Origin of the sequence: Diplocloster modestus, assembly GCF_019042245.1 — a bacterium.
Lineage (GTDB): Bacteria > Bacillota > Clostridia > Lachnospirales > Lachnospiraceae > Diplocloster > Diplocloster modestus.
Map to the genome: position 1 here is coordinate 1 of NZ_JAHQCX010000024.1, position 57,671 is coordinate 57,671.

Annotated in this window: 56 protein-coding genes and 1 other RNA gene (1 of these 57 running past the window's edge); 4 read left to right on the forward strand and 53 right to left on the reverse strand. The window is 48.5% G+C overall.

Translation table 11 applies throughout. From position 1 onward, the window contains the following. Nucleotides 1-201 precede the first annotated feature (201 nt). From KTH90_RS22605 to KTH90_RS22700, 20 genes are all read right to left on the reverse strand, one after another. Complete coding sequence (locus KTH90_RS22605; RefSeq protein WP_158352248.1) at nucleotides 202-891, reverse strand: response regulator transcription factor; 690 nt, start codon at nucleotides 889-891, stop codon at nucleotides 202-204. Between the two features lie 72 nt (nucleotides 892-963). Continuing rightward, the gene (locus tag KTH90_RS22610) at nucleotides 964-1,632 is read right to left on the reverse strand and encodes a helix-hairpin-helix domain-containing protein (protein WP_238727513.1); all 669 of its coding nucleotides are present in this window, start codon (nucleotides 1,630-1,632) and stop codon (nucleotides 964-966) included. Between the two features lie 91 nt (nucleotides 1,633-1,723). Then, a complete protein-coding gene (locus KTH90_RS22615) occupies nucleotides 1,724-2,155 on the reverse strand; it encodes a DMT family transporter (protein ID WP_158352250.1) in 432 nt (143 codons plus the stop codon). A 91-nt stretch (nucleotides 2,156-2,246) separates the two neighbouring features. Beyond that, a complete protein-coding gene (locus KTH90_RS22620) occupies nucleotides 2,247-3,503 on the reverse strand; it encodes a sugar ABC transporter substrate-binding protein (RefSeq protein WP_238727514.1) in 1,257 nt (418 codons plus the stop codon). Between the two features lie 37 nt (nucleotides 3,504-3,540). Next, nucleotides 3,541-3,887, reverse strand: an RNA gene (rnpB, locus tag KTH90_RS22625) — RNase P RNA component class A. A gap of 149 nt (nucleotides 3,888-4,036) precedes the next feature. Continuing rightward, nucleotides 4,037-5,800 carry a single-stranded-DNA-specific exonuclease RecJ gene (gene recJ / locus KTH90_RS22630; protein ID WP_158352252.1) on the reverse strand — a complete coding sequence of 588 codons (1,764 nt, stop codon included), beginning with the start codon at nucleotides 5,798-5,800 and terminating at the stop codon, nucleotides 4,037-4,039. A 166-nt stretch (nucleotides 5,801-5,966) separates the two neighbouring features. After that, nucleotides 5,967-8,111 carry a protein translocase subunit SecD gene (secD, locus tag KTH90_RS22635; protein ID WP_158352253.1) on the reverse strand — a complete coding sequence of 715 codons (2,145 nt, stop codon included), beginning with the start codon at nucleotides 8,109-8,111 and terminating at the stop codon, nucleotides 5,967-5,969. 25 nt (nucleotides 8,112-8,136) lie between these two features. Beyond that, a complete protein-coding gene (scfB, locus tag KTH90_RS22640) occupies nucleotides 8,137-9,483 on the reverse strand; it encodes a thioether cross-link-forming SCIFF peptide maturase (protein WP_158352254.1) in 1,347 nt (448 codons plus the stop codon). Between the two features lie 121 nt (nucleotides 9,484-9,604). Continuing rightward, nucleotides 9,605-9,748, reverse strand: coding sequence for a six-cysteine ranthipeptide SCIFF (gene scfA / locus KTH90_RS22645; protein WP_158347237.1), 144 nt, complete (start codon nucleotides 9,746-9,748; stop codon nucleotides 9,605-9,607). Nucleotides 9,749-9,900: 152 nt separating this feature from the next. Continuing rightward, nucleotides 9,901-10,680 carry a uridine phosphorylase gene (gene udp / locus KTH90_RS22650; protein ID WP_158352255.1) on the reverse strand — a complete coding sequence of 260 codons (780 nt, stop codon included), beginning with the start codon at nucleotides 10,678-10,680 and terminating at the stop codon, nucleotides 9,901-9,903. After that, a complete protein-coding gene (locus tag KTH90_RS22655) occupies nucleotides 10,677-11,882 on the reverse strand; it encodes an FAD-dependent oxidoreductase (protein WP_158352256.1) in 1,206 nt (401 codons plus the stop codon). Before KTH90_RS22655 ends, udp begins: the two co-directional genes overlap by 4 nt. Further along, a complete protein-coding gene (cdd, locus tag KTH90_RS22660) occupies nucleotides 11,879-12,316 on the reverse strand; it encodes a cytidine deaminase (RefSeq protein ID WP_158352257.1) in 438 nt (145 codons plus the stop codon). Before cdd ends, KTH90_RS22655 begins: the two co-directional genes overlap by 4 nt. Before the next feature lie 267 nt (nucleotides 12,317-12,583). Then, nucleotides 12,584-14,032: a response regulator gene (locus KTH90_RS22665; RefSeq protein ID WP_238727515.1), complete on the reverse strand. Its 1,449-nt coding sequence runs from the start codon at nucleotides 14,030-14,032 to the stop codon at nucleotides 12,584-12,586. A gap of 15 nt (nucleotides 14,033-14,047) precedes the next feature. Then, nucleotides 14,048-15,790 (reverse strand): cache domain-containing sensor histidine kinase, encoded by a 1,743-nt coding sequence (locus KTH90_RS22670; protein ID WP_158352259.1) that lies wholly within the window; start codon nucleotides 15,788-15,790, stop codon nucleotides 14,048-14,050. A 26-nt stretch (nucleotides 15,791-15,816) separates the two neighbouring features. Continuing rightward, nucleotides 15,817-15,984: a DUF362 domain-containing protein gene (locus KTH90_RS22675; protein ID WP_158352260.1), complete on the reverse strand. Its 168-nt coding sequence runs from the start codon at nucleotides 15,982-15,984 to the stop codon at nucleotides 15,817-15,819. A 103-nt stretch (nucleotides 15,985-16,087) separates the two neighbouring features. Next, nucleotides 16,088-16,951: an ABC transporter permease gene (locus tag KTH90_RS22680; protein ID WP_158352261.1), complete on the reverse strand. Its 864-nt coding sequence runs from the start codon at nucleotides 16,949-16,951 to the stop codon at nucleotides 16,088-16,090. Continuing rightward, on the reverse strand, nucleotides 16,948-18,024 hold the full coding sequence (locus tag KTH90_RS22685) for an ABC transporter permease (protein ID WP_238727516.1): 1,077 nt from the start codon (nucleotides 18,022-18,024) through the stop codon (nucleotides 16,948-16,950). Before KTH90_RS22685 ends, KTH90_RS22680 begins: the two co-directional genes overlap by 4 nt. Before the next feature lie 20 nt (nucleotides 18,025-18,044). Then, entirely contained in the window at nucleotides 18,045-19,679 is a 1,635-nt protein-coding gene (locus tag KTH90_RS22690) for an ABC transporter ATP-binding protein (RefSeq protein ID WP_330656165.1), read from the reverse strand. Further along, nucleotides 19,645-20,763 carry a BMP family ABC transporter substrate-binding protein gene (locus KTH90_RS22695; protein WP_238727517.1) on the reverse strand — a complete coding sequence of 373 codons (1,119 nt, stop codon included), beginning with the start codon at nucleotides 20,761-20,763 and terminating at the stop codon, nucleotides 19,645-19,647. The genes KTH90_RS22690 and KTH90_RS22695 overlap by 35 nt, the downstream gene beginning before the upstream one ends. 242 nt (nucleotides 20,764-21,005) lie before the next feature. Next, nucleotides 21,006-21,380 (reverse strand): TIGR04086 family membrane protein, encoded by a 375-nt coding sequence (locus tag KTH90_RS22700; protein WP_158352263.1) that lies wholly within the window; start codon nucleotides 21,378-21,380, stop codon nucleotides 21,006-21,008. Nucleotides 21,381-21,583: 203 nt separating this feature from the next. Here KTH90_RS22700 and KTH90_RS22705 point away from each other — a divergent pair, with 203 nt between their 5' ends. Then, a complete protein-coding gene (locus tag KTH90_RS22705) occupies nucleotides 21,584-22,861 on the forward strand; it encodes an HlyC/CorC family transporter (protein WP_158352264.1) in 1,278 nt (425 codons plus the stop codon). A 119-nt stretch (nucleotides 22,862-22,980) separates the two neighbouring features. Here the strand turns inward: KTH90_RS22705 and KTH90_RS22710 are convergent, their stop codons facing one another. The 14 genes from KTH90_RS22710 to KTH90_RS22775 all read right to left on the reverse strand — a co-directional run bounded on the left by KTH90_RS22710 (nucleotide 22,981) and on the right by KTH90_RS22775 (nucleotide 35,931). Continuing rightward, complete coding sequence (locus tag KTH90_RS22710) at nucleotides 22,981-23,571, reverse strand: sigma-70 domain-containing protein (protein ID WP_158352265.1); 591 nt, start codon at nucleotides 23,569-23,571, stop codon at nucleotides 22,981-22,983. Between the two features lie 123 nt (nucleotides 23,572-23,694). Beyond that, on the reverse strand, nucleotides 23,695-24,546 hold the full coding sequence (locus KTH90_RS22715; RefSeq protein WP_158352266.1) for a hypothetical protein: 852 nt from the start codon (nucleotides 24,544-24,546) through the stop codon (nucleotides 23,695-23,697). Continuing rightward, a complete protein-coding gene (locus KTH90_RS22720; protein ID WP_158352267.1) occupies nucleotides 24,539-25,243 on the reverse strand; it encodes a hypothetical protein in 705 nt (234 codons plus the stop codon). Before KTH90_RS22720 ends, KTH90_RS22715 begins: the two co-directional genes overlap by 8 nt. Next, nucleotides 25,240-25,896: a hypothetical protein gene (locus KTH90_RS22725; protein WP_158352268.1), complete on the reverse strand. Its 657-nt coding sequence runs from the start codon at nucleotides 25,894-25,896 to the stop codon at nucleotides 25,240-25,242. The genes KTH90_RS22720 and KTH90_RS22725 overlap by 4 nt, the downstream gene beginning before the upstream one ends. A gap of 307 nt (nucleotides 25,897-26,203) precedes the next feature. Beyond that, nucleotides 26,204-26,992 carry an N-acetylmuramoyl-L-alanine amidase gene (locus KTH90_RS22730; protein WP_158352269.1) on the reverse strand — a complete coding sequence of 263 codons (789 nt, stop codon included), beginning with the start codon at nucleotides 26,990-26,992 and terminating at the stop codon, nucleotides 26,204-26,206. 403 nt (nucleotides 26,993-27,395) lie between these two features. Continuing rightward, on the reverse strand, nucleotides 27,396-29,597 hold the full coding sequence (locus KTH90_RS22735; protein ID WP_158352270.1) for a histidine kinase dimerization/phospho-acceptor domain-containing protein: 2,202 nt from the start codon (nucleotides 29,595-29,597) through the stop codon (nucleotides 27,396-27,398). Then, nucleotides 29,566-30,279, reverse strand: coding sequence for a response regulator transcription factor (locus KTH90_RS22740; RefSeq protein WP_158352326.1), 714 nt, complete (start codon nucleotides 30,277-30,279; stop codon nucleotides 29,566-29,568). The genes KTH90_RS22735 and KTH90_RS22740 overlap by 32 nt, the downstream gene beginning before the upstream one ends. Nucleotides 30,280-30,329: 50 nt before the next feature. Further along, the gene (locus tag KTH90_RS22745) at nucleotides 30,330-31,052 is read right to left on the reverse strand and encodes a lysophospholipid acyltransferase family protein (RefSeq protein WP_158352271.1); all 723 of its coding nucleotides are present in this window, start codon (nucleotides 31,050-31,052) and stop codon (nucleotides 30,330-30,332) included. Then, on the reverse strand, nucleotides 31,033-32,283 hold the full coding sequence (locus tag KTH90_RS22750) for a glycosyltransferase (RefSeq protein ID WP_158352272.1): 1,251 nt from the start codon (nucleotides 32,281-32,283) through the stop codon (nucleotides 31,033-31,035). Before KTH90_RS22750 ends, KTH90_RS22745 begins: the two co-directional genes overlap by 20 nt. Before the next feature lie 76 nt (nucleotides 32,284-32,359). Beyond that, nucleotides 32,360-32,869 (reverse strand): DedA family protein, encoded by a 510-nt coding sequence (locus KTH90_RS22755; protein WP_158352273.1) that lies wholly within the window; start codon nucleotides 32,867-32,869, stop codon nucleotides 32,360-32,362. Nucleotides 32,870-33,239: 370 nt separating this feature from the next. Next, a complete protein-coding gene (locus tag KTH90_RS22760) occupies nucleotides 33,240-33,644 on the reverse strand; it encodes a GNAT family N-acetyltransferase (protein WP_238727518.1) in 405 nt (134 codons plus the stop codon). Between the two features lie 46 nt (nucleotides 33,645-33,690). Beyond that, nucleotides 33,691-33,852 (reverse strand): FeoB-associated Cys-rich membrane protein, encoded by a 162-nt coding sequence (locus KTH90_RS22765; RefSeq protein ID WP_158352275.1) that lies wholly within the window; start codon nucleotides 33,850-33,852, stop codon nucleotides 33,691-33,693. Continuing rightward, on the reverse strand, nucleotides 33,849-35,114 hold the full coding sequence (locus KTH90_RS22770) for an MFS transporter (protein ID WP_158352276.1): 1,266 nt from the start codon (nucleotides 35,112-35,114) through the stop codon (nucleotides 33,849-33,851). Before KTH90_RS22770 ends, KTH90_RS22765 begins: the two co-directional genes overlap by 4 nt. Before the next feature lie 25 nt (nucleotides 35,115-35,139). Next, nucleotides 35,140-35,931 carry a zinc dependent phospholipase C family protein gene (locus KTH90_RS22775; RefSeq protein WP_158352277.1) on the reverse strand — a complete coding sequence of 264 codons (792 nt, stop codon included), beginning with the start codon at nucleotides 35,929-35,931 and terminating at the stop codon, nucleotides 35,140-35,142. A 200-nt stretch (nucleotides 35,932-36,131) separates the two neighbouring features. Here KTH90_RS22775 and KTH90_RS22780 point away from each other — a divergent pair, with 200 nt between their 5' ends. Then, a complete protein-coding gene (locus tag KTH90_RS22780; RefSeq protein WP_158352278.1) occupies nucleotides 36,132-37,418 on the forward strand; it encodes a PLP-dependent aminotransferase family protein in 1,287 nt (428 codons plus the stop codon). Between the two features lie 94 nt (nucleotides 37,419-37,512). Here the strand turns inward: KTH90_RS22780 and KTH90_RS22785 are convergent, their stop codons facing one another. The 7 genes from KTH90_RS22785 to KTH90_RS22815 form a co-directional block, all read right to left on the reverse strand. Then, nucleotides 37,513-38,025, reverse strand: coding sequence for a cysteine hydrolase family protein (locus KTH90_RS22785; protein WP_158352279.1), 513 nt, complete (start codon nucleotides 38,023-38,025; stop codon nucleotides 37,513-37,515). A 49-nt stretch (nucleotides 38,026-38,074) separates the two neighbouring features. After that, entirely contained in the window at nucleotides 38,075-39,076 is a 1,002-nt protein-coding gene (locus KTH90_RS22790; RefSeq protein ID WP_158352280.1) for an alpha/beta hydrolase, read from the reverse strand. A 109-nt stretch (nucleotides 39,077-39,185) separates the two neighbouring features. Further along, on the reverse strand, nucleotides 39,186-40,883 hold the full coding sequence (ade, locus tag KTH90_RS22795; RefSeq protein ID WP_330656168.1) for an adenine deaminase: 1,698 nt from the start codon (nucleotides 40,881-40,883) through the stop codon (nucleotides 39,186-39,188). Nucleotides 40,884-40,955: 72 nt separating this feature from the next. Further along, the gene (locus KTH90_RS22800; RefSeq protein ID WP_158352282.1) at nucleotides 40,956-41,579 is read right to left on the reverse strand and encodes a cysteine peptidase family C39 domain-containing protein; all 624 of its coding nucleotides are present in this window, start codon (nucleotides 41,577-41,579) and stop codon (nucleotides 40,956-40,958) included. Nucleotides 41,580-41,729: 150 nt separating this feature from the next. After that, a complete protein-coding gene (locus KTH90_RS22805; protein ID WP_158352283.1) occupies nucleotides 41,730-42,665 on the reverse strand; it encodes an alpha/beta hydrolase in 936 nt (311 codons plus the stop codon). 29 nt (nucleotides 42,666-42,694) lie between these two features. After that, nucleotides 42,695-43,897, reverse strand: coding sequence for a C40 family peptidase (locus tag KTH90_RS25210; protein ID WP_158352284.1), 1,203 nt, complete (start codon nucleotides 43,895-43,897; stop codon nucleotides 42,695-42,697). Between the two features lie 100 nt (nucleotides 43,898-43,997). Then, on the reverse strand, nucleotides 43,998-44,702 hold the full coding sequence (locus tag KTH90_RS22815; RefSeq protein WP_158352285.1) for an alpha/beta fold hydrolase: 705 nt from the start codon (nucleotides 44,700-44,702) through the stop codon (nucleotides 43,998-44,000). A 263-nt stretch (nucleotides 44,703-44,965) separates the two neighbouring features. Here KTH90_RS22815 and KTH90_RS22820 point away from each other — a divergent pair, with 263 nt between their 5' ends. Then, nucleotides 44,966-45,589 carry a CatB-related O-acetyltransferase gene (locus KTH90_RS22820; RefSeq protein ID WP_334300921.1) on the forward strand — a complete coding sequence of 208 codons (624 nt, stop codon included), beginning with the start codon at nucleotides 44,966-44,968 and terminating at the stop codon, nucleotides 45,587-45,589. A 62-nt stretch (nucleotides 45,590-45,651) separates the two neighbouring features. Here KTH90_RS22820 and KTH90_RS22825 read toward each other — a convergent pair whose 3' ends face one another. The 11 genes from KTH90_RS22825 to KTH90_RS22875 form a co-directional block, all read right to left on the reverse strand. Beyond that, nucleotides 45,652-46,251, reverse strand: a complete 600-nt coding sequence (locus KTH90_RS22825) for a VanZ family protein (RefSeq protein ID WP_158352287.1) — start codon at nucleotides 46,249-46,251, stop codon at nucleotides 45,652-45,654. 248 nt (nucleotides 46,252-46,499) lie between these two features. Continuing rightward, a complete protein-coding gene (locus tag KTH90_RS22830; RefSeq protein WP_238727519.1) occupies nucleotides 46,500-47,192 on the reverse strand; it encodes a TlpA family protein disulfide reductase in 693 nt (230 codons plus the stop codon). A gap of 37 nt (nucleotides 47,193-47,229) precedes the next feature. After that, nucleotides 47,230-47,664: an RrF2 family transcriptional regulator gene (locus KTH90_RS22835; RefSeq protein WP_158352288.1), complete on the reverse strand. Its 435-nt coding sequence runs from the start codon at nucleotides 47,662-47,664 to the stop codon at nucleotides 47,230-47,232. An 11-nt stretch (nucleotides 47,665-47,675) separates the two neighbouring features. After that, nucleotides 47,676-48,089 (reverse strand): rhodanese-like domain-containing protein, encoded by a 414-nt coding sequence (locus KTH90_RS22840; protein ID WP_158352289.1) that lies wholly within the window; start codon nucleotides 48,087-48,089, stop codon nucleotides 47,676-47,678. Between the two features lie 193 nt (nucleotides 48,090-48,282). Next, nucleotides 48,283-49,716, reverse strand: coding sequence for a D-alanyl-D-alanine carboxypeptidase family protein (locus KTH90_RS22845; RefSeq protein ID WP_158352290.1), 1,434 nt, complete (start codon nucleotides 49,714-49,716; stop codon nucleotides 48,283-48,285). 430 nt (nucleotides 49,717-50,146) lie between these two features. Continuing rightward, nucleotides 50,147-50,692, reverse strand: coding sequence for a DUF6512 family protein (locus tag KTH90_RS22850; protein WP_158352291.1), 546 nt, complete (start codon nucleotides 50,690-50,692; stop codon nucleotides 50,147-50,149). A 75-nt stretch (nucleotides 50,693-50,767) separates the two neighbouring features. Next, on the reverse strand, nucleotides 50,768-52,195 hold the full coding sequence (locus KTH90_RS22855; protein ID WP_158352292.1) for a 6-phospho-beta-glucosidase: 1,428 nt from the start codon (nucleotides 52,193-52,195) through the stop codon (nucleotides 50,768-50,770). After that, a complete protein-coding gene (locus KTH90_RS22860; protein WP_330656169.1) occupies nucleotides 52,192-52,515 on the reverse strand; it encodes a PTS lactose/cellobiose transporter subunit IIA in 324 nt (107 codons plus the stop codon). Before KTH90_RS22860 ends, KTH90_RS22855 begins: the two co-directional genes overlap by 4 nt. Then, a complete protein-coding gene (locus KTH90_RS22865) occupies nucleotides 52,516-52,821 on the reverse strand; it encodes a PTS sugar transporter subunit IIB (RefSeq protein ID WP_158352293.1) in 306 nt (101 codons plus the stop codon). Between the two features lie 219 nt (nucleotides 52,822-53,040). Then, nucleotides 53,041-54,345: a PTS sugar transporter subunit IIC gene (locus tag KTH90_RS22870; RefSeq protein WP_238727520.1), complete on the reverse strand. Its 1,305-nt coding sequence runs from the start codon at nucleotides 54,343-54,345 to the stop codon at nucleotides 53,041-53,043. Nucleotides 54,346-54,505: 160 nt separating this feature from the next. Beyond that, nucleotides 54,506-55,669 (reverse strand): iron-containing alcohol dehydrogenase, encoded by a 1,164-nt coding sequence (locus tag KTH90_RS22875; RefSeq protein ID WP_158352295.1) that lies wholly within the window; start codon nucleotides 55,667-55,669, stop codon nucleotides 54,506-54,508. Between the two features lie 681 nt (nucleotides 55,670-56,350). Between KTH90_RS22875 and KTH90_RS22880 the strand changes: the two genes are divergently transcribed. Continuing rightward, complete coding sequence (locus KTH90_RS22880; RefSeq protein ID WP_158352296.1) at nucleotides 56,351-57,352, forward strand: LacI family DNA-binding transcriptional regulator; 1,002 nt, start codon at nucleotides 56,351-56,353, stop codon at nucleotides 57,350-57,352. Between the two features lie 95 nt (nucleotides 57,353-57,447). Here the strand turns inward: KTH90_RS22880 and KTH90_RS22885 are convergent, their stop codons facing one another. After that, nucleotides 57,448-57,671, reverse strand: the 3' end of a protein-coding gene (locus KTH90_RS22885) for a glycoside hydrolase family 95 protein (RefSeq protein ID WP_238727521.1). The gene runs 2,107 nt beyond the window's last position; the window shows 224 of its 2,331 coding nt (coding positions 2,108-2,331); the start codon falls outside the window, past its right edge — the gene reads right to left on this strand; the stop codon is at nucleotides 57,448-57,450.

A 57,671-nucleotide genomic window follows, 5' to 3' on the forward strand; every position in this document is an offset into this window, starting at 1 on the left:
CCGACGGGCAAGAGCCTCTGAACCGGGAACACATCCTGTGTTCCTGGTGAATAGGCTCGGTTCCTGAACCCGGCTTTTCGATTTCACTTAGCTGCTGCCAGCGCAAGCCCTTTGCTCTCCCGGGGAGACGCAGCAGGCCCCCGGCACCAGACCGGATACCCGGGGGCCGCACGGTTTCTCTGCGTCCCTTTGCTCACCGCTCTAGGCCTGAAAGTAATACCCCACCCCCCACTTGGTGTGGACATACTTCGGCTCACTGGGGTTGGACTCGATCTTCTCGCGGAGCCTCCGGATATGCACGTCGACCGTCCGAACATCCCCGGGGTACTCGTAGCCCCATACGATGTTCAACAGGTTTTCCCGGCTGTATACCTTATTCGGGTTGAAGACCAGCAGTTCCAGGACATCAAATTCCTTAGCAGTCAGATTGATCTCCCTGTCCGCTATATAGACACGCCTGCTCTCGCAGTCCAGCTTCAGATCGTTGATCTCCACCACTTTTTTCTGAGCGGCAGCACCGGTATTCTGGTTCATCCGGCGCATGATGGCCTTGATGCGGGCTTTGACTTCCAGGATGTTAAAGGGCTTTGTTATGTAATCATCTGCTCCGTATTCCAGGCCCATGATCTTGTCCATATCCTCCCCTTTTGCCGTCAGCATAATAATGGGCATATTCGAAAATTCACGGATCTGCTGGCAGACCTGCAGCCCGTCGATCTTCGGAAGCATAATGTCCAGCAATACGATATCGTATTCCGTCTCCCGGGCTAATTTGAGCGCTTCTTCCCCGTCATAGGCACAGTCTACTTCCATATCATCCTGCTCCAGACTAAAACGGATTCCCTTAACGATTAATTTTTCATCATCCACAACCAATGCTTTCTTTGCCATATTTACCTCCAGTGTCGCCTGCTCTGCGTTTTGCTCCCAGATATACATTAATTATTGTTTCACAATACTGTCTTACTTTACACGAATCAGATCTTTGATTTTATTGAACACGCCTTCTTTGATTCCCTCAATCTTTTTTAACTCTTCTACCGTTTTAAAGTTTCCGTGAACTTCCCGATATGTAATAATACTCTGCGCCTTGGATGCTCCGATCCCGGGCAGAGTCATTAGGAGGTCTTCTCCGGCCGTATTTATATTTACCAGGCCGTCCTGCTCTTCTTCTGCGGCATCCTGGGGAAGCCCCTGTATGCCTGAGTGCTCCAGCTCCCTGGCTTCCTCTTGTGTGGGAACCAGAATCTTCTGGCCGTCCGTTACCGGCTGGGCCAGATTCAAATATTCCTCTGCCGCATCCTTCGTAACGCCTCCTGCAGCTTCAATCGCCTCGAATATCCTGGTATCTGCGTCCACCGTATAGACTCCTGGACTGACCACCGCGCCACAGACGTAGACGAACATTTGAACCGGCTCCGGTGATTCTGTTTCCGCCTGTAACGGATCTGCGGTTTCCTGAAGTTCTGCTGAGGAGGATTCAGAAGACTGGACCGTCTTATCACCCTCCAGCGCTCCCGGGACAGATTCCCAGCCTGCCTCCTCTTTGGGACGGCAGCTGTACAGAATTCCGCTCAGGAGACAAAATACCGCCAGCAGTGCAGCTTTATAGATTTTCTTTCTATCTTTCATTCCTATCGCCTCTTCGACCATAGGATACCCTTACCACAGGACTCTTATATTTTATCGGATATTATCCCTAATTACAAGACCCATTTCTCTTTCACTTCCATTTGAAGATGACGATACCTGCGATAGCCACTACCATTCCTGCAACTTTTCTCCATTCCAGCGGCTGTTTCTCCACACCGAACATCCCGAACAGCTCGATCAGATAAGCCACGGCCAGCTGCGCGATTACGATCAGCATGACAGAACGCGCCGGCCCCAGAGCCGCCATACTGCGGATCACCGTGTAGGTGATGAAGGCTCCCAGAACGCCGCCCAGAAGCACGTATTTGTTATCCATTTTCCAAAGTCCGGAAAAACTTTCACGGCCGGTAAACAGCCATGCCGCCAGACATACCAGCAATGCGGAAAACTGTACCCAGCTGCTGGATACCCAGATACTCGTGCTCTTTGTCACTTCCGTGTTAAATACTCCCTGGATGCTCATAAGGGCACCCGAAATCAGTGCAATAAAAATTCCAATCATAACGGCCTCCGATAATATTTTCCTAAACTTCCCACCGGAAAGTCCGGTTTATAAGTCTAGTCTGCCCTTATGACTGGAATTCATTCAAATTTTATTTTAATTGCTTCGTGATCAGTTCGGAAACCTTCTGCAATTCGCCGGCCACATCCGCGCCCTGCCAGATGTTCGCAAAGGTTACCTCCATCTGGATCCAGTAATTGCTCAGTTCCATAATTTTAGGCACGCCTGCCGCAGTCTGATAAATTTCCTTGATGGTGTCCACATGCGCCTTATCCAGATTCAGATCGCTTCTGGCAGACATCCGGTTCACCATGGAATATAGGTTGACCGCATAATCATAGGTCAGATACTTTGCAAAATCTGCCGCTTCCTCCGGATACGGGGTATAACCGTTGACCACGATCGCACTGGTCACCGCCAAAGGCTTGGTCTGCAGGCTTTCCGTCAGATCCGGCACCCTTGTGACACCATAATCCACAGTAGTCAGCCCCACAGAAGCGGCGGCCTCCACCTTATTCAGATCGTCAGCCCGAACGATCGCATAGACCGTCTTACCATCCATAAAATCCTGTATCACGTCCTCGTCGGAGATCGTCTCCGGATCCAGCGCGAAGAACTCTTTCAGCGACTGATAGTATGCCATCGCCTGCTGGACCTGTTCGTTGTTAATATCGATCTGCGTCTTGTCATCCCCGCAGGGACCGCCCAGATTGATGTAATTTCCGGCGAAAAAGTAATCCGAAAAAATATCCGACACATTCCATACAAAGATATTCTCAATCCCCTCTCCGCCTTCAAAGGTATCCGAGAAGGTCAGAATATCATCAATGGCGGCAGGAGCCTCTGCCGCATAAGCCTTGTTATAGAGCAGGCAGCTGGTCTCGAAAGATAGCGGATACGCCACCTGCGCTCCCTTATAAGTCACCGCATCCAGAGCGATCTGCGGATAATGCCCGCTGTTATACCATTCAGAAGCAAACTGATTCTCAGAAGCCAGTCCCGCCAAATGCGCCTTTTCCAGAATATCGCTACCGGACATATAAAGATCCGGCCCGCCTGCCTCGGAAATACTGGCCTTATTAATCTGTTCGATATAATCCACGCCGGAAACCTGTTGGGCTGTAACTTTAATACCGGTGTCCTGTTCATAAGCTTTCGCCGCCTCGGTAAAATAGTAACCCATATTCTCATCTGTATACCAGAGCGTCAGCTGTGCAGCCGCTTTCCCCTCATTCTCCGGCACACTCTCCTCTTCTGTTTTCTGTATATGGTAAGAAAAAAGCAGCAGTTCCGTCAATACCAGAATTACTACCAGAGCCGAAACTCCCTTTTTCCATGACTTTCCCATATTCTTCTCCATTCGTTCGATATTGTTTTAAAGGTAAAGGATAAGCAAAACGATAAGCCGGGTTATGTCGTGGATCATCATCTATCTAGGCCTGTCGTCGCCAACAGGCTCCAGCGACCTACCTAAAACAGGCCGGGCAAGCCTATCGTTTTAATTCGGTCTTGCTTCGGATGGGGTTTACATGTGCCCCTGCCGTTACCGGCAGGGCGGTGGTCTCTTACACCACCCTTCCAACCTTACCAGCAGACGCTGGCGGTACATTTCTGTTGCACTGGCCTTGGAGTCGCCTCCACCGGACGTTATCCGGCATCCTGCCCTGCGAAGCCCGGACTTTCCTCGTCTGGCGCCTTTCGGCCTGCCAGCCGCGATCATCTGTCTTACTTATCCTGCTGATTCAGCGTTGTTACGCCTACAGCCGCTATTTTATCACGAAATTGGGGGGTTGTAAATATAGAATCTGGGAGGGGACTGTTTTCGGGGATCTTCAACGAGCATGATATTTGCCATCCGCTTTTTCCGCCTTCCTTTTTCTGCTATCTGTAGTTTTCTATAATAATCTGGAGTGTCCGTTTTCCGTTATATTCATTGACCGTCGGAAAGTATGTGACGCTGATATTCACTTCACTGTCCATGCCGTTTAGCATCCGCTGCATTTGTGCCTCTCCGAATTTTTCCGAAATGTATTGCAGAAAGGCCGGCACCTCCTGGAACAGCATAGCGTCTATGGTTTGACCGGCCGTGTTTTCCAGCTGCATTTTCAGCACATTTTTATTTTTACCTAAGATGCGGGCACCTCTGACCTTCAAATCTTTTTCTGCAAACAACGGTTTCTGATTCCCTTTTCCAAACGGTTCTAAAAGTTCCAGTTCCCGGATCTGCTGTTCGGTTATATAATGCAGCGGCATGGCCACATCGATGGAGACCTTTTCCACAAAATCCTCTTCCGTCAGGGTTGTCTGCTGATTCAGCTGTTTTCTAAGTCTCTCCAGATTCTCCGGCAGAAGGGAACAGCCGGCAGCCATGGGATGACCGCCGAATTTCGTGAACAGATCGCGGCATCTGGTCATCTCCTCAAACATGGAATAGGCTTCAATGGAACGGCCGGAGCCTTTCACTCCCTCCTCCGAATCTGTGAGCACGAATACGGGTCTGTGATATTTTTCCCTGATTCTGCCGGCTATGATCCCGGCCAGACTCTCATGGCATTCCGGCAGGTATACCACCAGTACCTTGTCCATTTTCAGATCTGTGCTGTCGATTAATTCCATGGCCTTCTCAACGCCCTGAAGAGTCATGTATTTCCGGCTGTCGTTCAGCGCTTTTAAGTCACCGGCCAGTGTCTCGGCCTCCTCGGCGTCCCTGGCCTGCAAAAGCTTCAGGGCACGCTTGGCCGTATCCAGCCGTCCACTGGCATTGATACAGGGGCCCAGTACGAATCCGATATGATAAGCGGTCAGCTTTTTGCCGGTCAGGTCATTGACCTGGATCAGCGCCCGCATTCCCCTGTTCTGGGTATTTTGAAGCATGCGCAGACCGATTTTTACCAGAATCCGGTTCTCTCCCACCAGATCCATAACGTCCCCCACTGTGGCAAACGCCGCAAATTCCAATAGTGGATAGGCGTCCTCCCTGCGAAAGCCCGCGCTCTCGTAGAGCGCCTGGGACAACTTATAAGCCACCGCAGCACCGCACAGGTTCTCAAAGGGATAGGCGCAGTCCTGCTGCTTCGGGTTAATGATAACATCCGCCTGAGACGTTAGAATCTCTCTGCTGCCGTCGTCATGTTCTATGTACGGGATGTCATGATGATCTGTGACTACCACTGTCATACCAAGTGATTTTGCATAGGCGATCTGATCGATGGCGGCGATCCCGTTGTCACAAGTAACGATCGTATCGATGCCGCTCTCGTAAGCCCGCTGTATCAGCTGCTCATTGATCCCGTAGCCGTCTTTCAGCCGGTCCGGGATATCGGTATCCACGCAAGCCCCCAGCTTTTGAAACGCCGTCAGCAGAATGTACGTGGAACAGACTCCGTCGATATCATAATCCCCGATGATGCGGATCGCTTTTTGTTCCGCTATCTTCTGCTGAATGATGGAAACCGCTTCCCTCATTCCTTTCATCAGAAACGGGTCGTGCAGATCATTCAGATCTCCGCGCAGGTATTCCTGTATCGCCTCGTCACCGACCACATCCCGGTTCCGGATCAGTCTGGCTGTAACCGGCGTGATATGAAACTTATCCGAAATTTCCTGAAAGTCCGCTTTTTTCATCGTAATAAACCATTTTTCCATAATATCCTCCAGTGGTGTATCTACTGAACTATAGGTTCAGGTATGGGGGAACAAGGAAGGGCTGTTGCCCAAAGAAGGTAGCCGGCCGCATGATTCCAGGTACATCCTGAAACACAAACCAGCCGGGAACGTTCTTCTTGCAACAGCCCCTCACTTATTTCCTGCTCTATTTTTCTTTTTTCACCAGTTTCGTCTTCATAACATACCACAGAGCTCCTGTGATGCATACGGACGTGTAACCGCCGCAGATGATACCTACCATCAACGGGAACGCGAATTCTCTGATCGAAGATACACCCAGGATGAACAGCACCGCTATCGTAATAAAGGTCGTAACCGTGGTATTGATACTTCTGGACAATGTCTGGGTAACGCTCTTATTTACAACATCGTGCAACGATTCCTTATTCTTCATCAGCTTCAGGTTTTCACGGATACGGTCGAAGATGACAATGGTGGCGTTGATCGAATAACCGACAATGGTCAGCATACAGGCGATGAAGGTTCCTCCTACCGGAATCCGCACGACCGCATAGCAGCCGATCACCACCAGCACGTCATGGATCAGGGCGATGACCGCGCTGGCTCCGAATCTTAAGTCATTAAACCGGATCCAGATATAGATCAGCATACACAAGGTAGCTATGAGCACGGACTTAAAGGCATCCCATCTCATCTCTTTACTTACCGTGGAGCTGATACTCTCTGCCGTAATCAGGGACTCGTCGACACCAAAGTTTTCTTTCAGAGCGTTATTCAGCGCTTCCCTCTCCGACAGATTCAACTCTCTGGTCTTAATGATGACCTGATTCGTGCCGGCCACCTTCTGCGTCTGAATATTGGCATCCTTCGTGATCTCCTGCACGACCGGTTTTACATTGGCGTCAACCTCCTGGATGCTCATATCTTCATTAAAGGTTACATTGGTCGAAGTACCGCCCATAAAATCCAGGCTGTAGTTGAATGTGGTTCCTTTAGCCGAATGAACGCCCATGAATACAAATCCGATTAAGATCAGCGCGATGGATATGGCAAAGAAAAGATTCCGTTTTCCAATAAAATTGATGGCTTTTCTTTCCTTTTGCTGACCGAAGAACTTTTTATCTTTTAAGCCTACCGCATAGAAAGCATTCAGAATCAGCCGGGTAATCACCAGGGCGGTGAACATGGACAAAACAATACCTAGAGCCAGCGTCTGGGCAAATCCACGGACACTTCCTGAACCGAACAAATACAGGACCGCAGCGGCGATCAGCGTAGTAATATTACCATCCACGATGGCGGACATAGCCTTTCTAAAGCCCTCTTTCATTGCCGACTTCACGTTGCGTCCGGCGGCGATCTCTTCCCGGATACGGGCAAATATAATAACATTTGCATCAACTGCCATACCGATGGACAGAATGATACCTGCGATGCCAGGCAGGGTCAGCGTGATCTCAAACGCATTGAGGGTCAGTAATACAAGCAGTGTATAGATCACCAACGCCAGACCTGCTGCCAGACCGGGAATCAGGTAGAATATCACCATAAATATAACTACCAATGCGATACCGATCGCACCCGCTTTTAAGCTGGTACTGATGGCTTCCTCCCCTAACTGGGCGCCGACTACGTTGGAGCGGATTTCTTTTAACTCAAGCTGAAGGGATCCGATCCGTATCGTGGAAGCCAGGCTTTCAGCCGCTTCATAGGATTCCATATTTTCAATGACACATTCACCGTTGGTAATCGCTGATTTTACGGTCGGCGCGCTGACGGTATTTCCGTCATAGACAATCGCGATCCGGTTCCCAATATTCGCCTGCGTAGCCTCCGCGAACTTTTCTTTTCCTTCTTCGTCAAACGTCAGCTGCACGACATAATTGTTGTTGCCGGTCAGCTTGTCCGTGGTATTACCCGCTTTGGCGCTGGTAACGTGGGATCCGTCCAGGATCACTTCCCCGTCCTGGGTCTGGAACAGAAGGGAACCGGGTTTTCCCAGTTCTTCCAGTATCGCGTTTGCATCGGACACGCCCGGAATCTCAATATTGATCCGGCGGTCGCCCTCCTGATATACCTGGGCTTCCGTGCTGTAGGTTTCCACACGCTTCTGTAACTTGTAAATGGTATCGCTCATCTGCTCTGCGGTCGGGTTCTCCTCCACCGACTCATAAGTTATACTGACACCCCCGGCCAGATCCAGGCCTAACTTAATGTGCTTTATCGCACCGCTTTCACTGTCTCCGATTCCCACCGCCGCGGTAAATACCATACCCGCTGTAATAAGTGCGGCCAGAATCAGGACAATAATCCCTCTGCTTTTTTTCATGCCTTTTGTACTTCCTTCCTTCTCTTTATTCTGCTGCTTTTATCATGATTGCACATTCCACACGTTTCCTCTGCAATTCACATCCGATATCATAGGCATCATTGATCGTGCCATGTAACTGATAAGAATTCGCTGCGCAGCCGCCGCTGCAATAAAATCTGGCAAAACACTTTCTGCATTTTTCCTTTGCATACACGTTGCAGCACTTGAATTCATCTCTTAATTCCGTATTTTTTACTCCATCATAAACATTGCCCATCAGGAACTCTTCCATACCCACAAACTGATGACAGGGATACAGGTCCCCCCAGGGCGTCACAGCCAGATATTCCGTACCGGAACCACAGCCGGACAACCGCTTGGCCACACACGGCCCGCCGGTCAGATCTATCATAAAATGGAAGAAATTAAAATCCCTTCCCTCTTTTTTGCGCCTTACCATCTCTGCTGCCAGCTTATCGTACTCTTCACAGATCGCCGGCACATCCTCCATCCGGATGGCATACGGTTCATCGGGAGCTGCCACCACCGGCTCCACCGATATCTGCTGAAAGCCCAAGTCCGCCAGATGCAGCACATCTTCGGAAAAATCCAGATTATCCCTGGTAAAAGTTCCCCTGACATAATAATTCGTCTGTTTTCTGCTTTCCGCCAGTTTCTGGAATTTGGGAACGATCAGGTCATAGCTGCCCTTTCCATTTCTGGATGGACGCATCCGGTCGTGGACTTCTTTGCGCCCGTCAATGGAAAGAACCACATTACTCATTTCTTTATTGGCGAACTCCATTACCTCGTCGTCCAGAAGCACTCCGTTGGTGGTCAGGGTGAAACGGAATTTTTTATCATGCAGTTTTTCCTGTTCCCTTCCGTAAGCCACCAGGTCTTTTACCACCTGCCAGTTCATCAGCGGCTCCCCGCCGAAGAAATCCACTTCCAGATTCCTGCGGTTCCCGGAATTGGCGATCAGGAAATCCAGTGCCTGTCTGCCGGTCTCATAACTCATCAGCTCCCTGCGTCCGTGATATTCCCCCTCCTCGGCAAAACAATATTTGCAGGCCAGGTTGCAGTCATGGGCGATATGCAGGCAGAGCGCCTTGACGACCGTGGGTCTCTTTTTAAAATCCGTCAGATAATTTTCATAGATGTCTTCGGTAAATAATACTCCGGCTACCTTTAATTCTTCTATCTCACCGGCTGCTTCCCCGATCTCATCTTCCGTGTATCTGTCGTGGAGGAGCGTTTTAATCTCTTCCAGAGAACGCTCCTGGTAAAGCGACAGCATATCGTATACCACTTCATCCACGATATGTATGGCTCCGCTGTTCACATCCATAACGATGTTGAAGCCATTGTTTTTATATTGATGTATCACGTCAATCTCCTTTCAAAGGATTCCGCCTTCATGCGGGCGTTGCAGTCTGCGCTGTACGGTATGGATATACATGAACAAGCAGCGACAAAAGCCGCTGCTTCCTGATCTCACACATTGCTATTTATTTGTTGTTTTCACAGGTCTGATTTCCCACTGTACAGGAAGTCTTGCATGCCGACTGGCAAGAAGTCTGACACTCTCCGCATCCGCCTTTTTTCATGGATTCCTGTAAGCTCTTTGTATTCAAAGTCTTTACATGTTTCATTTCCAGCATCCTCCTTCTCTATTTCCCAACTGCGCCTTAATACTCAGTTGCTCTTTGACGATTATAACATACTGCTTTCTATTTTTAAAGTATTTTTTTGTTCATGCGCCCTTGCGCTTGTATCCACCAAAACCATTTGTTTTGCTTTCATATCACTCGTCTCCCTTTCTGTCCAGATCTATGATCCTGCGCATGGCCTCAACAGCCGTCTCTATCGCCTGGTCCATCTCATGCACCACCGGATTGGATTTCCCGTACCGCTCTCTTTCCTGATTCGCCAAAGCAAGCAGAACCGTTCCGATGCGGACCCGCAGACAGGAACCGGCTACGAAGAGCGCTGCCGATTCCATCTCCGACCCGAGGCAGCCGCATTTGAGCCATGCATTCCATTTATCACCCAATTCGTAGCCAACAGGCATACGCTCCGGTTCATGTTGCCCGTAGAAGGAATCCTTACATTGCACCACTCCGGTATGGGAGCGCATACCCAGTCCCGCAGCGGCTTTTTGCAGAGCCTCTATAATCTGTATATCCGCCACCGCCGGAAATTCAACCGGCGCGTATTCTTTGCTGGTCCCTTCCATACGCACAGCACCCGACGCGATGATCAGATCTCCCCCTTTCACCTTCAGATCCATTCCCCCGCAGGTTCCGATTCGGATAAATGTATCTGCTTTACATCTCGCCAATTCTTCCAGAGCGATCACGGCCGACGGTCCTCCGATTCCGGTGGAAGTAACGCTTACGATTTCCCCATTTAATTGTCCGGTATAGGTGGTATATTCCCGGTTATCCGCCCGTTTCTCAGGCTGCTCCAGATAAGAGGCAATCTTCTCACAACGTTTTGGATCTCCGGTTAGGAATACATATTTTCCAACTTCTCCTATTTTAAGTCCGATATGATACTGTAATCCGTTTTCCGCGTAGTTCACAGCCTATTTTCCCCTTTCCTGGTTAAATCCGGCTCCAGGATCCCACCCTGGTCACGGATCGTATTTTGAAGTTGTGCCACATTCAGTTCTGAAAATGAAGCTTTCTTTTGTTTCACCAGCATCGCCGCCGCTGTGCCGGCAGCCTCCCCGGTTACCGCACATACCGGAATGACCCTGGTAATATCCCACATCTGATTTGTGGTGGATATACATCTCCCGGCGCTGATCAGATTCCCGCTTTTCGTCCCGGTGAGGCTGGACAGCGGAATACAATAAACAGGACCTTTTTTTCGCCAGTCCCCAGCCATGGCTACCGTATCCGGAAACCAGTACCTTTCATGGGAGACATCCAGTTCCAATCTGGATTTCAGCCTTCTTGTCATTAAGAATTCCGTACAGGCCGGGATCAGAAACGGATACACCTTCTTTTCCGCCGTAAGGTTCGTCTCTTTGACATGGTCCATGATCATCTGTCTTCCGTCATAATTATGACGTGCCGTTTCTCTGATTCCGATTCCCTTATATAGCGGCTGTCCCGCCCGGATCTGGTACATGCTGTCTGTGAGCTGGTGGAGCTTCACCTCCTCCTGATTATAAGAAAAATACCAGGCGGTCCTTATATTTCTTTCATAAGTTTCCGTCTGTTCACCTGCTACCCAACACACGTCCGCATCACCCGTCGCATCTACCACACATCCGCACTCCACCCCGATACGTCCTTCCTTGGTTTCCAGTATCACCGCCTCGATCTGCCGGCTGCGCCGGTAAACTCCACAAAACCGGCAGTCATACATAAGTTCTACCCCATTTTCCACCAGAAGCTCTTCCAGAGAAATCATAAAGGAGGCAGCGTTAAAACGAAGCCGGTATCTCTGCTTTTTTCTGCGCTCCGGAATCCCGTCTTCTCTCCAGCAGGGCGGTATTTGTCCCGGCCCGTAACGCACGGAATTTTTCATCAGCTCTTCCGCGATCCCTCCGATTACCTGGTTTCCCATTCCATCGCACAGCGGGAGATACACGACTACCAGTCCCAGCGTTGCCAGGCCTCCCAGACAGGTTTCTTTGTCGATCAGACAAGTCTTTGCGCCATTCCTTGCCGCAGCCAGAGCCGCAGCTGCTCCGGCGATACCACCTCCGATCACCGCCACATCGTATGCCTCCAAGATAGGTGTAACTCTCTGTTCCTCTACAATCCGATTCATGGTTTTCCTCCTTCTTTCACCTTGCTGCTCATATGTTCCGGCCGAAAACTCGCCGGCAGCAGATCGCCCAGTGTATAACGTATGTAATCCGCGTCATTTTTCACTGACAGTACCCAGAAATCATCTCTGCAGAATTCCGTCAGCACCTGCCGGCATACCCCGCACGGCGTCAGAAAATGTTCCGGCTGCCGGTCCGCTCTTCCCCCCGCCAGGGCCAGACCCACAAAATCCCGCTTGCCGTCGCTGACCGCTTTAAAAACTGCCGTGCGCTCCGCGCATATGGTTGGTCCATACGCGGCATTTTCAATATTACATCCCGAATATACGCTGCCATCCCCGCACAGCAGAGCGGCTCCCACTGTAAACCCGGAATAAGGTGCATAACTCTTCTCCCTGGCCTTACACGCCGCCAATGCCAATTTTTCCAACTCCATAAAGAACCTCCCTTATTATTAATATTGAATTACATTACTAATTTACTTTTCTGATTTCTTCTCTAATTTCTTCTCAATATCTGCTGTCTTATCCCTGTTACTTCATTATAGAGATATCTGATTGCCGGATGAATAAAGCGCTTTGATAACAAATATAACAATTTTGACATTTTATTTAATAGGAGAACTTTCCTAATGAAATAAAAAAGATTCCCACGACCAGCCAACGACCTGGAGGCAATGGAAATCTCTTATTTCTTCTATCAATTATTCCTTTATTTTTTCTTGTTCCGGGGTGATCCCGAAATATTTTTTATAGATCTTAGAGAAATATCCGGCCGTGGAATACCCTACCGAGGCAGCCACTGCGTTTATTTTCATATCCGTTGTTCTTAACAGCTCCCGGGCCCTCCTCAGACGGTAACTCATCAGATATACCCCGAAAGTTTCTTTTGTCTCCTCTTTAAAAAGCCTGCAGAAATATTCCGGTGACAGGCAGGACAGCTTTGCCAGGTCTGACAGGGAAATATCCTCCTGATAATGGTCCTGTATATACCGGACCGCTTCCCGCACAGCTTTTATGTTCGAGGGCGCGTCGGCCTCCTCCATTTGCGCAATGAAATCCATGCATAACTGCCGGCATTCCCTTATATCCTTTAATTCCCTGGCGCTTAGATCCGCCTGGGCAGGATTGTCCGGACACTTCTGAAATCCCTTTTCCTCCAACAGCAGCGCCAGGCGTTTGCAGACGTCTATGCTGCCTGCGGTCTCGTCCACTTGGATCAGGCCGGCCTTTTTCAATAACAGATCCGTCTTTTCCCGCAATTTTTGATAGCTCCAGCAGGCCATGCGCTCCAGAATGTCTCGATACTCCGCCCGTATCTCTTCCGCCGTGCGCGTTCCCTGCCGTTTCAACTGATCATAACGGTAAACCCCCGCGTCCGGCTCGAAAAACCGATAAGAAAGCGCATGCTCCGCCTGTTGTACCACCTGCCATGCATTTTGAAGGGTTCCCGTTCCGCTCGCGATTCCTACGGATAATTTGTTCTGTTTTTCTTTTTCCAGGACCAAATGCGTCAGTTCTGTCATCCCCCCATATCCTATCAGGGAGCCCTGGTTATTCCATAGAAATAAATACAAAATCCCCTGATTTTGAAAAGTCCTGGCATTTTCATATTGGGCGGACGCCCGGTCCAACAACTGCCTGATATTTCCTGCGAAGTTCTCAAAGGCAAGCACTCCGCATACCGCGTCCTGGTCTATCCCCCAGCCTTTTGCCGTCTGCTGCCAGTCCCTTTCTTTGATCTCCGGCGCCAGGTACGCGCGGTCGCCCTGCTTTTTATACGCCATGCCGGTACTAATTCTTTCCAGCACATCCCGGATCTCATTTTCACAGACTTCAGATTTGAGGAAATACTGAACCGCACCATAGGCGACCGCCTGTTTCGCATAGGTAAATTCCGCGTAATTCGTCAGAATCACAAATTCAATTTCCGGCCAGCGCTGCCGGGCATATTTCATAAGCTCAATCCCGTCCATCCCCGGCATCCGGATATCCGTGATCACCACATCGGGAATATCCTTTTCGATCGCAGCCAGAGCCTCTTTGGCCATCGCATAACTTCCTGTAACCTGGTATTCGTCTGACAGCTTCCGAATCGTTGCGCTGAACCAGCGCCGGATGGGCGCTTCATCATCTACCACCATGATTTTCATGTACAAAGCTCCCTCCTACATTTTCTTCATAATCAGCGTAATTCTCGTCCCACGGCCCTCACAGCTCTCTATTTGGACACCGCAGCCGGATCCGTATACCAGCTGAAGCCGCTCATGTACATTTTTCAATCCAATCCGGCTCATTTTTTCGGCTCCGACCAGGATTCCCTTCGCGGTCTCCTCCGGCATTCCCTGGCCATCGTCCTCCACAACGATCTTTAATGCTTCCTGTTCCTCAAATGCCCGTACCTGGATCTTGCAGATTTTCTTTTCTCCTTCCATCCCGTGAAATATCGCGTTTTCCACGACAGGCTGCAGCAGGAATGCGGGTATCAGGCATTCCCGGACCGCTTCCTCCATTTCAAAAGACAGGCTGAAGCTCTCAGGATACCGGATCTGCTGCAGCTCTCCGTAGATCTCCAGGATCTTTAGTTCCTGATCCACGGTGGTAAATTCATCAGTTCTGGACAGCGTATTGCGCAGAAGCTTTGTAAACTGATAGATCATCCGCTCCGCTTCCTGGGTCTCCTCCATGGCTACCAGGCAGCGGATGGAGGACAGGGTATTGTAAATGAAATGGGGATTAATCTGGGCGCGCAGGAAATCCAGTTCCGCTTTCCGTTTCAGCTGTTCCTCCTCTTTCACGGAAGCCAGCAGATCCTCCAGCCTGGAAACCATCGCGTTAAATGACACACCCAGCTGTCCGATCTCATCCCGTCCTGTCACCGTTGTACGCGCGCTTAAGTTTCCTTCCATGACGCGTCCCATATTATACCGGATATTCAGGATTGGTCTGGTCAGCATGTGGGACGCCGCCAGCGCGATACCCAGAATCGCAAGTATCAGCATCAGGAAAAATAATATCAGGAACAGCCTGACCGTATCCATCGGATGAAGAATTATCTCCTGTGGGATCTGGTCCACCAGGTACCACTGCGTATTGGGAATCGGACTTGCCACCATGAGATAATCCCCGCCTGCTTTCTCGATAATCCGGTAGCCGTCCCCGGTTGTATAGGAATTATCCCAGTCTTCAAAGATTCGTCCAATCTCCCGTTTATCCTGGCAGGAGAGTATTTTCCCGTCTTTGTTCACCACCCGGACTGTCCGGTTTGACACATTCATATCGGAAAAAGTATCATACAGCAGCTTTTCACTGACATTTATGACGGCTAAACCGATCGTCTCCCCGGTAATCAGATCATTGATATTGCGAACGACCTGAAATACATAGTGATAGGCACCGATCCCATTTGGCTCCTCAAAGGTGTCCACCAGAACCGGCTCCTGGGACCCCTCCGCGAGCGCACTGTAGTACGGCCCGTCTTCCTGCAGGTTCCATTCGTAATTCTTGGAGGAATCGGTGGAGCAGACGTAACCGTTCTTTCCCCGCACATAGATGTCAAACCTGACGGAGAACTGACTGTGGGACCAGCTCAGATCCGACAGGAACTGTACCGCCTGCGCATTTTTTTCCTTATACTCCTCCCCCTGAAGGCCGGATGGTTCTTCATTGAGTATCTCGTTCAGATTACTGTCATACACCAGCCGGTCGCTGGCCGCTTTAACCGTTGAAAAAAGCATTCCCGCATTTTTAGATATCTGCTTCAGAACCGTCCGGTTCATCGTATACAGCTCCTTGACGGCGGCCTCCTGCGTATAGCGGTATACAAAGATACCGCTGATCAGGGCCACTGCTGCCATCATTCCAAATAAAACCAGGCTCAATTTTATCTTAATACTGACATTCTTCAGCATATCTCCCCATTCCTTCTGCCGGACTTTTAGGATTTCACAATAGCCTCTTCCGGACAGAAATCCATACAGGCTTCACAGTCAACGCAGTTATCCGGAATGATCAAAAAGGCTCCGTTCTTCTCCTGTATCGCTCCGGTATGACATTCATACACACACTCGCCGCATCTATTGCACTGTTCTGTAATTTGGTACATTTATTATAATTCCTCCATTCCTTTGTTGTCAAACCAGCCTGAGCCGTGATTCCCTGAGCCGTGATTCCCTGAGCCGTGATGTACAGTTTTTCAAGGATATGGGCTAAAGCTTCCCCAGCCCGTCCGGCTGACGAATATTCTTTACCGCAAAAGTAATGACTAAAATAGTCACCACATAGGGCAGCACCACGAAGAGCTGCGGAGGCAGGCCGTTTCCCTGAAGACTGATCTGGAACGCGTCAAAGAATCCAAAAACCAGAGCCCCCAGTAGTGCCCCCACCGGATGATATCTGCCGAATATGGCCACCACATAAGCAATGTACCCCCTTCCCGCTGTCATTTCCCTCACAAACAAATTCAGATGGTCAAGGCTTAAATAAGCTCCCGCCAGTCCGCAAAATGCTCCGCAGACCAGGACTCCGGAATATTTCAGCCGTTGCACCGGAAGCCCCAGCGTCTGTGCCGCCTCAGGGCTTTCCCCCGTCATGCGCAGCCGCAGTCCGTATCGGGTTTTCTTCATTACGAACCAGGCTCCTGCGACCAGGGCCAACGCAATAAAAGTCATCACTGACTGTCCGCTCAAGACCCCGGCAAAGTGCGGAATCCCCTGCACTTGTGGGGAATTACCTCTATTTCCCCAGAGCAACTGCATAGACAGCGTCGTAACAGCCGTGATGAGCAGATTCAGCCCCACTCCACTGATCACCTGATTCACTTTGTACCGCACGGACAGTATCCCATGCAGCAATCCGACCAGGACTCCGGCCAGGATGCCGCACGATACCCCCACCAGCGCACTCCCCGTATAAAAAGAACCACAGACAGCCGCAAACGCTCCCGACAGCATCATTCCTTCTAAAACAAGAGATATAATTCCTGCGCGTTCGCAGAAGATACTGCCGGTCGCGGCCAGGGTCAGCGGTATTGACATCCGGATCGTCGAGATCCATATTGTCTCTATGTTCATCGTTCTTTTGCCTCCTTTCTCCTGCCGGCTGTTCTTCCGGCCAGCTTATACACACTGCGCTTTAGATCCTCCACAAACATAGGCGCCGCTACAAATATCACAACCAAAGCCTGTATCACCGATATGAAATCCGTAGGCAGATTGGTCGTCATATTCAGCCGCAGCGCGCCTGCCCGCAGCGCTCCAAATATAATAGATGAGACCAGTACCATAAGCGGCCGGTTAGATGCCAGGGCAGCGACTGCGATCCCGTCAAAACCATATCCTGCGGAAAAACCATCCACAAACCTTCGATCGACTCCGGTTATATGGCACGCACCTCCGATTCCGGCTATGGCGCCGCTCACAAACATAGCCAGAATCAGAATCCTGCGGATACGTATCCCCGCCGTCTGCGCGGCTTTTTGGTTACTTCCGGTTACCGTGACATCAAATCCCTTCGCGGTTCTGCCCAGAAAATACTTCACGGCCAAGGCCGTAAAAACAGCCAGAAGGATAGCCGCCGACAGCTGACTGTGGGCCGACAGCTTGGGCAGCAAAGCCGATGGCATGACATTCTGCGTCTGTGCTACCGGTCCCGGAGCTTTCAGCGGATAATTGACCAGATAGCTGGTAAAATTGATCGCTACAAAGTTCAGCATCAACGTGGAGATCACTTCATTTGCCCCGAAACAGGCTTTCATGACTCCAGCCAGAGCTCCGAATAATCCCCCCGCGATCATACCTGCACACAGCGTTAACCCGATATGCACAGGCGCTGGTACCCCCAGATCCATCCCTCCTATGGCCGCCGCGGCGATTCCGCCCATATAGATCTGCCCTTCCATTCCCAGGTTAAACATCCCCGCCCTGGCTGCGAATATATAAGCCAGACCGGAAAAAATCAGCGGGGTAGATTGAATCAGTGTCTGGACAATTGCACTTTTTGAACCAAAGGCGCCGTGTAGGATCGCTCCGAATATCAGAAAAGGCTGATATCCGCAAACCGCCATAAGAATCCCGCTTACCGCGAAAGCCATAAGCAGTGAAATCAACGCCTGCATTCCGTGTTTTGCCTTTATTTTCCTATTCATTCTTTCCTCCAGATTCGCATTTACTGCGTTCCCCCTGCCATAAGCAGGCCCAGTTCCAATTCCGTGTAAGCATCGGCTATATTTTCCGACACGATCCTGCCCTCATAGATCACGGCGATCCGGTCAGAAAGGCTTCGGATTTCATCCAGGTCCGCTGATATAAGCAGGATCGCTTTTCCTTTGTCCCTTAAATCCAACAGCATGCGGTGTATGTATTCCATCGCCCCGACGTCCACTCCCCTGGTAGGCTGGGCCGCGATCAGTACATCGGGATCCTGATGCAGCACTCTGGCGATTACCACCTTTTGCTGATTTCCTCCAGACAGGGCTGACACGGGAAGCCTGCCATCCCGGGCTTTCACCCCATACTCTTTGATCAGCCGCTCTGCCGTCATCCGGTTATTCTTCTTTCTCAGGATTCCCCATTTCTGAAACTCGCTTTGATGATGATAGCCCAGCATCAGATTCTCCTCAATATTCATGGATAACACAAGGCCCCTGGTGGTACGGTCCTCCGGGATATGTCCGATTCCGCTGCCAAGGAATTCCCTGGCCTGGCCGCTCATGTTCGTCCCGTTCAGGATCAGAGAACCCCTGTCCGGTTTTCTGAGACCGCACAGTACTTCAATCAGTTCTGTCTGCCCGTTTCCTTCGATTCCCGCAAGTCCCAGGATTTCCCCTTTGCGCAAGGACAGATTTATCCGGTCCAGCTTCTTCTCCCCGTTTTCACCGGCCGACAGGTCAGATATCTGATAGACGGTTTTTCCTATATTTTCGCTTCTCCTTTGAATATGTAATTCCACATTTCTCCCGACCATTAAAGCGGCAAGTTCTTCCTGATTGGTCCTTTGAGGATCAATCCCATATGCGGTGATTTTCCCATCCCGAAGGACAGAGATACGGTCCGCTATTTTCAGCGTTTCTTTTAACTTATGCGTTATTAAAATAATGCTTTTACCTTCCTGCCGCAGTCGGCGCAGGACGCTGAACAGTTCGTCCGACTCCTGCGGTGTCAGAACCGCGGTGGGCTCATCCATGATCAAGATCTGTGCTTCCCTGTACAGGGCCTTTAGGATTTCCACCCGCTGTTGATTCCCAACCGATAATTCCTGTACTCTTCGCTGCGGATTCACTTCCATATGATATTGTCCGCCCAGCTGCCTTACCGTCTCAACCGCGTTCTTATAGCTGAACAGCCTGGAGTTATCCGGCTCCCGGCCGGCCACTACATTCTCCGCAACAGTCAGGTAACCGGCCAGCATAAAATGCTGGTGTACCATGTTGATGCCATAACTTATGGCATCTTTGGGAGATCGGATTCTGGCCAGGCTGCCATTCATAAATATTTCACCTTCATCCGGTTGGATCATTCCATATAACATTTTCATTAATGTCGTTTTTCCCGCTCCGTTTTCTCCCAGCAGCACATGGATTTCGCCTCTTTTTATATGAAAATCCGTCCGGTCAACCGCAGTCACACTTCCAAAACGTTTGGAGATTCCCCTCATAGATACGGCATCTTCTCCCATTTGTCCTGCTCCTTTCCGTAAAAAGCTTATAAAGATGGACTGCCGCACACCGACAGTCCCCTCCTGTTCTCCGTCTATCTCTAATCCGTTTTTATTTTGAGTATTGATGCTGGGTAAGCCATTCATCCAATTCTTCCTCCGTAGAAGGAGGGATTAATTCCCCGCTGGACACTTTTCCCTTAATCTCTTCAATAACGGCCAGAACGTCTTCCGGTATCGTGATATTCGAGTCCTCATTGGAAAATCCTACCGCGTCCTCTTTAATCCCCCAGTTATGAACGCCGGGTTCCCAGGTGCCGTCCAGTGTGGTTTTGATCTCATTATAAATCATCAGATGTACGTTCCCCACCGAAGTCGCTATAATATAATCCGGCTCAATATAACTTTGGCTTTTCCCCACGCCGATGGCGTACCTGTCCGCCTCTTTCGCCGCACTGAACAAGCCAAGTCCAGTAGCGCCGGCAATTTGCTGGATAAAATCAGCGCCTCTTTTATACATCGATAAAGAGACTTCTTTTCCCTTAGCCGGGTCATTAAAATCTCCCACCACAGCCGAAAGGACTTCACAGTCGGGATTCACGTATCTTACCCCCGCCTCAAATCCCACCACGCCGGACCGCAGACTTGGATAGTCGGCTCCCAGAATGGCTCCCACCACATTCTCCTCATTTGCTTTCTCGAACCGGTCGTCCAGGGTTCCCAGTCCTGCCAGGACACCGCAAAGAAAAGTCTGCTCCGGCCATTTCGTAGAATAACAGCTCACGTTACTCATATCGACCTGAGAATCCACAATTCCGAATTTCTGGTCCGGGAACTCACTGGCTACCGCAGTCATCGCATCGCTTTGTCCGGATCCCAGCCCCAGTATCAGTTCATACTCACCGCTCTCTGCGTACATCCGAAAAGCCGCCTCATAATCACTCACTGATTTTGGCTCCGCGTAAGTGAATTCGATCCCAAAATCCTTTTGCGCCATTAAAAGGCCTTCATAACCCATATCACAGAAATTCTTGTCCCCCAGGCCTTCTGTCGGAAGAATCAGTCCGAATTTTACATCCGTCTGCCCATTTCCAACTGGGCCGCCGCTATTTCCCTGATCAGCCGTTGAGACATCGCCTGCCTGTCCCTCTTTCCCACAACCGGCCACCGGCAGCAGCATCCCCGCAATAACTCCCAATACCACAAAATATCTCCATATTTTTTTCTTCACGCTATCTTCTCCTTTTTGTATTCCTCTATCTCCGATTGCAATCTTGATAATCCCATTATAAAAAAACACACTTCAAAATGAAATAAACGATTTTATTATACCATAGAACAATCTTGACTTCGTCCATTTAAAAGGCGCTATGCACCCGCCAGGGGCAGCATAGCGCCGTTTATTGTGGAGACAGCCAGAGGGATCACCCTTTTGGCACACTTATGTAAAGCAAAGTGCAGCTTGTGGCACGGTCAGCTCAGCATTCCGCCCAGTGTTCCGCCGGCCATACACAGAACCAATGTGGTAAAGAAATTTCCGATCTCCCCCTGCAGCGTATGATTCAATGCAAGAGTTATGATCGTCAGAATCGCAAAATATGCTCCGCCAACCACCATTCCCCAGAGGAATTTTCTGCTTCCGGTTCTTTTTCCCGCGATGAATCCTCCGGCGAAACAGGAGATCAGATAGATCGCGATCACACCGATATTCACCTGATTTTCTCCCAGATCTAATTTGTATAGCAGCAGCGCCAGAATCAATAATAGAATTCCTGTTATAATATAGGAAACAAACAAGATTTTAATTATGGTCATGACCTTGACTTCTTTTTTCACGTTTTTTTCCATGCTTCCCTCCTGCAGCGCAATTACTGCGCTATAAATTCAGGTATGGTGAACGTCTTTTTGTTCAGCCTTCTACCCCTCCCTACATTACATAATATATTGCCTGTTTCCCAGAACTATGACTATAACTTGCAATCTGTCCGAAAATAATGTATATTTTGGAATAGATGTTATTAATTGTAATCTTTAAGAGGAGTTGAGAATCATTGGATTCAAGTGACGCGATACAGCTCGTAATCCTGCTATTATTGCTTATGCTGTCCGCATTCTTTTCATCGGCAGAGACAGCGCTTACCACTGTCAACAAAATCCGCATCCGTACTCTGGCCGAGGAGGGCGATAAACGGGCGGTCCGGGTGTTAAAAATAACGGAAGATTCCGGTAAGATGCTGAGTGCCGTTTTAATCGGAAATAACATTGTCAATCTTTCCGCGTCTTCCATGGCTACATTATTAGCCACCAGGCTATGGGGAAACGCCGGCGCAGGACTGGCGACGGGTATTCTGACCCTGCTAATCCTGGTATTTGGCGAGATCTCCCCGAAGACTCTGGCAACGATCTTCGCCGAGAATCTGTCCCTGGCCTATTCCGGAGTCATTTATCTGCTGATGAAACTGCTGACACCGGTTATTTTTATTGTTAACAGACTGGCGCTGGGATTTTTGCTGTTATTACGGATCGATCCCAATTCCAGGAATAATACGATGACGGAGACAGAGCTGCGCACCATTGTGGATGTCAGCCATGAGGACGGCGTAATTGAGACGGAAGAACACCAGATGATCCACAATGTATTTGATTTCGGAGATTCATTCGCGAAAGATGTCATGATTCCCAGGATCGATGTTACCGCTGTCGATGTAAACAGCACATATAAGGAAATTATCGATACCTTCCGGGAGGACTTGTACACCCGATTACCGGTCTACGAGGAAAATACGGATGATGTGATCGGAATTTTGAATGTGAAGGATCTTCTGCTCTGTGACAAGGAACATTTCCATATCCGGGAATTATTGAGGGAACCCTATTATACCTATGAATATAAGAAAACTTCTGAGCTGCTGCTGGAAATGCGGAATTCGTCCAAAAACGTAACCATCGTTCTGGACGAATACGGGGCCACGGCAGGCCTGATCACGCTGGAAGATCTGCTGGAGGAAATCGTTGGGGAAATCCGGGATGAATACGATATGGACGAGGAGGACGCGCTGCAGATGATCAGCGATACGGAATATGTGGTAGACGGTCATATGAAGCTGGATGATCTGGAAGACGTACTGCATCTGGGCCTGGATTCTGAGGATTATGACTCCATCGGCGGCTTTATCATCGAACAGCTGGATCATCTCCCCAAGACAGGTGAATCGGTCAGCACAGAGAACGGGATCCGCCTGTGTGTCGATGCCGTGGACAAAAACCGGATCGATAAAGTACACATCTATCTTCCTGCACCTGAGGATACCGATGCTATGAATGAATAATCAGAGCAAATAGGATTTTTTCTTATTGTATAAGATAGCGGCGTTTCACTTTATCAGTGAATCGCCGCTATCTTAAAAGTATACTTAAATTTTGTCAAAAATCGTTGCTCAACAGTAAATCAGCAGCCTGCATGGTGATGGTCATGCCCATGGTGTCCCTCTACTTCGATCCCCTCTCCGGCCAGCCTCAGGATATCCGCCACTTCGTTTTCCGGCATATTCAGATAAGCCGCTAATTCTTCTACCGTGACTTTGCGTTCCAGTTCTTCTGTCAGATTGCTGACCCCCTGACTGATCAGGTTTACTTTGGTAACTACGGTATCATTCGCGCTTTTGAAAAGTTCCTGCTCTTCCAACGCTTCCTGCATGGAACCGCGTATTGCCGCGCACACCTGCTCTTCCCAGTCGGCGGCCCCTAAATCCAGCGATTCCAGGGAAACCATCAACGCGATGTTCCCCTCCTGTACCAGGTCATTCAACAGCACACCCTGAGTGGCATATTCCATGGCTGTCTCAAAGACAGTGTTCAGATATAACTCCGTAAGCCTGCCCTTTGCCAGCGTATCTCCCTGAGCCAGTTTGGCAAAGAGTGCCTGCTTTTCCCCGGGTTTTTCCGGTTGTATTGAGTCCAGGTCCTCCCGGTACGAGCGGCAGAAATTTTCCTCCTCTTCACTTAACCGCAATGTGGTTTGCCTATCTTCCGATGTCATTATCCTTTACCTCACTTCATCTTACAAAAGTTTATTATGAATTCTTTACAGCATCCCATAATACATGCCCTGCGGGCGGGCCCGCAGTATTCGCTGTTCAATAATCTATAGGATACCACACTGCTATTTTTCTGACAAGAAGTTATCTGGTCTGTGGATGAAAAACATCCAGTCTTCTGTCGTCGGCGGCCCCTTTACCGTTACACTTGTGTGATCTGGAAGTTCCTTCTTAAGTCTCCCGCTTTCGTCTTTCATGCTCTTTATTATCCTTCTGCATATTTTCTCCAGTTCCTCTGCTTCCATTTGAAGAAAAGATAACCGGAAAGTCCGGTCTTCTATTTCCACCCAGACACTGATTTTGCTTTCCCCCGGGGCCGCACCAGCCATCAGTACGGACAGCCGCATATCCCATAGTAAATCCACGCAGCCGCATCCCAGACTTTCTTCGAAGATACGCTGTGTCAAGATCCCCAGCTTATCCAGATAGTCCGGCTGCTCGCTTTCCCTGAAAAAAAGAGCGTTAATATCCTGAGCGGCAATATCAAACATTTCTTTTCCTTGGTGGTCATGGTGCCTTGGGTTACAGCGGCAGAGCAATTTTTCCAATCCGTCTGTCCCGAATTTCAGGCGGTACTGATAAAGCAGAATTTCAAAACGGTCCAATACCGTTAAATCCGCCGGATCATGAAACAAAATAAGATTATCGATCGCGTCCGATCTGATTTGATAATCATCTAAAAGAATCTTCCTTATGAATTCCCTGATCAGATTTTTTGCCTGTGTATTTCCACCCCCGCATTCCCTTAGCGCCATACGAAGCATTATCTTAAAGTCTTCCGTCATCTTATTCTTCAAATCTTCAGGATTCCCATCCTCACTTTTTGTTACCAGAAACTCATGAATTCTATGGCTAATCCCCTCCTTCAGCATCTCCATATTCATAACATCCTGATTCGTACGTATCTGATTACTCAATAATACCTGCCTTTCTCAATACCATCTGGGTAGTTTTTAAAACTTCCTCCATAAAAAGATCATTTCTGCAGTTTTGACCGCCACCACGGTTATTGAGTAAAAATCCCAGAACATTGCGTTCAGACAACGCTTTTTCAAATTCCGGATTACAGGGAACTACGCCAAACTGATCCCGGCCGACCCTGTAAATATTATGTATATAGCTGGCGTTACAATTGGAATCCTTATCATAGTGATCCCATACATACAGATATTTGTGCGAATAAATCTGTCTACATTTAAAAAACCAGTCCAGGGCATTGTTGTTTTGCCAAAGATTTACAATGATGACATCTGCCGCCTGGAAGATCCGCTCAAGCCTGTTATCCTGTCCGGATCCGGCATCCAAAAATACCAGACCTACCCTTTCTTCAATCTGTCTAAGACCCTGTAAACAGATGTCCGGACGAACGAATCTGCCAATTTTCTCCCTGTCTGTCGTCTTTTTTTCAAATTCAGCGGCAATGCCAGGATAGAAAATCCTGTCTTTCCACACGGACTTCAAAAGAACCTCTTTTGTAAGTCCCGCCGGATCTGCCTGGTCTTTCTGAATCAGGCATACCTTTTTTCCAAAGCGGATGGCTGCCAGCATCCCGATGCACAACATATTATCACCTGCTGGTATATCCGGAACCGGACTCCAGAAAACAATGATCAAACAGCTCTCCCCTCCTTCGCGGCGCGATAGGCATACATAATATCCATCCAGCTTCGCGCTGTGATATTCTGCGCCATGCGCATAATCGTCTTCTCCATACCGGCTGATATCTCATGGAATTCCCGGCATGTCTCATACTGCATTTGTATCCGATATTCATAATCTAATATGTCCTGATCAATCATATACAGATTCCTTATTTTTGTTTTCTCCTGTTCAAAGAAATGCCTTACACGTTCATCTTGTATTTGATGCGCACACATATCTCTGATAACAAGATTTACCGGATTCTGCAATTTCTGCAAAAGGTATCTGCACTTTTCCATATTCATTACCTGTGGATCCGTCACCAGATAGATCTCATCATATCCGGTCTGCTGCCCAGGGCTCCACTTTCCCAGGTCCTCAAACACATAGTCATATCCCGAAATATCAACGTGATCCAAGGGCATCTGAAAACCATATTCCACACCTTGCAGTACAAAACTCTGACCGGGCAGTTCCGGCATGGGAATACAATATTTCAGCTGCTGCTCCGCAGAGTTATCCACAGTTAACACCCGATGTCCCAAATGATGGATCACACGTCCGAGATAAATACACATATCATGTTTTTGAACACCAAGAAAGCCTATTTTCTTTGTAATAAGCACAAAAATCCCCCCTCTACTAATTTTATTCCACTTTGCCCAACAGACAGCACGGATGGAACCCGGCCGGTATACCGGTCGGCAGCAAAATAGAAGCTCTTCTGACTGCACAGAATCACCTTGTTATAGCAGAACCCTGGTCTTCATATTAAGTTTGCATTGGGAATCATTGAAAGACTTTAGCAAGACACTTTAGATGTAACTATCATATACAATTTTTGTTGTTTTGTAAATACATTTCACGAAATTTGTCAAAAAAATTAGTCGACAGTTGCTTTTCGACACCATCGACTAATTTCGACAATCACAATCACAGCGTAATCAGCGTGCTGTATCCCGCATTGCGAAGTCTGTTTTCCATCTTAACTGCATTATCCAGCTGTGAAAATGCGCCCACCTGGACGATATAGTTTTCTCCCTCCTGAATCATAAAGGCAGGATATCCTTCCATCTGCAGCCGGTCCAGCAGATTCTCCGCATTGTTCCGGTTCTGGAAAATACCAACCTGCACCCGGTAATACCTGGGCACCGAAATCTCCTCGGGCGGAAGTGTCTGTAATATCCCATCGGCAATGGCCTGCGCCAGCCGGTCAAACTGGGCATCAAAAATCGCATTGTCTTTATCGTTATTAATAAACCCGGCTTCCACCAGCAGAGACGGCATCTGTGTGCTGTTCAGCACGATCAGATTCGGCCGCTCACTGACCCCTATGTTCCGAAATCCCAGCTGACTCAGCTCCCGGTTAATATTCCGGGCCATCTGCGCCTTTATCCCTGTGTCGTCATAGACCAGCGTCTCAATCCCCTCATATTGATTCGGGTTGGGGCTGGAATTGCGATGTATGGAGACAAAAAAATCCGCCCCCACCTGGTTCGCAATCCGCGCCTTCTGACCCGGACTTTGGGTAATATCCTCTGTCCTTGTATATACCACATCTACACCGTGATCTTCCAGGATTTTTCCTACGGCCAGGGCAAGATTCAGCGCATCCGTTTTTTCCTGCCTGCCTTGGTAGGTTGCCCCGGGGTTGCTGCCGCCATGTCCGGCATCAATTACGACTTTCGCCAATCTGCTTTCCTCCCATATATCTATACTCATATAGTCTAGTTTATGCTGGGAAGCGGGGTTTGGTGAATAAATGGGGGGATTTGACTGGGGGCCGGGCTTTCAGGGCCGGGGGGTGCCTTTGGGCGCCGGGCGGCAAATCTCGCGGAGCCAAATCACTTCGGCCGGACCTAAGAACGGCTAACTCCAAAGGTGGGAGAACCTCTTATTGGCAGGGCCTGGAACACTGTTCGAGCCGCTCTTTGGCGAGTTTGTTCCAGGTCCTGCTAATAAGAAGTTCTCCTGTTTGCAGAGTTAGCCGTTCTTAGGTCCGGCCGAAGTGATTTGGTCCCACGAGATTTGCCGCCCGGTTCCGATCGGGCCCCCCTTTCCCTCTCATCCCGGCCCTTAGTAACTTATAAATCCATGAATGCCCAAAGAAAACGCGGTCTTTCGCCTACCAGGTCAGCGTTACCTTAAACAGATCCCCGTCGATATCGATCGTAAAGCTGCCGTTCTGGAGCTCTACAAAGCTTTTTGCGATCGCAAGTCCGAGTCCGCTGCCCTCTGTGTTTCGGGACAGGTCTCCCCGCACGAAACGTTCGGTGATCTCTTCCGGGTCGAAATTCAATTCGGTGGCAGAGACGTTTTTCATTGTGATCTGTACATGTTCACCGGCTTTTTTGACGTCGATGTATACTCGGCTGTTCGGCATGGAGTATTTTAAAATGTTGTTGATCAGGTTTTCAAAGACACGGTAGGTCTTTTGGGAATCCAGGCCCAGGATTACCTTTTCTTCCGGCAGATTCCAGCGGAAGTCCAGGGTGGAGGATTGGATCTTTTCTTCGAGTTCGAATTTTACCTGCTTTAATAAGTTGACAATGTCTACCTCTATGATGTTCAGAGTTACATTTTTGGTCGTCGCTTTGCTGACCTCGAAGAGGTCTTCAATCAAAACCTTCAGGCGCTGGGATTTCTTATCCAGAGTGTTGATATAGGACTGGCGCTCTTCCGGTGTTATATTTTCATCTTTCAGCAGATCGACATAAGTGATGATGGCGGTCAAAGGAGTCTTCAGGTCGTGGGAGACATTCGTGATGAGCTCTGTCTTCATGTTCTGGCTTTTGACCTCTTCGTCCACCGCTTTTTTGAAGCCTGACTGGATCTTCTGCAGTTCTCCTTTAAAGGGATTGAATAAGCCTAAGTCCTCGTTGATCTCTATGTCCAGATTGCCTTCCGCCAGCTGGTTCGTGGCCTGGAGCAGCGTCTTGTACTGATCTCTTAACCTGCTGAAATATTTGCGCAGGGAGACAAACAGGATAACCGAATAGACGATAACTCCGAAGATTCCGAAGAACCACATACAGCAGATGATCGTTACCACTACAAAGTTAATCAATACGATCTTCCAGATCGTCTTGTTCATGTGTTCCGTCAGATCCACGTCTGCCACAAAGGCAAAGAATCGTTTCGTCTGTCTTTTGATAAACGGGAAGATCCTGTAAATAAAGCTGCGTTCCTTAATATAGCGCCGCAATCCCAGTGTAAACAGCGGCTGTAAGATGGTGACGGACCAGTACCAGAGAGCGAATGCCGCTGCCCATCCAAGGATATTATAGGCATAGGGTATCCCTTCACTTAAGCTGTACGCGAATCCGGCATCTGAAAGAGCGGCCTGCGCGTATCCCATATTGACGTCGATCATCATACTGATCAGACCGGTATAAAGGTTTAATACAATGCAAATACCGATGATTCCAAATTCCATGGGCACACGGAATATCTTTTCATTTCCCACTCCCAGCTTCTTTATCCGCGGCAGCAGGATGGCAATTGCCCCGATGACCGCCAGCACGATCAGCATCAGCCAGCCGTAACCGATATTGTTGTAAATCGAGTACTGCTGCCACCACTGATTATTGTTATCCGCACTGTATATCATCGGTAACTTAATTGCGTATACGACCTGCATATTTTTCGGAGACGCCAATTCGATTCCCGATCCGCTGTCCCCATAAAAATTAGAATATGCATTTTCATGGCGTTTTTCCTGGATCTCCCGATAAGTGCTTTCCCGGTCGATTTCATGAGTCCCGAGTACGGAAATATCGCCGTTTTCATCAAAATCCAGAATAATATAGCCGTCGTACAATTCTTTTATTTTCTCTATATCCACCGTGGAGCCGGTCAACAGCTTAGACAGATCATTTACTGTGTTTGTCTCCGTATTCTTTGACAGTTTGTCGACCGCATAGTAATCCACCGTATCCATCAGTCCTACCAGACTGCTGCGGTATTCCTCCAGCATCTCGTTGATCCGGGACCGGACGGAGGCGTATTCCTCTGTAGAGCTTCCATAATAATCCGTCAGATTCGGCACAAACAGGTCCACCGCTGAATCCACGTTTCCCTGTTTTTTCTGCAGATCCAGGTACAGTACGTAACTGCTGTTATAGAGCCGGTCGATATAGTCATATCCCACATAATCTTCCGCCGAGTACGTCTCTTCATAATCATCCCGATGCGTTTCCTGATACCGGTTTGCCTGTGATTTTGCCACCGGATACAGGGCTACGATCGCGATCGCCGGGATCAGGATCGTCAGGATGATCAGTATAATTCCTAATTTATGATTGTTTTTCAATTTTGTATCCAACACCCCACACCACCTTTAAATATTTGGGTTCCTTAGGGTTGATTTCGATTTTTTCACGGATATTACGCACATGGACCATAATGGTATCGGTATTGATTGCCCGTTCATTCCACACGCGTTCATAGATTTCTTCCGCCGAAAACACCCGTCCGGGATTCTTCATTAACAGTTGCAATATTTTAAATTCAATCGGAGTCGTCTTAATCGCCACTCCATCCACGGTAACTTCCACCGTATCCTCGTTCAGTTCCAATCCTCCGATTGTATATACATGCTCACTTGGTTCCTGCTTTGTACCGCCCAGAGCTTCCAGGTATTTCGAATAGCGGCGCAGGTGGGAATTTACACGGGCCAGCAGCTCCAGCGGTGTGAACGGTTTTGTTACGTAATCATCCGCTCCCATGTTAAGCCCCATGATCTTATCCACTTCTTCCGACTTTGCGGACAGCATGATCACCGGAAAATCATGGATCTGACGCAGTTTCATGACCATCGTCACACCGTCCATTCTCGGCATCATGATGTCTACGATCGCCAGATGTATCTCATGATTCTCAATCACTTCCAGGCCTTCCACTCCATCGGCTGCCTTATATACCTCATAGCCCTGGCTTTTCAGATAGATTTCGATTCCATCGCGGATTTCCTGATCATCTTCCACTATCAATACGTGATATGCGTCCATTTTTTCCTTAACCTCCAGCTGTTCCATAGCGAATTTTGTTTCATTCGCCATTATAACACGCTTTTGGCGTTCTGCAAAGAACCGGCCGCACAGACATTTAAGAGGTCTTCTTTTGTATCCACTTGAGCGTTTCCTTCTTCTGCCGTAATTTCTCTCGGAACTAACCGCTCCCTGACATATTCCCTATATTCTCCGAATTCTTTCAGATCCTGTTTTGTAATCATTCCAAAATCGTCCATTGTAACTGTAATGCTGGTAAACGGAAGCGGTATCACGTAATGGTCCCAGCGCTTTGTCAGACGAATCGCACGGGAAGGCACGATCCTGATTCCGATAAAATTCTTCTGTCCATTCTCCGCCAGCATAAATGCCAGCTTCTTGGGTTCGCAGCGGGGCCCTAAAGGTCCGTCCAGGGAAACCGCCATAATGGTATTAGGCTTTTCACTCTCCCTCATCAGGTCTTTCAAAAAAGGCTTCATCCGGAATCCATCCGGCATTCTCAAAGTCCCGGCCCCGAATTTCTTGATCTGATGTTCAATATAGTCTCCCCGTTCATCAGCCGTTACGATTACTTCTATATCCGCCTCCTGCTTCGCAAAATTTTTCAAAACCAAATTCATCAAAAAACTGTCTCCGTGCCAAAAACCAATGATATGCCCAAAGCTTACACAGCTCTCATTGACAAACCGGACCCGGCAGGTGCGTTCGATCAGTTTCAGATAAGAGCCAAACAGATGATTTAAAATTTTATGTTTAATCGTTTGCCATTGCATGACGATACCCCCTTCTCATATTGCAGGCGATCGCATCCTGGTATCCTGCCTCCGCCCGGCGGGCAATATTTGTATTCAAATATTCCCATGCAGTTTCTTGTGCGCCCTGCGACAGCTGGGTATAAAGCACCGGATTTTCCAAAGCCCGGCAGATTCTATCCACCATCTCTTCCCTGTTTTCCGAAACCATATATCCATTCCTTCCATTCTTAACCACATCCACCACTCCGGAAGCTTTTACTGCAATTACGGGAACTTGGGCCGCCATCGCTTCCAGCAGCACGATTCCCTGCGTCTCGGATTTGGAAGCAAACAGGAATAAATCACATGCCTTACAGTAATATTTGATCTGATCATTGGGGATATTCCCCAGTAATAGTACCTGATCCATAAGCCCCAGCTCACCGATCCGTTTCTGCAGGTGTTCCCGTTCCGGCCCGTCTCCCATAACCAGCAGGCGGAACTGGCTGCCAAACCGTTTTTTCAGATCATACATGGTATCCATCAGGAAATCCAGATTCTTTTCTTTCGCCAGTCTCGCGATGGTGCAGAACACGTAAGGTTTTCCGCCACCCAGCTTATTTCGCAGTCCCCGGCTGATTTTCTCATCATTGTCAAAATAGGACCGGTTAAGTCCTGTCGGCAGGACCTGGACCTTTGTGTCCGTCCCCTGTTCCAGCAGATAATCCTGCATCATAGGCGTCGGTGCGAATACCAGATCACACTGGTTGGCGAACCATTTGGTATAACCAGGCATAACCACCTGTGTACTGTAATAAAACACTTTCTCTTCCACTTTTCTCAGGCTTTCGAACCGTTCCTGCCGGTAGCGCTGCATCAGTTTCCCGTAGGGCTTCAGGTAATGCAGGTACTGTTCATATCTGGTGTGATAAGTAAACGTCACGGGTATTTTGTATTTTTTCCCGAGATAAAGGGCCGTATATCCGATCAGCATGGGATGATGCACATGGATCACATCAAACTGCAGCAGCCGGAACTGATCCTCAATCTCCCGGTCAAAGATATTGGGAATATGCATGCCGCCGTCCATTTGCTTTTTGCAGGACTTATAGCGGATCACATAGGGCTCTTCCTCCTGATTTTCATAAGACGGAGCAAAAATATACACCACATGCCCCAGCTCTCTCAAGCCCTGGGCCAGACGTTCGATCGAAATAGGGACTCCCCCGATAAAAGGTTTATAATTGTTTGTCAGCATCGCTATTCTCATGTTTTCCTCCTTACATGCGTTCTCCCGCACATATAGGGATGGGTGAACATCTTATGTTCAGCCTCGAATCCCCCCCTTATGATAAAATCTTAAATACAGCGTCACCCATAAGATAACCGGCGCCTACGAAAAAGAAGTTCCATACAAATACTCCCAGCAGGGAAGCCACCGTATATTTCACAAAATCCATTTTCAGTACTCCGGCCGGAATAGAGATCAAAGTCCGGACCATCGGAAGCAGCTTACTGATAAATACTCCAATACTGCCCTTTCGTCTCAACATATCAAAATTCTTATGAATCGCTTCTTCATGCTTTGGGAACTTCTTCAGAAATTTACCTAAAAAGAAATCTCCTCCCAGTCTCCCCAAACCATACAGGATCCAGCTTCCGACTAATCCCGCCGACACCGTCAGAAGGATCGTCATCACGAAACTGATTCCCCCTCCCTTGGCCCACACACCTGCCAGCGGCATAATAATCCCGGCCGGAAATCCCGGCATATTCATATATTCCAGCAGAACGATCACAAATATCGCTATCGCTCCATACTGCACAAAGTACTGCGTAAACATTTCCATTCCCATCCGTATTTCCTCCTCATAATTCCAATCAGGCTCTCTCTTTGTGATGTACCTATCATAAAATGAGAATCTAAAATGCTCGCACATAAAAATCCAAAGAATTTCTAAAGCATTTCTTTAAAAATTCGGAGATTTATTTAAACAGGCCAGATGGGAGGGGACTGGCACCTTTCGGCAGTAAAGCTAAAACTTCAAGTAACTGCGTAGAGAAAGGGGCCTGTCCCAGGATGCCGGTCTATTCGAAAAAAAGCGCCTGTCCCCGGATGTGAGACTGCTCCAGTCAACATCCGGGGACAGGCCCCTTTCTCTGCGTCGTTACTTTGAAGTTTTAGCTTTACTGCCGAAAGGTGCCAGTCCCCTCCCATCCGGCCTCTTAACGATTCTCACTCCCCCCACAGCTATGTCCAGCCACAGTCAGGTCTTTTTTCAAACAAATCATATCCTCACAAAGCACCCCATCCTCATAGACAGGTTCCGGGTAATGCTGTGTGAAAAAACCAGCCAGCGTGCGATCATACTGAAACCCCAGCTGCTGATAGAAGGAAACCCCCTTTTCACTGGTGCCCACATACATGGTTTCGTAGAGTAGCTGGTACATGTAAAAGAGATAGAGCATCATGGCGGTCGCGTTTCCCTGATGCTGGTGTGATTCGGCTACCGCCAGATTCTTCAGCTCGCATTCGGTGTCGGACAGACGGACGACTACGGCCACACAGATCGTTTCGCCCTGCTCCTCCATCAGATACAGGTCCCCTGCGTCCAGGTATTTATCGATCATGTTCTCATCCGGGTCTGCCAGAAGGAGCAGGGGCAGGTAGTCTTTTTTATTTTTTTCGGCTTTTGTAATGTGTATCATCTTGTTTTGCGCAGCCGCTGCATCCGCTGCAGTTGCCGCAGCATCCTCCATTCTTATGATTTTTATAGATTTTATATGAGGCCAGGATCACTGCCGCTATGAGGATCGCGCCTATAATGATATCAGTCATACGAATTTCCTTTCTGACGGGGACTGGGCGTTAACCTGATCGGCTTTACGGAATAAGATATAGCCGGCCACGAACATCAGCACCAGAAGGAATACTCCTGTTTTTGAGCTGCCTGAGATTTGGGTGGAGATTCCCATCATCATGGTGCCGATAAAGGCAGCGCCTTTCCCGAAAATGTCGTAGAGGCCAAAGTATTCGCCCGCCTGTTCTTCCGGTATGATTTTGGCGAAGTAGGACCGGGACAGTGCCTGGATAGCGCCCTGGAATACTGCCACGCAGACAGCCAGGAACCAAAATTCCCAGGCTTTATCTAACTGAAGGGCAAAGAGCGCGATCCCGGTATAGCCGAGAATGCCTACTTTAATCAGGGATGTAGTCTTATATTTCTTCGAGAGTTTCCCAAATAAGATGGAGCAGGGGAATGCTACGACCTGGGTCAGAAGCAGGGCCAGCAGTAAGCTGTTATCCCCGATTCCCACATCTTTGCCATAGGATGTGGCCATCTCAATAATGGTGTAGACGCCGTCAATATAAAACAGGAAAGCCAGCAGGAATAAGAAGATGCCCTTTTCCTTCCGGATGTTTTTCAGCATTTTGACGATCCGGGCAAAGCTTTCTTTAAACGGATGGCTCTGTACTTCCACATAATATTTCTGTCTGTAATTTTTTAACAGCGGAATGGTGATCCCAAACCACCACACGGCATTTAATAAAAAGGCGATCATCGTGGCGGTGGCAGCAGAGATCCCGATGGGCTTTGCGAACAGCACAAACAGCAGGCTGATGATGAACGGGATACAGCTGCCGATATAACCCCAGGCATAGCCCTGGGAGGATACTTCATCCATACGCTCTTTTGTAGTGATATCTGTCAGCATGGAATCGTAGAAAATCAGGCTGGAATTATATCCCACCTTGGCGATCACGAATATCCCCAGAAACATAAGCCAGGGCACCGGCAGCGCCAGAGCCGCACATCCCAGTACTCCGATAATGAGGAACAGGGTAAACAATGGTTTTTTATATCCCTTGGTGTCTGACATGCTTCCTAGGATCGGCCCTAATAATGCTACGATTAGGGTTGATATAGAAGTTGCGTAACCGAAATAAGCGGTGGAGTGAGCCAATGATACGCCCTCCGCCAGTGCGATATTTTTATAATAGATCGGAATGATCGTCGTAACCAACATTATAAATGCGGAATTTCCCACATCATACAGAATCCACTGTTTTTCCATTCTTGTCAGCTTTTGCTTATCCACTAACTTTCCTCCTCATACTCTCCACCTATTCAAAATTCCGCTCAAATCTTTTGGCCAGCGGTTCCTTTGTTTTGACACCGTCCATATAGTCTTTGATCAGACGGGCCGTATTGCCGATGGCATCCTGATACAGGCGGTAAAACAGGCTGACCGCCTGTTCCGCTCTTAGATCGGCCGCGGTTCCCATCATCAGGCCTCCGAATTTGTGATATACCCCGGTGCATTTCATGCCGGTTACCAGGACAAATCGTTTGCCCTTATGTTCTGCAACCAGAAAATTTTTATACCACTTCAGTGCTTTCAATGATTTATGTACTTTTTCCTGCGTAACCCCGGGATAAAACGATGCCACTACAGCCGCGCATGACAGATCCGGATCCATAAATCCGGCCGGCTGATAGGATACCGGGTCCAAACCGTCCCGCGTCATCAGCATCCAATCCAGTTCACCTTCCAGCCCCGCATGGGACAGGCCGGTACGACCGATCTGCTCCTCAACCGCACCGTGGCAGCTGCTGTCCAGCATAAAATGACACAGCAGCCCCATCACATAAGCGCCGTAGGCACTGTCCAGCCCTTTCTCCCGTAATACCGCCTGCGCCGGTTCAAACAGCTGGCGGGCAGGCTCATGATGAATTCTCTCCCCTTCGTCTTTCACCTTATTTTTTGTAAAAGGATAATAGAAAAACAAAAAATCCGGTCCCTGCGCTCCAATCATATATTCATTTTCAAAAGTATCTGTTATCTTCCGATAAGGCGGCTTCAGCCGCTCACGAACCTCCTTTGCAAACGCGTGATGTGTATACATCGCAGGCATAAGTTGTCCTCCTGAATAGGTTCCTACATATTATTATATAGGGTTTCCCCTAATTTGGAAATTAAATTCTCGTAAATAATATGTTTTCTTTTCTACATTTATATAATTCTTTTCTGCATTTATATAATTCACCGTTGTGCTGGATTAAATTCTGGGGTATAATGTGAAATTAAGAGTAAAAAAAGGAAGGGTGCGCTATTATGAAAAGTTATCAGGAAATGAGCAACGATGAGTTATTGGCCCTTAAAGGCGAATTAGAAACAACATATAAAGCTTTCCAGGGGAAAGGTCTGAAACTGGATATGTCCCGCGGAAAACCCTCTACTGAACAGTTAGATCTCTCCATGGGAATGATGGATGTCCTGAACAGCTCAACGAATTTAAAATGTGAAGCCGGGATCGACTGCAGAAACTATGGAGTAATCGACGGTATCCAGGAAGCCAAAGAGCTTCTCGCATCGATGATCGAAGTTCCCGCTGAAAAGATTATAATATTTGGCAACTCCAGCCTGAATGTGATGTTTGATATGGTCAGCCACGCCATGACACATGGTGTTCTCGGAAGCACTCCCTGGGCGAAGTTAGATAAGGTAAAATTCCTCTGTCCGGTCCCCGGTTATGACCGCCACTTTAAAATCACTGAATATTTCGGCATTGAAATGATCAATGTTCCCATGCTTCCTACCGGCCCGGATATGGACCTGATTGAGAAACTGGTCAGCGAGGATGATTCGATCAAGGGAATCTGGTGTGTACCGAAATACTCTAATCCCCAGGGAATCACTTATTCTGATGAGACGGTACACCGTTTTGCCCGTTTAAAACCTGCGGCGAAAGATTTCAGGATCTTCTGGGACAATGCCTACAGTGTTCATCACCTGTACGAAGATGATCAGGATATCCTGATCGAACTGGTTACCGAATGTGAGAAAGCCGGTAATCCGGATATCGTTTATAAATTCACCTCTACTTCCAAGATCAGTTTCCCCGGTTCCGGAGTCGCTGCCATAGCCGCTTCCGATGCGAACTTAAAGGAAATCCGGCAGCATATGACCGTACAGACCATCGGTCACGACAAATTAAACGAACTGCGCCATGTACGCTATTTCAAGGATCTGGACGGGATCACCGAACATATGAAAAAACATGCCGCCAGTATGCGTCCAAAATTCGAGGCAGTTGTGGACACCTTTGAAAAAGAGTTGAACGGACTGGGTATTGGTAAATGGATCCGTCCGAAGGGTGGATATTTTATCTCCTTCGACTCCCTGGAAGGCTGCGCGAAAGCAATTGTTCAAAAGGCCAAAGACGCCGGTGTCGTCATGACGCCTGCCGGCGCAACCTATCCTTATGGAAAGGACCCGAAAGACAGCAATATCCGTATCGCCCCTTCTTTCCCGACTACAGAAGAGCTGGCTCTGGCTACGGAACTGTTTGTCCTCTGCGTGAAACTGGTTTCCATCGATAAGATCCTGGAAAACAGATAATAATAGCGGCCCCGGAATCGGACACATTTGATCACTGTCCTGTTTGATTCCGGGGCCGTATTTTGTCTTTGTTTTGTCTTTGTTTTATCCTTCCTTATAGAATCTCGATCTGGCACATCCTCATCGCTTCCAGGGCATTCTCATGAGATTCAGGGGTTACTCCCGCGCAGCACCCGGAATCTACCATAATCCGGCTCTCCGGCAGATAAGACTTTAAAAGCAGCGCGTTGGAGATGACGCATATGTCCGTGCACAGGCCAATCAGCTCGATCTGATCATATTCCCCACCCGATGCATATTCCGCCAGGGTTAAGCTTCCGAACGCAGGTTTTTCAAATACCACGGATGCATAGGGCGCCAGCTCGCCGGTCAGTTCGAATCCCGCTGTTCCTTTGATACAGTGGGGAACCGGAAGTTTTCTTCCCTCCTGTGTATCCAGATAATCCTGTGTATGGGTATCCATGGTAAATACAATATCATCGCCTGCCTTGTGATAATGCCGGATTTTCTCAAGCACACCGGGAACGATGGCCTGGGCCTGTGGTGTCCCCAAAGCCCCGTCGATAAAGTCCTTTTGCATATCTACTACAACCAATAGCTTGTTCATGTTATCCTCCATTTGTGCGTTTTTCAGCACATATAGGTATGGTGGCCTGTCAAATATAGGGGATCGCTTTTAGCGCAGCGTTTAACTGCTCCATCTGTTGCTGGGTCATCCGGTACTCCTCTGCGATCTCCCGGTTAATCTGTGTGATCGTCATCGGCGCCGCCTGATCCAGCATATCCGGATCGGCCAGCGCAGGAGCCACCTGAAGCAATAACTCTTTTACCTGCGGATTGCCGATCATGCTCTCCACGGTTACATTCACACTATATTCTTTCATATCATCCGCCCGCCTTCTGGCCTTGGAATGCTCCGAAGGGAAGTCTCCCCACAGGTTGTGAAGCCAGCAGATACTTAACTCAAACCATTTGGCGGCATCTTCCTCCACATTCTGTTTAAAGCCGGCGGATGTCAGCGGCTTCGCTAACGACAGCCCATGGCAGCCCTTCTGGAAAATATGGCATTCGAAAGGAATCCGATTGCGGTTCAGCGCATCCAGAAAGCGGACAGAGTTGCTGATCGGCACTACGTCGTCCTCATATGTGGAAAACAAAAAGACAGGCGGGGTTTTTTCATCCACTTTGTCAAGCAGCCCCGGTACCGGAAATACCAGTATCTTCCCCAGACTGTCCAGTGTGCAGGGATAGCCCAGGATCACGGCAGCCGGCCGGATCGACCCCATTGTCCCCAGCGCTGCAGCCAGATGCCCTCCCGCAGAAAATCCAACCGCTGCGATCCGTTTCTCATCCACTTTCCATTCTTCCGCATGAGATACAATCACCTGCATCGCCTCCTGCGCGTCCTCCAGAGGCTGAGGCCAGTGATGTTCCTTTCCCACCGAATAGCAAAGGACGAACGCGTGATAGCCCTGGGCCGCATAGGCCAGCGCCACCGGCTCCGCCTCACGGGCCGACAGGAACATATAAGCTCCCCCCGGAATAACCAGGATTCCGGGCCGCCGCTCGATATTTGACAATTCCGAGTGAACCTCCGGCAAATAGGCGGTCAGGGTTGCCCCCGGATTGGTGGTCAGCTTGATTTCCCGTATATTCATGCTGTTTCTTCCTCTTTTCTTTCTTACTTTAAAATCTGCTGTTCATCTGTTTTTGACTCTTCAGTTTTTGACTCTTCCTACTGTACGACAACAGGATAGTCAGGCTTTCCTATTCGACAAATGAAAACGTAGTTACATCGAATAAACCTCTTGGAGTCACCCGAATCTCAGGGATAACCGGCAGTGCGATAAAGGACAGCGTGACAAACGGTTCCACTCCCTTTGGTACCCCCATTTCATGGGCAGTCTTTGTCATCCGCTGTAACAGGTCGTTTACCTGTTCAAAACCAGCGTCGCTCATTAATCCCATAATCGGCAGCGGAAGTGTATCCACCACTTTTCCACGGGATACAATGGTATATCCGCCCTGCACCCGCTCCAATTCCCTGACGGCCAGCAGCATATCCTCATCGTTATCCCCGATTACAGATATATTATGGGAATCATGGGAGACGGAGGAGGCGATGGCCCCGTCTTGGATACCGAACCCTATCACTGCGCCTATCCCGATTTTACCGGTGGCATGGTGGCGTTCCAGCACGGCCAGTTTATTATACTCCGCATTTTGCTTGAAACAGCCTTCTTCACAGGGCAGGGTACCGTAGAATTTCTTCGTCACGATCTGTCCCGGCAACAGCAAAACTGCGGCATGAGGGGACTCACCAGGTCTGTATCTAAGATCTTCCGGCCGGATCTCTTTTAAATGAACCGTATTCTTAAGCGGATGGTTCGCATCCAGCACCTGTTTATCTACGTTAAATTCTCTGACCGGCACACCTTTATAGTATACATCAGTAATTGCCAGTTCATCCAGATCCTGAAGAATTACGAGATCGGCCTGATAGCCGGGAGCCACCGCACCCAAATGATCCAGTTTATAACACCTGGCCGCCTGAATGGTGGCCATCCTGATCGCCTGAACAGGCGGAATCCCCAGGGATACCGCTTTTTTGATGCAGAAACTGATGTGGCCTTCCCTTCGGATATCCTCTATATGTTTATCATCCGTACAGAATGAAAATCCTTCGGTGGAAACCTTATTTTCCACGATCCCTTTTACCAGGGCTTCCAGATTCCTCGCCGCACTGCCTTCCCGGATATGCACATGCATTCCAAGCCTTCGCTCCCGCATGGCGTACTCGTAATCCACGCATTCATGATCGGTCTGGATTCCCGCCAGTGCATAGGTGTTCAGATCTTTCTCCGAAAGCCCCGGCGCATGGCCGTCTATGGTTTTACCGCGGAACAGATTCAGCTTATCCACCATATCCGAACCGCCGTTCACCACCGAAACATAATCCATCACCTCACCCAGTCCCAAAATCCTGGGATTATTCAGATACTCCTTCATGTCTTCCGCCCGGAAAACGCATCCGTTGTCTTCAAATGCCGTAGCCGGTACGCAGGAAGGCATCATCACATAGACGTTAGCCGGCACATGGGCTGTCGTATTCAGTATATAGTCAATTCCGTCCTTTCCTTTTACATTGGCCGCTTCATGTGGATCTACCACATAGGTTGTCGTCCCCCATGCCACCGCGTTTCCGATCAGTTCCGGCGGCGTCACCATCGTGGATTCCAGATGCAGATGCGCATCGATAAACCCGGGCGCCACATATCTGCCCTCCAGATCTACCTCTTTTTCCCCCTCGTACGATCCGATACCTGCGATATATCCATCCTCGACCGCGATATCCCCGGACAGGATTTCACCGGTAAATACATTGATGATCTTTCCGTTTTTCAGCACCAGTGCGCTTTTTTTACTCCCCATCGCTGTTTCCAATAAAGTTTCATAATTTTTCACAGGTAAGCCCCCTTTCTTTATAAGCACATTGTAATTCATTTTACTGTTCTTATCCAGTATTTTGCAGACTTTTTATGGATCACTCCGTATCTCCCGTACTGCCAGCATTCCTCCCCTCTCTTCTTTTCCGGTATTCCACAACACTTTGAAATCCGCGGTTCTGCGTTGTCCATAGGTGGCGTAGACGATCCGGAAATTGTCACCGGCCCGCTCATAACCGGTCAAAACAAACCAGTGCCAATTGATATCCTCAAATTCCCGGTTTTCATGCCTGAGCATCAGATAAGCCACCGGCATTCCTGCATCCAGGTGCCTGCATACAAAAGCTTCCGCCTCCTCATACCCAGCCGTACCGGATATACTGTCCCAGGACAGGCCAACCCCGCAATCCTCCGCATATCGGTCAAATCCTTCGGTATACATGGACAGCCTGGACACTCCCCCCACTCTGGGATGCAGGTATCTCTTCATTTGCATCCCGAATTCTTCATACTGCTGCGCAGTTACCGGGTATTCATCCGATGGATACAGCCGCTTCCACTCATCTGTCCGCTGTGCCAGATAAATACAGATATCACAGGCCGTGATCGCGGCGCATCCGCCCATCTTCATCAGAAAGTTCCGGAACCGATCCTGATTGCCGCCATATCCTTTTTCCACCTGGATATAGTGTAATTCTATTTTTTGAATATTCATATCGTTGGCTCCTTTCTGCCGCAGCGCGATCCCCGCGGATCGTTTTTTATATCACAGGAGCTCTTTCCTATGATATAAAATGCACGAAAGGACGGCTTGCCGCCGCCCTTCCGGAATTTCATTCTGATTTCCTACTATATGATATGTTCTCTACCGCTGAATGTTTCCAGTCCATTCCTGTAGCTTTTCAAGTATATCCTGATAGATGGTCTCTTTGCATTTCTCATTCAGGATCTCATGGCGCAGGCCTTCATACAGCTTATAAGTGACATCCTGATAGCCAACCTTCTTCATCAGTCCCACCGCATCCAGAAACCGTTCCCTACTGGTCAGGCAGGGATCCTGGTCTCCTGATAAAAACCATACCGGGAGCCCTGGCCGCTCCATCTTCCATCCCTTAGGATCATACACCGTAAGCATGATGTCCAATAGGCTTTCAAAACCGTTCAGTGTGAAAATAAATCCGCAGAGCTCATCCGCATCATAAGCCTTTACATTTTCCTCATTGAGACTAATCCAGGCAAATTCAGAATCGGCCGGTTTAAACGGTGTGTTGAAGGCGCCGAACATCATATGGTTCATCTTCTGGCTTCGGTAACGTTCGCCTTTAAACTTTGCCATCGCGCGCACCATGGCCCTGCCCATATTCGCTGCCGGATTATAACTCGGGCAGCCGCAGACCATCAGGCCGTCCAGCTCCCGGTCATATTTCTTTGTATAGGCTCTGACTGCCAGCGAACCCATACTGTGCCCGAACAGGAAAAATGGAAGATCCGGATACCTCTCCTTCACCCAGCCGGTCAGCTGATGCAGATCCTCCACCAGCGCTTCCCCGCCGTTTTCATAAAAATATCCCAGGTCATCCTTCGTTCTGACACTCTGTCCATGTCCCCTATGGTCATTGATCAGCACCACAAATCCATGCTCACATAGGAACCTGATAAAATCCTCATAACGCTCTTTGTGCTCGCTCATTCCGTGGGCGATCTGCACGATCCCTTTTGCTTTCCCTTCCGGCCTGGCCAGCCATACACTCAAAGATAACTGATCCTGCCCGGATCGTACCGTTGTTTCATCCAACTGCATACTGCCACTTCCCATTCAAGGATTTATTTTCAGACATATCTCCTGACAGAGATAATCGTCTTGTAGGTCGCACTGCTGATCTTGATTCCGCTGCTGGGTGTACTGGCATGAACGATCTGGCCTCCGCCTATGTAGATTCCCACATGTCCCCCGTAATACAACACATCCCCGGCCTGGATATCATCGAAGGAAACTGCGCTTCCTCCAGATCCCTGCGCTCCTGAGGTACGTGGCACTGAAATACCGAAATTATTATAGACCGCCCATATAAACCCGGAACAATCCGCTCCGTTTGTCAGGCTTGTCCCACCGAGAACGTAGGGACGGCCCACGAATTGTAAGGCAAAATTCGCGATCTGGCTTCCCATTCCGCTGCCGGACGCGGAAGGTTTGGAACCGCCCCCGGAACCGGATCCGCCTCCGGAGCCATTTCCTCCGCCCGAGCCTGTACCCTGGCCTGTGTTATTGTTCTGCTGAGCGGCTGCCGCTGCTGCTTCCTGACGCTTGCGTTCCTCTTCTATCTTCTTTAACTGGTCATTTTGCTGTTGAATCAGGCTCTGATATTCTTTTGCCTTCGCCTTGGCATCTGAGAGCTGCGCCTCATAATTACCGGCCGTAGCCTTCTTCTGATCCAGCATTCCCTGCAGTTCAGCCTGTTGGTTCTGATAATCCTGCTGCATTTGTTCCAGCTCTTCTTTTTCATCCTGCAACTGTTCACCCAGGCGCTTTACTTCCTCGGTGATCGCTTTGTAATCTTCTAACTTCTGCCGGTCGTAATCATACATCTGATTTACATAATCAGCTCTATTCAGCATATTGGAAATACTGTCCGCCTGGAGCAGCACCTCCAGCATCATCGTATCCCCCTGCTCGTACATATATTTGATACGCTGTTTCATCGCCTCGTACTGACGGTTCTGTTCTTCTACCGCATTTTCATAATCGATCTGAGCCTGCTCGATCTGAGCTTCTTTTTCCGCCAGATCATTTTCCAGGATGCCCAGCTCTGTCAGTACCTGTACCAGCTGCGAGTCCAGCGCATTGATTTCCGACTGTAACTTTTTCTTCTTATTTTCCAGATCATTGATGCTCTTGTTCGTTTCATCCAGTTTACTCTGGGTCTGCTGCTTTTGCTGCTTCACCTGAGATGAATTCGTTGCATTCACCGGCAATACCACCAGTGCGCACATGACTATAACCAATCCCAATCCGATTATTCTATTCTTTTTCACCGGCCGCTCCTCCCTTGTGGATTTCCTATCTTTTTTATTATAACTGGTTTACCATAATTTGTACAGTTTTCCTGACAAATTTCGATATACTTTTTTATCGCTATGAGCACTCAGCGGCTGTTTTTTCACTATTTTGACAATCATTCAGGTTTTTCAGAAATGGAAGTATAATCCGGTATAATTTTATCGAATGAACCACATAGCTTCCATGGTTTTCCCCTTTGATGATCTTTAACGCTCCATGTCTCATATGTGCCGCGATTCTCTTCGTATGCTGCAGCCGAATGATATCTTTTTCCCCTGCGGCCACCAGCACCGGTATCCGGATCTGTTGAAGCTCCGGCCCCGGAATATGAGGTTCCCTCAGCATCATCCCGATCAGCTTATCCCCGGTAACCGCATACACCAGACGAAACCAAATCCGATACCTTCCCTTTAAACCATCCGGTGTTATATTAGCCCCGCAGGAAATCAGCCCAGCCAGTAACGACGGATAACGCATGGCAATGAGAATCCCCGTAATGGCTCCATCGCTGAAACCGCAGATTACCGGTTTTTTTATCCCCAGCTTCCGGATAAAGCACACCACATCCTTGGCCATCAGGGAATAGCTCAGATGCTCGGACGCAGAACTCTCACCGTGACAGCGGCTGTCTAACGCGTACACCGTATAATCGGAAGTCAGTTTTTCTATCGTTTCCCGGAAGATCGTGTGGTCCTCCCCGTTACCATGAAGAAAAATGACCGGACTGCCCGTTCCTGACTTTTCATAAGCCAGTTCGATCCCGTTTACTTTGATTTTCATATGTATCGCTCCTTATTCCCCGACCCTTTCACTTTACCGTAAATAAAATGGAACGTCAATATCCGCTTGTTCATTATTAAATGGGATATATTTCCAACAGAGAGGCCGAAACGTCTCCATGTTCATTTCTTTTGGATTGTGATATAATGATAGGGCTTTACACATTGAGCAGTACAAGAAGAGGTGTTTTTATGAAGCGGTGCATTGCTTATACTGGGATAGTCTGAAAAGAATAAAATAGAAAGAAGGAGCTCATGATGGCTATTCCAGATAGTAATAAAATTTATCCGCGGGTCAAAGATGCACAGATCGTTTACCTGAAAAATGTGATTGATCATGCTAATATTGAAGTAGGAGATTTTACGATTTATAACGACTTCGTTCAGGATCCGGGGGATTTTCAGAAGAATAACGTATTGTATCACTATCCGATCAACAACGACCGGCTGATAATCGGTAAGTTCTGCTCGATCGCCTGTGGCGCCAAATTTTTAATGAACAGCGCGAATCACACGCTGAACTCTTTATCAACTTATACGTTTCCATTGTTTTATGATGAATGGGCGCACAAAATGAGTCCAGTGGAGGCCTGGGATAATAAGGGGGATATTGTAATAGGTAATGATGTCTGGATCGGCTATGAAGCCGTGATTCTGGCAGGTGTTACCATCGGGGACGGTGCCATTATCGGTACCCGCGCTGTCGTCACGAAGGATGTCCCTCCTTATACGATCGTGGGAGGTGTTCCTGCGAAACCGATCCGGCAGCGTTTTTCACCGGAGATCATTGACAGGCTGCTCGCTTTAAAATGGTGGGACTGGCCCGTTGAGAAAATATCAGATCGTATAAAGTCTATTCAGGCCGGCGATTTGGATGCTCTGGAGTAAGGGGTAATACGATAGGGCTGTGATAACGATTCGGTCTAACCGGCCGGCTTTTAATATCTGACCTACATTTGCAGATATAGATACCTCTTATAAAATCCCGCCGCTATGATTCCAATGTAGGCCAGGGCAATATAAATCCATGGTTCCAGCTTTCTTATTTTTATTTCCCATGTTTTGTTTGGAATGATTCGAAAGCAGAGACAGAACTCTTTTTGCAGATTGCCGGCCAGTCTGTAGGCCCCATACCCGATCAGGGCACCCAGCGAATTCAAAAGTACATCATCCACATCTGTACCGCGGATTAAAAACAGCTGTGTACATTCGATCAGCACCGACAGACCTGCTCCTGCGGCCAGGGTCTTCCACCACTTTGCATATTTTTCCCACAGTAACGGCAGTAAGAAGCCCAGTGGGCAGAATAACAATACATTGCCGATTACATTGATCAGTGCGAACTTGATCCCTTCCCATCCGTCCGCTGTCAGAAAAAGATCCAGGATTCCCCAAAGCGGTATCACATTTATTTCCTCTATTCGAATATCTGTATGGAATCCACTGAGCGGAGAGATTCCTGTTATTTTGAATACCACATATACACATAACAGAAAACAGATGCTTCCCATTCCGTGTAAAATTAAAGTCCTTTTTCTATCTTGCCGCATTTGCTATACCTCCATCTTCCTTGCGGATTTCCAAGCGCTGCTGTTTAATAGTATCATACACGTACGGGCTTAGGAAATCTTTAATGATATCTGAAGATTCCATTAAGCTTACGAACCTTTTCCTCCTCTGCGGAGCGTTTTTTATTTCACAGGAGCACTCTCCTATGAAATAAAAAAGGACCTGAGAGGATTCGGGCGGTTAAACAGTAACCGCACAACTCCTTCAGGTCCGTATTCTCTTCTCTGTCTTACTGAAGCATCGCCAGCCGCTCGTCAATAATAGAGGCCCAGACTTCCTTATTCTTGGAACCTACTACCGGTTCTCCTACTTGATTACCGTCCTTATTGAAGAAATAGGTGGTCGGTACGCCCACGATATCCATCAGGCCTGCCTGCAGAAGATCTGCGGAGGGAATCAGGTGCAGATAGTTGGCACCGGTTTTTTCCGCTATTTCTTTTGCCAGATCCACCTGTTCCTGATATATGCTCATATCCTGGTTCAGGGTGTCAAAAGCCACTCCTACAATCTGCACGTTCTGATCTTTATACTCGGTTGACAGTTCACCCAATTCGGGCATTTCCCGGATACAGGGATCGCAGAAAGTCGCCCAGACATTCATCATGGTCAGATCCGCATCGGCGAATATGTCCTGGGTTACTTCATTTCCATCCAGATCGGTTGTGGTGAAATTCTGAAAACTGGCTGTCTGCGCGTTATCTTCAGATCCTTTGGCCGCATCTGTGGTTCCGGGGGTTACCTCGGCCTTTGTTTCATCCTCCGGTACTGCTGTCTGCTGGTCTTGCGCGGGACTTGCCGCTGGTTCCTGTGTGTTGGCAGCTGAGGGCGCTTTGCTGTCTTTCGTCTCATTTGTACTTCCACATGCAGTCAGTGACAATGCCAGAATGAGACCTATGGTTGCCATAATTATTCTTTTCTTCATTTACGCTTCCTTTCCGCAGGAACCTGATCCGTTCCTGTCAGCCTGAGGCTTTCTGTTTTTTTCTCTTTTGTAACTCCTCATCGATGATAGCTATGGTGATTTTCTTCAGGGATTCCATACAATTCTGATTCAATGTCTGGTATATATCATCCATCACTACCGCCATGCCGGACGCGATCATACACTCCACATCCGGATCCCCGGACCGATAGGATGAATCTACCGCTTTAATCTCAAGGGCTTCACAGATATCCGCCAGATTCACCCTGTTCGGATCCTTGGCGAAATAGTATCCGCCGTCGATGCCTTCCTTGGTAAGCACCAGATTTCTTTTCTTAAGCTTTGCCAGAACTTTACGCACTCTTGCAGGATTTGTGCATACATTTTTAGCCAGTACCTCGCTGGATACCGTCTCTTTCATGTGATTTAAAAAAACAAGTGAATGCACTGCCACCGCAAATTCTCCCGTCATATCGATTCCTCCTAGTTTTCACTGACTATATCATAGGGCCAGTCCACGATTCCACCAATATCATAAACCGACGTGTAGCCAATGTCCACTAATTTTTCTGCAGATGCTTTACTTCTCACTCCGGTTCTGCAGTATACCAGAATGGGTTGATCCAGATCCGGAAGCTGTTCCGGCTGCTCATCCGTGATGGTATCTAATGGAATCAAGACCGCGTTTCCGATGTGCTTTTCATCGTATTCATCCTGCCTTCTGACATCCACGACCACCAGATCATCCTGGGTATCCATCATCTCTTTTGCCTCTTCCGGCGTTATTTTCTGATAGTTGGCCTTTTCAGGACTTTCCTGGTTCTCCGGCTGTTTTGAACAGCCATATAAATAGAATGCCGAAAGAAACAATAAACCTATGATCCATATTTTCCTCATATGTGGCCCTCATCATCTTTCATTTTGTAACTGTAATTATGACAGTTACAAATAAGTTTGTCAAGTCCCTCCTCTAATTTTCTCGTTTACTTTTTCATTTCCACTTTCCCTATATCAGCGAACCTTGGGACAGAATCAATTTGGACATCGAGTTGGACATGTCCCTTTCTGAAATGGACATGTCCCCTTTTGACTACCGTTTGTATTTTCTGCGTTTTTGCCTCCGGCGCTTCTCCCTTAGGATACGCACCCGGATAACTGCCGCTGCAAACAGAGCTGCGGCTATTCCCAGAATCACTCCGATCACAATAAAAAACGTGTGCAGCGGATGAGATTTTTTCTCCTCCTGGCTTCCTTTTTTATCTAAATTTTTTTCTGCAGCTTCACTTTTTGATTCCCCGTTTTTTGAGGTTTCATCGGCGGCGTTTTCACCTGCGGCCTGATTCTCCCCGCTTACGGCTGCGTGAACCGGGAAAATATATTTTTCTTCCGTCACATCCACCACGACTTTTGCCGAGCCGACGGGGTAGCCCCCATAGTAATATTTTACCGTTCCCGCGTCTTCCCCATTGCCTGACATCTGATAATCAGATGTGGTATCCGCAAAATCAGCGGATTTGGGCAGCACCACATAGTCGGAGGGATCCAGCTTTAGGAATGGGGCCGCGTCCTTTAATTGATCCGGAAAAAGACCGGGATCCTGTCCTGTGAGATACCGGGTATCCTTCTCCGCCACATCAACTCTTTGAAACTGATCAAACCCGTAGTCCAGCAGCGCTTTTGTATCCAAAAACTGGTTCGGGCTGGTCTCATTCAAAGTGACGCAAATCAGCTCGATTCCATTGCGCCTGGCGAACGTAACCAGGGTCTGGTTGGCCCGCAGCGTATAACCGGTCTTGCCGCCAATACAGCCGGGATATTCATAGTCTCCGCCCGGCAGCATCTTGTGGTGATTTTTCATATACCTGGGTTCCCCGCAATACGCATCCGGTTCAATGGTATACCGGACCGTGCGCACAATCTTACGGAACTCTTCATTTTTCAGCGCTTCCCTGGATATCAGTGCCATATCGTAAGCAGTCGTATAATGATCATCGTTGTGCAGCCCGTTGGCGTTTACAAAGTGGGTGTCCAGGCATCCCAGTTCCCGGGCTCTTTGATTCATCATCTCTGCGAAGGAAGGCAGATCACCCGACACGTGCTCCGCAATGCCGTATGCCGCTTCATTTCCTGAATTTAACATCATGCCGTACATGGTCTTTTCCATGGAGAGCTGGTCTCCCTCATCGATATCACCGATAATCGAGCAGCCCGGATCAATGTCATATACGGAATTATGGGAGAAAGTAATCATCTCATCCATGGAACAGTTTTCCAAAGCCAGAAGTGCCGTCATAATCTTGGTAATACTGGCCGGATAATGCCGCTCATAGCTGTTCTTCTCGTACAGAACTGTTCCGGTACCCGCTTCCATGAGTATCGCGGCATCTCCCATGAGCTGGGGAGCCTGCGGCCAGTCGTCGGGAATCCCCGCCCCCTCCTCTGCCAGGGCCGGCCCGGCGCTATTTAATAAAATGCCAAACGCCAGTATCCCTGACATCAGCACTTTGCATGTTTTATGTATCATAATATCCCTTTCCTGATGATACCTAACAGCAGCCCCTCATCTATCCCCGCTTTCCACTGTCTTTTTCGATCTATGTATATTTACACACTTCTTTATTTTTCGTATTTCATTTTTCGTATTTCATTTTTCGCGTTTCATTTTTCGTATTTCAATTTCGCATTTTTTCGCGTTTCGTTTTACGCGTTTCATCATTCACATTTTTCATGTAGATCTGCAGACTCATTCTGCCTGCTGGTCTTAAGACAAATTTTATTATATTACAAATCCTTCCAGTCAACAAGGGAAAGTGATCTTAAAATATCTTCAGAAATTGACAATTTCTTCCAGCCCCTTCTATATTAAATACTTTTTCTATTCTGAAACACTGCAAAGTGGTACCCTCTGCCATATTTACTGACCAGAGGGTCCAGGCTTTGCCGGGCAACGGATCTTACCGATACCGGTCAAGGACCCCGAAACTGCCGGTTATTGGGTCCTGAAAAAGCTGGATCTTAGGCGGAACATACGTAAAAACGATAAAAGCCAGCAGCCAGGCCAGCAAGACTACCAAACTCAGTGTCACATATCCCTCATGTTCCCTCTCATCCCGGAAAAGGTTCCAGCTTAAGCGGCAGGCTACGATGACGCCGGCCAGAAACGTCAGGATATCCAGTATCAGATAATTGGTGCCCAAGATTCCTGTGTACGTATAAAACAATATCAGAATCGTACCGATTCCCGCGCTGGCTCCTGCGGCTTTTCCAAACCAGTACCTGGGATAATTTTTTCCGACCCTGTAGTACTCAAACACAGCATAAACCAAAAAGGGCAGATAGAGCATTTTCAAATGTTCCCAGGTAGATTCATTTACGGGCGCGGCCGCAGCCACGATCACTGAATTACCGCTCCATTGATAGACAAAATGCAGCAGAGTTCCCACTGCCACCACAAACAGGAATCCGCATACTTCATAAATAACCGCTGTTCTTCTCAGCAAACTGCCTCCTCCTTTTCTTTCCTATTCTCACACTACACAGCCCTGCCATACCGGCGGCTGATCTGCCGTAAATAACTAAAGTTTCTCCCCATTGCTCTCAATCACCTGCCGGTACCAGTTGAACGAACGCTTCCGGGATCTCTTAAGAGAGCCGTTCCCTTCATTATCCTTATCCACGTAGATAAACCCATACCGTTTCTTCATCTCACCCGTTCCGAATGAAATGACATCGATACATCCCCAGGCTGTGTATCCCATGACATTTACTCCGTCCAGCTCCACGGCTTTCTTCATCTCCTGAATATGGGCTTTGAGATACTGTATCCGGTAGTCATCCTGAATAAACCCATCCTCGTCCGGCACATCTTCCGCGCCAAAGCCGTTCTCCACAATGAACAATGGTTTCTGATACCGCTCATAGAGAATATTCAGCGCATAGCGAAGTCCTACGGGATCGATCTGCCACCCCCATTCTGATGCTTTCACGTACGGATTTCTCACACTTCCGGCAAATCCGCTGTCTGTCTCGTCCGGCAGCTGTACACCTGCTTTCACCGCCGCGGACATATAGTAGCTGAAACCAATGTAATCTACTGTCCCCTGCTTCAGAATCTCTTCGTCACCCGGCTCTATCCGGATCTGATATCCTTTCTGTTCCCACATTTTCTTCAAATATTCCGGGTAGTATCCCCTTACGAATACATCCCCGAACGCAAATCTCTCGTGCATCACTTCCACCGAGCGCATCACATCGGCCGGATTACAGGAATAGGGATAAACCGGAACTACGGCCAGCATGCAGCCGATCTGAAAATCCGGATTTATCTCATGGCCAAGCTTCACCACTTTCGCGCTGGCCACCAGTTCATGATGAACCGCCTGCCACATTGTCTGTATTTTATTTTCATCCTCCTGATAGAGTACACCGGAACAAGTAAATCCAAAGACCGGAGTTTCCACCGCGGTCTGATTGTTGATCTCGTTGAAAGTCATCCAGTATTTCACTTTATCTTTATAACGCCGCATGACAGTTTCACTGAATTTTACAAAACTATCGATCAGCTTCCGGCTTCGGAAACCGCCGTATTTTTTGGCCAGATGGTACGGCATTTCAAAGTGACTCAAGGTGACTACCGGTTCGATTCCCTTATCGTGCAGTTCATCAAAAAGCTCGTCATAAAACTGCAGTCCGGCTTCATTGGGGCTGTCTTCTTCCCCCGTCGGATAGATTCTCGTCCAGGCAATGGAGGTCCGAAAGCAGCGGAATCCCATCTCCGCGAACAAAGCGATATCCTCACGGAAATGATGATAAAAATCAATTCCATCGTGGTTAGGATAGTATTCTGTATCCAGAACTCCGTCGGTGATCCGCCTGGGGACTTTATGCGCCCCCGCTGTCATCACATCCGCGATGCTGACACCCTTACCGCCCTCCTGCCAGGCGCCTTCCAGCTGATGGGCCGCTACGGCGCCTCCCCACAGAAAATTCTCCGGCAGACTCATACCCGTTCTCCCTCCATATTCCGATACCAGTCGATCCACTCTTCTGCCATCATTTTCGTCATCTCAGCGCTCATCATCTGATCCTCCGCGTGGATCAGCACAAGGCCTACCGGAACAGGTTCCCCGGAGCATTCCCTTCTGATCAGTTCTGCATGCACGTGATGGCCCTGCGCGAAGCTCTTGTCCCCCTCCTGAATCCGCAGGCCGGCCTGTTCAAAATTTTTCTGTTTGGCTTCCTGGATCGCTTCCATATAACAGGATTTGGCATCCCCCGCAAAGGATATGATCTGAAAGCAGATGGTTTCCATTTCTTCGTTCACTTATATCGTCTCCTTCATCAGTTTCCTTGCCGCCTTTAGTACATGATCCCCCTTCACCATACCATAATCCATCGGGGAAATGGCGTCCACCGGGATATCCGGGAATGCTTTTTGTACCTTGGATAACTGAAAACGCACCTGGGGGCCCAGCAATATGACATCTGCCCCGGCTGCCGCGTTCAGATCTGAAACCGGACAGGCTTCAATTGTACAATCGTATTCCTGTGCCTCGGCCGCTTCTCTCATTTTACTGACCAGCATACTGGTCGACATACCTGCGTTACACATTAATATAATCTTTTTCATTGCAACCGCTCCATTCTCTGTTTATTTCTATCCTTTTCGTTGTTTTTTCAATTCTATTTATTGTTTTTTGCTTCTATAATTATTGTTCTTCCGATTCTATTGGTGGTTATCCATACTATTTATATTCATCTATTTTATCTAATACAATCTGCCGCCTATATTTTGTTGCTAATGAGTACTTACGGCTGTTGTCCAGCCGCTTACATGGGATACGGGCCTTTATCCCTGTTCTTGCGCCGCATGTTCCGACTCCAGATACTGGGTATCCTGTTTTCTCATAAATGGTAAATATACGATCACCGAAAGAACGAGGATGATCAGCTGCACCAGCGCTCCCCTCCAGCCGTTCAGAATAAATCCGGAAATCACCGGCGGCGTAGTCCAGGGCACCTGCACCGCGTTAAACGGATGCAGAAAACCAATTGCCGTGGCACCGTAGGTAATCAAAAGCGCTGCCAGCGGTACTACCAGAAATGGAATCAGCATGATCGGGTTAAATACTATCGGCAGACCGAATATAACCGGTTCGTTGATATTGAAGAATCCGGGGATGACGGATAACTTGGAGATTTCCCTCATCTGCCTGGATCTGGCTGTCAGCAATGCAGCCAGCAAAAGTCCCAGCGTAATCCCGGTGCCTCCGAATTTCACAAAGTTATCGATCACCTGCGGCGTCATAATCTTAGCCCCGTTCTCCACCACCAGGGCGGTCCCGGAATCCACCAACGCCTGATTAGCCAGGGCGTTGGCCGTCAGGATCGGCGCCATAACACCCATCACGATATTCGGTCCATGCAGGCCGGCCCAGAACAGAAGAGAGATCAGCAGCACTATCACGATACCTCCCGCAAGAGTATCACTCAAATTCTGCATCGGCACCTGGAAGAGTTCAAAGATCAGCTCGGTTAATGACAGACCTGCCAATGCCATACAGATCTGATAAACGATCATGGACAGCAGGATGATCACAAAGCCCGGGATCAGTGTGGTAAATGCATTGGCCACCCCTTCCGGTACTCCGGCCGGCATCTTAATGGTAATTTTCCTCTTTACAAAAAAGCAGAAAATCTTGCTGGCCAGCAGCCCCACAATAATCGCCGCAATCACTCCATTTCCGCCGGTCCAGCCCCGGGGAATCACGCTGCCTACTACCTCGCCGCCCTCGGTCACGACAGAAGACGCAGAGACGATCAAAAAGGAAACCAGGGATAAGATACCGCTGGATATCCCGTCACACCCCTCATTTTTTGCGTAGGCATAACCGATCCCGATGGCTATAATAATCGCCAGTATATCAAAGGTACAGGCCGAAACCTGATTCAGCCCCACATTCCACTGCGCACCAAAGGTCTTCTCCATGAATCCCGCATAGTTGGAAAACGGCAGGTTGGCGATTAATAAAAACAGGGATCCGATCAGCGTGATCGGCATGGTCAAAACAAATCCATCCTTCAAAGCCGTTATCGATTTTGTACTGGCCGCCTGCATAAACTTATCCAGCAGCTTATCAAAAAAATCCTTCATAATGTTCTCCTTTACTAAATTCTGGCTTAGTTTCTGTTCCTTTCCATTGTTTTATACATTGCCCGTTATGTTTGTTTTCATTTAAAAAGCTTTGCCGCGAAATATTGAATAAAAAAGAGCCGGAACGCTCCGGCCCTTTCTAACTGATATCCGATTAAGTTTACCGATAGGATCGGCGGTAAATTTCCGCTGCCGCCTCTACACTCACGAATGTAGGATCACCCGCAAAGAGTCCGCCCATAGTTTCTTTTGCGTTCGCGGCCATTTGCGGGAGCTCTTCCAGCGTAATACCATAGCCGCTCATCTTCAGCTGGTCCACACCGCAGGCTTTCTGCAGGTCTGTCAGGGCTTTTACAAAATCCATTGGCTCTTTGGCGTCTTTGAATCCCAGAGCCTTCGCCATAGTGACCAGCCTCCCATCACATGATTTTGATTCTGCCATAAACGTGTAATATTCCCTGCTGATCATGATCAGCCCCGCTCCATGAGGCAGCTGGTGATGATAGGCACTCATGGCATGTTCCATGGAATGTTCGGAAATACAGCCGGAAGTGGATTCCACCATACCGGCCAGCGTATTGGCCAGCGCCACATCTGCTCTCGCATCCGGATCACTGCCGTTTTCAACTGCTTTGGCCAGGCTCTGGCCGATTAGTTCTATGGCTCTTAACGCGAACAGATCACTGACCTCATTGGCGGCTTTGCTAATATAACCTTCCGTGCTGTGGAACAGCGCGTCAAACCCCTGATATGCCGTCAGATGCGGGGGGATCGACATCATCAGTTCCGGATCAACGACAGCCAGAACCGGAAAAGTGCCATCGCAGCCAAATCCGATCTTCTCCTGCCCATTCGTCACCACAGCAAACGGATCCGCTTCTGTCCCTGTGCCGGCCGTTGTCGTGATGGCCACGATAGGCAGCGGCTTCACCAGCAGTTCTTTTCCTTTCCCGCTGCCGCCGGATATATAATCCCAGTAATCCCCGTCATTTGCGGCCATTACAGCGACCGCCTTCGCGGAATCGATACTGCTGCCGCCTCCCAGGCCGATGACGAAATCACAGCCGTTTTCCCTGGCCAGAGCCGCCCCTTCCATCACATGTTCCTTAATAGGATTCGGAAGGATCTTATCAAACAGCACATGGGATATCCCCGCCTGCTCAAGTTGCTCTTCCAGTCGGCTCAAGTATCCATATTTCTTCACTGAATTTCCGGCAGATGTTACGATAAGCGCCTTTTTTCCGGGCAGCTGCTGCTTATGCAGATTGGACAGCTCCCCCTTTCCAAATAGAATTCTGGTGGGTATAAAATATTGAAACTGCATTTAGACCACTCCTTTGATTTATGATTGGGAAATGTTTTTCTGTTGCTATAACGTATGAACCTTTCCTCCTCTAACATGAGTATAAAACTTAAAGTTAACTGAAAGTCAAGCTATAAATGCTTCATTTTCCTAAAATATAATACTTAATTCTTGTTTCACCGTTTAAATTCGTGTTTGCTGATTTTAGTCTTACACTTCTCGTGCTATGATGTTCTTGGTAAGTGGATTCCTCCATCAAAAGGAGGATTATTTATACCTAAGAAAAAAACATATGATCACTTGAGACCGGACCTTAGAACGGCTTACGTAGAAGGCAGGAGAACCTCGCAGGGCCCGGAACACTGTCCGAGCCGTCCTTTGGCGAGTTTGTTCCGGGTCCTGCCAATAAGAGGTTCTCCTGTCTTCGGAGTTAGCCGTTCTTAGGTCCGGTCGAAGTGATTTGCCCCCACAAGATGAGCCGCCCGGTTCCAAGGCCCCGCCGCGTTCCTCTCTTCCCGGACCTTAGTAAAAATAACTTATTTAGTTTTCGGACAGTCTCCCCTAAATTTGACCGTGAACGTCTTTCTAAAGCAGAAAAGTTCAACGGGCTTGTTCCGTTTGATTCTAAATCCAAAACATCATCTCACGCTTATTGACTTTCCCTCCCTGTTTCGCTAATATGGAAAGAAAAGAGGTGATCCCTTGGCATCGACTATCCGTGACGTTGCGGCGCTCTCCGGTTTATCCCTCGGCACCGTATCCAAATACATCAATGGCACTCCTGTCAAAGAAGCCAACCGTATCCTGATTGAGGATGCCATTGAAAAGCTCCATTTCCGGCCCAATAACATAGCAAAGGGACTGCGCAACGCGCAGACTTTCTCCATTGCCGTGCTGGTCCCCATGCTTACCTCCACCTTCTGTACCTCCATGATTTCCTCCATCGAGCAATATCTGCTGCCAAAGGGCTACAGTGTAATCGTCTGTGAATGCCACAATGACGAAGCGATGGAGCTTAAAAAAGCGGAATTCCTGCTGGACCGTCTGGTAGACGGTATCGTCCTGATCCCCTATGCCTCAGATGGACGGCAGATTCAGCTGATTCAGGCTAATCACACCCCTCTGGTCATCATTGATCAGATTATCGTCGGCTGTGAGACGGACGGCATCGTCCTGGATAACGAATTGGCAAGCTATGAGCCTGTGAGCCATCTCATTAAACTGGGACACGAAAAAATCGGTATATTGATCGGTGATGCCAAGCACTATACCACCAAAGGCCGTCTGAAAGGTTACAAAACGGCTCTGTCCGAAGCAGGCTATTCCATTCAAGATGATTATATCCAATGTGGAAATTATACGACAGAAGGCGGTTATGATGCTATGCTCCGTCTCTGCCGGCTGAAAGAGCGCCCCACCGCCGTATTTATCAGCAATTATGACATGACGATCGGCGCTTATCTGGCCATCAATTATTTGAATTTAAAGATCCCGGAGGATATTTCCGTTATCGGTTTTGATAATTTTCCGCTGGCCAACGTGGTCAATCCTCCGCTTTCTTTTGCCGAACAGCCTGTGGATCTTATGGGCCTGAATGCTGCCAAACTGCTCTTTAAACGTATCCAGGGGGATTATTCCGATTACCCTCAGGTCATCGTGCATAAGCCCGCTATATATTATAAGGAGAGTATCCGCCCACTGTAAGCGTTACTCTCCTGTGCTATCGCTGCTGTTATAACAGCAGGGTAAACCGTTCCTGCCATATCTGATTATAACCTTTGTTTGGCAATCCTCTTATTTTAATATTCCGGTGCCAGATAATAGCGTTCCTTTTTTTTCAAGGAAATCCGAACCGGTTCATTTAAACAGGGATAAATCACATCTATCTCCTGCGCAATGTCCGAGATAAAATCTGCGGTCAGGACCCGGCCATCTCTCCACGTAATATCCACCGATACGCCGCGCTCCGCCAGCAGCCTCCTCACCGAGCCATGTTCCCACTCTGCCGGGAGGGCGGGAAGCA

Bases quoted from the DNA above. Each gene is read 5' to 3' on its own strand.
- KTH90_RS22665 (WP_238727515.1), bottom strand. From the start codon at position 14,032: ATGAAAATCATGGTGGTAGATGATGAAGCGCCCATCCGGCGCTGGTTC.
- KTH90_RS22760 (WP_238727518.1), bottom strand. From the start codon at position 33,644: ATGATCGATAAATACCTGGACGCAGGGGACCTGTATCTGATGGAGGAG.
- KTH90_RS22780 (WP_158352278.1), top strand. From the start codon at position 36,132: ATGAAAAGTTATCAGGAAATGAGCAACGATGAGTTATTGGCCCTTAAA.
- KTH90_RS22775 (WP_158352277.1), bottom strand. From the start codon at position 35,931: ATGCCTGCGATGTATACACATCACGCGTTTGCAAAGGAGGTTCGTGAG.
- KTH90_RS22610 (WP_238727513.1), bottom strand. From the start codon at position 1,632: ATGAAAGATAGAAAGAAAATCTATAAAGCTGCACTGCTGGCGGTATTT.
- KTH90_RS22835 (WP_158352288.1), bottom strand. From the start codon at position 47,664: ATGACGGGAGAATTTGCGGTGGCAGTGCATTCACTTGTTTTTTTAAAT.
- KTH90_RS22680 (WP_158352261.1), bottom strand. From the start codon at position 16,951: ATGAACATAGAGACAATATGGATCTCGACGATCCGGATGTCAATACCG.
- KTH90_RS22700 (WP_158352263.1), bottom strand. From the start codon at position 21,380: ATGGAAAAAAACGTGAAAAAAGAAGTCAAGGTCATGACCATAATTAAA.
- KTH90_RS22790 (WP_158352280.1), bottom strand. From the start codon at position 39,076: ATGAATATACGGGAAATCAAGCTGACCACCAATCCGGGGGCAACCCTG.
- cdd (WP_158352257.1), bottom strand. From the start codon at position 12,316: ATGGAGTTGGAAAAATTGGCATTGGCGGCGTGTAAGGCCAGGGAGAAG.
- KTH90_RS22670 (WP_158352259.1), bottom strand. From the start codon at position 15,790: ATGCTGAAGAATGTCAGTATTAAGATAAAATTGAGCCTGGTTTTATTT.
- secD (WP_158352253.1), bottom strand. From the start codon at position 8,111: ATGAAAAAAAGCAGAGGGATTATTGTCCTGATTCTGGCCGCACTTATT.
- recJ (WP_158352252.1), bottom strand. From the start codon at position 5,800: ATGGAAAAATGGTTTATTACGATGAAAAAAGCGGACTTTCAGGAAATT.
- KTH90_RS22615 (WP_158352250.1), bottom strand. From the start codon at position 2,155: ATGATTGGAATTTTTATTGCACTGATTTCGGGTGCCCTTATGAGCATC.
- KTH90_RS22730 (WP_158352269.1), bottom strand. From the start codon at position 26,992: ATGAGTATAGATATATGGGAGGAAAGCAGATTGGCGAAAGTCGTAATT.
- KTH90_RS22685 (WP_238727516.1), bottom strand. From the start codon at position 18,024: ATGAATAGGAAAATAAAGGCAAAACACGGAATGCAGGCGTTGATTTCA.
- KTH90_RS22845 (WP_158352290.1), bottom strand. From the start codon at position 49,716: ATGATACATAAAACATGCAAAGTGCTGATGTCAGGGATACTGGCGTTT.
- KTH90_RS22745 (WP_158352271.1), bottom strand. From the start codon at position 31,052: ATGCAATGGCAAACGATTAAACATAAAATTTTAAATCATCTGTTTGGC.
- KTH90_RS22830 (WP_238727519.1), bottom strand. From the start codon at position 47,192: ATGAAGAAAAGAATAATTATGGCAACCATAGGTCTCATTCTGGCATTG.
- scfA (WP_158347237.1), bottom strand. From the start codon at position 9,748: ATGAAACATGTAAAGACTTTGAATACAAAGAGCTTACAGGAATCCATG.
- KTH90_RS22865 (WP_158352293.1), bottom strand. From the start codon at position 52,821: ATGAAAAAGATTATATTAATGTGTAACGCAGGTATGTCGACCAGTATG.
- KTH90_RS22785 (WP_158352279.1), bottom strand. From the start codon at position 38,025: ATGAACAAGCTATTGGTTGTAGTAGATATGCAAAAGGACTTTATCGAC.
- KTH90_RS22875 (WP_158352295.1), bottom strand. From the start codon at position 55,669: ATGCAGTTTCAATATTTTATACCCACCAGAATTCTATTTGGAAAGGGG.
- KTH90_RS22755 (WP_158352273.1), bottom strand. From the start codon at position 32,869: ATGGGAATGGAAATGTTTACGCAGTACTTTGTGCAGTATGGAGCGATA.
- KTH90_RS22750 (WP_158352272.1), bottom strand. From the start codon at position 32,283: ATGAGAATAGCGATGCTGACAAACAATTATAAACCTTTTATCGGGGGA.
- KTH90_RS22620 (WP_238727514.1), bottom strand. From the start codon at position 3,503: ATGGGAAAGTCATGGAAAAAGGGAGTTTCGGCTCTGGTAGTAATTCTG.
- KTH90_RS22800 (WP_158352282.1), bottom strand. From the start codon at position 41,579: ATGAATATTCAAAAAATAGAATTACACTATATCCAGGTGGAAAAAGGA.
- KTH90_RS22675 (WP_158352260.1), bottom strand. From the start codon at position 15,984: ATGTACCAAATTACAGAACAGTGCAATAGATGCGGCGAGTGTGTGTAT.
- KTH90_RS22740 (WP_158352326.1), bottom strand. From the start codon at position 30,279: ATGGACGCATATCACGTATTGATAGTGGAAGATGATCAGGAAATCCGC.
- KTH90_RS22710 (WP_158352265.1), bottom strand. From the start codon at position 23,571: ATGACATCGGAAGATAGGCAAACCACATTGCGGTTAAGTGAAGAGGAG.
- KTH90_RS22765 (WP_158352275.1), bottom strand. From the start codon at position 33,852: ATGACTGATATCATTATAGGCGCGATCCTCATAGCGGCAGTGATCCTG.
- KTH90_RS22605 (WP_158352248.1), bottom strand. From the start codon at position 891: ATGGCAAAGAAAGCATTGGTTGTGGATGATGAAAAATTAATCGTTAAG.
- KTH90_RS22690 (WP_330656165.1), bottom strand. From the start codon at position 19,679: ATGAATGGCTTACCCAGCATCAATACTCAAAATAAAAACGGATTAGAG.
- KTH90_RS22815 (WP_158352285.1), bottom strand. From the start codon at position 44,702: ATGAAAATCAAAGTAAACGGGATCGAACTGGCTTATGAAAAGTCAGGA.
- KTH90_RS22655 (WP_158352256.1), bottom strand. From the start codon at position 11,882: ATGAATCGGATTGTAGAGGAACAGAGAGTTACACCTATCTTGGAGGCA.
- KTH90_RS22805 (WP_158352283.1), bottom strand. From the start codon at position 42,665: ATGCAGTTGGATGAAACAACGGTACGATCCGGGCAGGATCAGTTATCT.
- KTH90_RS22870 (WP_238727520.1), bottom strand. From the start codon at position 54,345: ATGAAGGATTTTTTTGATAAGCTGCTGGATAAGTTTATGCAGGCGGCC.
- KTH90_RS22825 (WP_158352287.1), bottom strand. From the start codon at position 46,251: ATGCGGCAAGATAGAAAAAGGACTTTAATTTTACACGGAATGGGAAGC.
- KTH90_RS22855 (WP_158352292.1), bottom strand. From the start codon at position 52,195: ATGAGTCTGCCGGAGAATTTTCTGTGGGGAGGCGCCGTAGCGGCCCAT.
- KTH90_RS22840 (WP_158352289.1), bottom strand. From the start codon at position 48,089: ATGAGGAAAATATGGATCATAGGTTTATTGTTTCTTTCGGCATTCTAT.